The organism is Paenibacillus sp. y28, assembly GCF_037137075.1.
GTDB lineage: Bacteria > Bacillota > Bacilli > Paenibacillales > NBRC-103111 > JBBBNV01.
Genome location: NZ_JBBBNV010000005.1, coordinates 115,343 through 173,013, shown reverse-complemented (window position 1 = coordinate 173,013; position 57,671 = coordinate 115,343). Strand labels below are relative to the sequence as shown.

Annotated in this window: 50 protein-coding genes and 1 pseudogene (1 of these 51 cut by a window edge); 7 read left to right on the top strand and 44 right to left on the bottom strand. The window is 54.2% G+C overall.

Going from position 1 to position 57,671, the window contains the following annotated elements; translation table 11 throughout:
• Window positions 1-184: 184 nt before the first annotated feature.
• Window positions 185-469: a YuiB family protein gene (locus WBG83_RS07160; RefSeq protein WP_336743972.1), complete on the bottom strand. Its 285-nt coding sequence runs from the start codon at window positions 467-469 to the stop codon at window positions 185-187.
• A 208-nt stretch (window positions 470-677) separates the two neighbouring features.
• Here WBG83_RS07160 and hemQ point away from each other — a divergent pair, with 208 nt between their 5' ends.
• A complete protein-coding gene (hemQ, locus tag WBG83_RS07155; RefSeq protein ID WP_336743946.1) occupies window positions 678-1,424 on the top strand; it encodes a hydrogen peroxide-dependent heme synthase in 747 nt (248 codons plus the stop codon).
• Between the two features lie 168 nt (window positions 1,425-1,592).
• On the opposite strand, the gene WBG83_RS07150 is transcribed toward hemQ, so the two are convergent.
• The 6 genes from WBG83_RS07150 to WBG83_RS07125 form a co-directional block, all read right to left on the bottom strand.
• Entirely contained in the window at window positions 1,593-1,847 is a 255-nt protein-coding gene (locus tag WBG83_RS07150) for a hypothetical protein (RefSeq protein ID WP_336743945.1), read from the bottom strand.
• 2 nt (window positions 1,848-1,849) lie between these two features.
• Window positions 1,850-3,040: an NAD(P)/FAD-dependent oxidoreductase gene (locus WBG83_RS07145; protein WP_336743943.1), complete on the bottom strand. Its 1,191-nt coding sequence runs from the start codon at window positions 3,038-3,040 to the stop codon at window positions 1,850-1,852.
• Window positions 3,041-3,630: 590 nt separating this feature from the next.
• Window positions 3,631-3,786 (bottom strand): sporulation histidine kinase inhibitor Sda, encoded by a 156-nt coding sequence (locus tag WBG83_RS07140; protein ID WP_336743970.1) that lies wholly within the window; start codon window positions 3,784-3,786, stop codon window positions 3,631-3,633.
• A 180-nt stretch (window positions 3,787-3,966) separates the two neighbouring features.
• Window positions 3,967-5,223, bottom strand: coding sequence for a polysaccharide deacetylase family protein (locus tag WBG83_RS07135; protein WP_336743941.1), 1,257 nt, complete (start codon window positions 5,221-5,223; stop codon window positions 3,967-3,969).
• A 408-nt stretch (window positions 5,224-5,631) separates the two neighbouring features.
• Window positions 5,632-5,985, bottom strand: coding sequence for an iron-sulfur cluster insertion protein ErpA (erpA, locus tag WBG83_RS07130; protein WP_336743939.1), 354 nt, complete (start codon window positions 5,983-5,985; stop codon window positions 5,632-5,634).
• Window positions 5,986-6,090: 105 nt separating this feature from the next.
• Complete coding sequence (locus WBG83_RS07125) at window positions 6,091-6,264, bottom strand: aspartyl-phosphate phosphatase Spo0E family protein (protein WP_336743968.1); 174 nt, start codon at window positions 6,262-6,264, stop codon at window positions 6,091-6,093.
• A gap of 406 nt (window positions 6,265-6,670) precedes the next feature.
• On the opposite strand from WBG83_RS07125, the gene mqnE reads away from it, so the two are divergent.
• Both mqnE and WBG83_RS07115 read left to right on the top strand, forming a co-directional pair.
• On the top strand, window positions 6,671-7,774 hold the full coding sequence (gene mqnE / locus WBG83_RS07120) for an aminofutalosine synthase MqnE (protein ID WP_336743937.1): 1,104 nt from the start codon (window positions 6,671-6,673) through the stop codon (window positions 7,772-7,774).
• Between the two features lie 133 nt (window positions 7,775-7,907).
• Complete coding sequence (locus tag WBG83_RS07115; protein WP_336743935.1) at window positions 7,908-8,972, top strand: NAD(P)/FAD-dependent oxidoreductase; 1,065 nt, start codon at window positions 7,908-7,910, stop codon at window positions 8,970-8,972.
• Window positions 8,973-9,014: 42 nt separating this feature from the next.
• On the opposite strand, the gene WBG83_RS07110 is transcribed toward WBG83_RS07115, so the two are convergent.
• Window positions 9,015-9,278, bottom strand: a complete 264-nt coding sequence (locus WBG83_RS07110; protein ID WP_336743933.1) for a YuzB family protein — start codon at window positions 9,276-9,278, stop codon at window positions 9,015-9,017.
• A gap of 75 nt (window positions 9,279-9,353) precedes the next feature.
• Here WBG83_RS07110 and WBG83_RS07105 point away from each other — a divergent pair, with 75 nt between their 5' ends.
• Window positions 9,354-9,599: a NifU family protein gene (locus WBG83_RS07105; RefSeq protein ID WP_336743931.1), complete on the top strand. Its 246-nt coding sequence runs from the start codon at window positions 9,354-9,356 to the stop codon at window positions 9,597-9,599.
• A gap of 158 nt (window positions 9,600-9,757) precedes the next feature.
• Here WBG83_RS07105 and WBG83_RS07100 read toward each other — a convergent pair whose 3' ends face one another.
• The 7 genes from WBG83_RS07100 to WBG83_RS07070 all read right to left on the bottom strand — a co-directional run bounded on the left by WBG83_RS07100 (window position 9,758) and on the right by WBG83_RS07070 (window position 17,615).
• Window positions 9,758-10,561, bottom strand: coding sequence for an SDR family oxidoreductase (locus WBG83_RS07100; protein ID WP_336743929.1), 804 nt, complete (start codon window positions 10,559-10,561; stop codon window positions 9,758-9,760).
• A 74-nt stretch (window positions 10,562-10,635) separates the two neighbouring features.
• Entirely contained in the window at window positions 10,636-11,346 is a 711-nt protein-coding gene (locus WBG83_RS07095) for a Cthe_2314 family HEPN domain-containing protein (RefSeq protein WP_336743927.1), read from the bottom strand.
• Entirely contained in the window at window positions 11,339-12,310 is a 972-nt protein-coding gene (locus WBG83_RS07090; protein ID WP_336743925.1) for a DMT family transporter, read from the bottom strand. The genes WBG83_RS07095 and WBG83_RS07090 overlap by 8 nt, the downstream gene beginning before the upstream one ends.
• 80 nt (window positions 12,311-12,390) lie before the next feature.
• Window positions 12,391-14,157: a UbiD family decarboxylase gene (locus WBG83_RS07085; RefSeq protein ID WP_336743924.1), complete on the bottom strand. Its 1,767-nt coding sequence runs from the start codon at window positions 14,155-14,157 to the stop codon at window positions 12,391-12,393.
• Window positions 14,154-15,095: a COX15/CtaA family protein gene (locus tag WBG83_RS07080; protein WP_336743923.1), complete on the bottom strand. Its 942-nt coding sequence runs from the start codon at window positions 15,093-15,095 to the stop codon at window positions 14,154-14,156. Before WBG83_RS07080 ends, WBG83_RS07085 begins: the two co-directional genes overlap by 4 nt.
• Window positions 15,096-15,576: 481 nt before the next feature.
• Window positions 15,577-15,915, bottom strand: a complete 339-nt coding sequence (locus WBG83_RS07075) for a thioredoxin family protein (protein WP_336743921.1) — start codon at window positions 15,913-15,915, stop codon at window positions 15,577-15,579.
• A gap of 134 nt (window positions 15,916-16,049) precedes the next feature.
• A complete protein-coding gene (locus WBG83_RS07070) occupies window positions 16,050-17,615 on the bottom strand; it encodes a copper amine oxidase N-terminal domain-containing protein (RefSeq protein WP_336743919.1) in 1,566 nt (521 codons plus the stop codon).
• A gap of 234 nt (window positions 17,616-17,849) precedes the next feature.
• On the opposite strand from WBG83_RS07070, the gene WBG83_RS07065 reads away from it, so the two are divergent.
• Window positions 17,850-19,358 (top strand): DUF2515 family protein, encoded by a 1,509-nt coding sequence (locus tag WBG83_RS07065; RefSeq protein WP_336743917.1) that lies wholly within the window; start codon window positions 17,850-17,852, stop codon window positions 19,356-19,358.
• A 104-nt stretch (window positions 19,359-19,462) separates the two neighbouring features.
• Here WBG83_RS07065 and WBG83_RS07060 read toward each other — a convergent pair whose 3' ends face one another.
• The 18 genes from WBG83_RS07060 to WBG83_RS06975 form a co-directional block, all read right to left on the bottom strand.
• Window positions 19,463-21,136: a putative polysaccharide biosynthesis protein gene (locus tag WBG83_RS07060; RefSeq protein WP_336743915.1), complete on the bottom strand. Its 1,674-nt coding sequence runs from the start codon at window positions 21,134-21,136 to the stop codon at window positions 19,463-19,465.
• A gap of 349 nt (window positions 21,137-21,485) precedes the next feature.
• A complete protein-coding gene (locus tag WBG83_RS07055) occupies window positions 21,486-22,214 on the bottom strand; it encodes a ThuA domain-containing protein (RefSeq protein ID WP_336743913.1) in 729 nt (242 codons plus the stop codon).
• Window positions 22,215-22,257: 43 nt separating this feature from the next.
• Window positions 22,258-22,740: a DUF456 domain-containing protein gene (locus tag WBG83_RS07050; protein WP_336743911.1), complete on the bottom strand. Its 483-nt coding sequence runs from the start codon at window positions 22,738-22,740 to the stop codon at window positions 22,258-22,260.
• Between the two features lie 2 nt (window positions 22,741-22,742).
• On the bottom strand, window positions 22,743-23,489 hold the full coding sequence (locus WBG83_RS07045) for a Cof-type HAD-IIB family hydrolase (protein WP_336743909.1): 747 nt from the start codon (window positions 23,487-23,489) through the stop codon (window positions 22,743-22,745).
• 17 nt (window positions 23,490-23,506) lie between these two features.
• On the bottom strand, window positions 23,507-25,390 hold the full coding sequence (gene asnB, locus WBG83_RS07040) for an asparagine synthase (glutamine-hydrolyzing) (protein WP_336743907.1): 1,884 nt from the start codon (window positions 25,388-25,390) through the stop codon (window positions 23,507-23,509).
• Window positions 25,391-25,690: 300 nt separating this feature from the next.
• Window positions 25,691-26,569, bottom strand: a complete 879-nt coding sequence (locus WBG83_RS07035; RefSeq protein WP_336743905.1) for a metal ABC transporter permease — start codon at window positions 26,567-26,569, stop codon at window positions 25,691-25,693.
• Entirely contained in the window at window positions 26,566-27,504 is a 939-nt protein-coding gene (locus WBG83_RS07030) for a metal ABC transporter permease (protein WP_336743903.1), read from the bottom strand. Before WBG83_RS07030 ends, WBG83_RS07035 begins: the two co-directional genes overlap by 4 nt.
• Window positions 27,505-27,509: 5 nt before the next feature.
• Window positions 27,510-28,301 (bottom strand): metal ABC transporter ATP-binding protein, encoded by a 792-nt coding sequence (locus tag WBG83_RS07025; protein ID WP_336743967.1) that lies wholly within the window; start codon window positions 28,299-28,301, stop codon window positions 27,510-27,512.
• 61 nt (window positions 28,302-28,362) lie between these two features.
• Window positions 28,363-29,262: a metal ABC transporter solute-binding protein, Zn/Mn family gene (locus WBG83_RS07020; protein ID WP_336743965.1), complete on the bottom strand. Its 900-nt coding sequence runs from the start codon at window positions 29,260-29,262 to the stop codon at window positions 28,363-28,365.
• 300 nt (window positions 29,263-29,562) lie between these two features.
• A complete protein-coding gene (locus WBG83_RS07015; RefSeq protein WP_336743901.1) occupies window positions 29,563-31,626 on the bottom strand; it encodes a peptidoglycan D,D-transpeptidase FtsI family protein in 2,064 nt (687 codons plus the stop codon).
• A 33-nt stretch (window positions 31,627-31,659) separates the two neighbouring features.
• A complete protein-coding gene (locus tag WBG83_RS07010) occupies window positions 31,660-32,376 on the bottom strand; it encodes an HAD-IA family hydrolase (protein ID WP_336743899.1) in 717 nt (238 codons plus the stop codon).
• Window positions 32,377-32,604: 228 nt separating this feature from the next.
• Window positions 32,605-33,780, bottom strand: coding sequence for a transglutaminase domain-containing protein (locus WBG83_RS07005; protein ID WP_336743897.1), 1,176 nt, complete (start codon window positions 33,778-33,780; stop codon window positions 32,605-32,607).
• Window positions 33,781-33,851: 71 nt separating this feature from the next.
• A complete protein-coding gene (locus WBG83_RS07000; protein ID WP_336743895.1) occupies window positions 33,852-34,274 on the bottom strand; it encodes a hypothetical protein in 423 nt (140 codons plus the stop codon).
• A gap of 225 nt (window positions 34,275-34,499) precedes the next feature.
• The gene (locus WBG83_RS06995; RefSeq protein ID WP_336743893.1) at window positions 34,500-35,369 is read right to left on the bottom strand and encodes a helix-turn-helix transcriptional regulator; all 870 of its coding nucleotides are present in this window, start codon (window positions 35,367-35,369) and stop codon (window positions 34,500-34,502) included.
• A 150-nt stretch (window positions 35,370-35,519) separates the two neighbouring features.
• Entirely contained in the window at window positions 35,520-37,538 is a 2,019-nt protein-coding gene (locus WBG83_RS06990; RefSeq protein ID WP_336743891.1) for a methyl-accepting chemotaxis protein, read from the bottom strand.
• A 339-nt stretch (window positions 37,539-37,877) separates the two neighbouring features.
• On the bottom strand, window positions 37,878-38,726 hold the full coding sequence (locus WBG83_RS06985) for a sugar phosphate isomerase/epimerase family protein (protein ID WP_336743889.1): 849 nt from the start codon (window positions 38,724-38,726) through the stop codon (window positions 37,878-37,880).
• 104 nt (window positions 38,727-38,830) lie between these two features.
• Window positions 38,831-39,961, bottom strand: a complete 1,131-nt coding sequence (locus WBG83_RS06980) for a Gfo/Idh/MocA family protein (RefSeq protein WP_336743887.1) — start codon at window positions 39,959-39,961, stop codon at window positions 38,831-38,833.
• A 388-nt stretch (window positions 39,962-40,349) separates the two neighbouring features.
• Window positions 40,350-41,108 (bottom strand): YwaF family protein, encoded by a 759-nt coding sequence (locus tag WBG83_RS06975; RefSeq protein WP_336743885.1) that lies wholly within the window; start codon window positions 41,106-41,108, stop codon window positions 40,350-40,352.
• Between the two features lie 249 nt (window positions 41,109-41,357).
• On the opposite strand from WBG83_RS06975, the gene WBG83_RS06970 reads away from it, so the two are divergent.
• The gene (locus tag WBG83_RS06970; protein ID WP_336743883.1) at window positions 41,358-43,322 is read left to right on the top strand and encodes a hypothetical protein; all 1,965 of its coding nucleotides are present in this window, start codon (window positions 41,358-41,360) and stop codon (window positions 43,320-43,322) included.
• Window positions 43,323-43,482: 160 nt separating this feature from the next.
• Here the strand turns inward: WBG83_RS06970 and WBG83_RS06965 are convergent.
• A pseudogene (locus WBG83_RS06965) lies at window positions 43,483-44,121 on the bottom strand (IS4 family transposase); the annotation flags it as partial.
• 116 nt (window positions 44,122-44,237) lie between these two features.
• A complete protein-coding gene (locus WBG83_RS06960) occupies window positions 44,238-44,744 on the bottom strand; it encodes a hypothetical protein (RefSeq protein ID WP_336743881.1) in 507 nt (168 codons plus the stop codon).
• Window positions 44,745-45,122: 378 nt separating this feature from the next.
• Between WBG83_RS06960 and WBG83_RS06955 the strand changes: the two genes are divergently transcribed.
• On the top strand, window positions 45,123-45,344 hold the full coding sequence (locus WBG83_RS06955; RefSeq protein WP_336743879.1) for a YwbE family protein: 222 nt from the start codon (window positions 45,123-45,125) through the stop codon (window positions 45,342-45,344).
• A gap of 184 nt (window positions 45,345-45,528) precedes the next feature.
• Here WBG83_RS06955 and WBG83_RS06950 read toward each other — a convergent pair whose 3' ends face one another.
• The 9 genes from WBG83_RS06950 to WBG83_RS06910 form a co-directional block, all read right to left on the bottom strand.
• Window positions 45,529-46,923, bottom strand: coding sequence for a sensor histidine kinase (locus tag WBG83_RS06950; RefSeq protein ID WP_336743878.1), 1,395 nt, complete (start codon window positions 46,921-46,923; stop codon window positions 45,529-45,531).
• Between the two features lie 3 nt (window positions 46,924-46,926).
• Window positions 46,927-47,643, bottom strand: coding sequence for a response regulator transcription factor (locus WBG83_RS06945; protein WP_336743876.1), 717 nt, complete (start codon window positions 47,641-47,643; stop codon window positions 46,927-46,929).
• A gap of 380 nt (window positions 47,644-48,023) precedes the next feature.
• A complete protein-coding gene (locus tag WBG83_RS06940) occupies window positions 48,024-48,992 on the bottom strand; it encodes a carbohydrate ABC transporter permease (RefSeq protein ID WP_336743874.1) in 969 nt (322 codons plus the stop codon).
• 111 nt (window positions 48,993-49,103) lie between these two features.
• Window positions 49,104-49,979, bottom strand: a complete 876-nt coding sequence (locus WBG83_RS06935) for a carbohydrate ABC transporter permease (protein WP_336743872.1) — start codon at window positions 49,977-49,979, stop codon at window positions 49,104-49,106.
• Window positions 49,976-52,432, bottom strand: coding sequence for a DUF5696 domain-containing protein (locus tag WBG83_RS06930; RefSeq protein ID WP_336743870.1), 2,457 nt, complete (start codon window positions 52,430-52,432; stop codon window positions 49,976-49,978). The genes WBG83_RS06935 and WBG83_RS06930 overlap by 4 nt, the downstream gene beginning before the upstream one ends.
• Entirely contained in the window at window positions 52,429-54,573 is a 2,145-nt protein-coding gene (locus tag WBG83_RS06925) for a YIP1 family protein (RefSeq protein ID WP_336743868.1), read from the bottom strand. Before WBG83_RS06925 ends, WBG83_RS06930 begins: the two co-directional genes overlap by 4 nt.
• A gap of 22 nt (window positions 54,574-54,595) precedes the next feature.
• Window positions 54,596-55,495: a carbohydrate ABC transporter permease gene (locus WBG83_RS06920; RefSeq protein ID WP_336743866.1), complete on the bottom strand. Its 900-nt coding sequence runs from the start codon at window positions 55,493-55,495 to the stop codon at window positions 54,596-54,598.
• Complete coding sequence (locus tag WBG83_RS06915; protein WP_336743864.1) at window positions 55,496-56,473, bottom strand: carbohydrate ABC transporter permease; 978 nt, start codon at window positions 56,471-56,473, stop codon at window positions 55,496-55,498.
• Window positions 56,463-57,671 carry the 3' portion of an extracellular solute-binding protein gene (locus WBG83_RS06910; RefSeq protein ID WP_336743862.1) on the bottom strand. It continues 1,785 nt past the right edge of the window, so the window shows 1,209 of its 2,994 coding nt (coding positions 1,786-2,994); the start codon falls outside the window, past its right edge — the gene reads right to left on this strand; its stop codon occupies window positions 56,463-56,465. The genes WBG83_RS06915 and WBG83_RS06910 overlap by 11 nt, the downstream gene beginning before the upstream one ends.

The window sequence follows — 57,671 nt, the reverse complement described above, 5'->3', positions numbered from 1 at the left end:
TGTTCCAGCCGCTCGACTGGGCCTGATTTGATTGCAGACCGGTTCGGCAGCTGTCGCCCGGTTTGCGCCGTCATGCAGCAGCCACCGGCGCAAACCGGGCAAACCGGAAAGCGCAGTCCTCCGCCATAACGCAACAGGCCTCCCTGCGCCAAGACGCAGTGAGGCCTGCTGTGGAAGCAAGCATTCAAAACATTTTATAACCGAGCACCCGCAGCTTACGGATAGCCGACCCGCTCAGCACGGCCCCAATCAAGCCTCCGGCCGCGGGGATAATATCGCCCACGGAGTAATCGAAGAAAGACCCGACCGTCATGCCCCGATAAATAGCCAGACCGATTAGCAGGGCAATGAAGGCGTAAATCGGAAACCAGGTTGTTTTGAGCAGCATATTCAAAATAAAGCCGAGGCCGAAAAACAGCACGAATATGAGCAGCGTGCCGATAATCAACTGGGCGATTTGCATCACCATCACGAAACTCCTCCTTCAAGAAATACGGACGCATTGCTGCGCTTTCATTTCTTCTTATCGCTTCCTAGTGTACAAAACGTACGGCTGGAAAGTCAACGGAGCCGGGGAAGACGGTTTTGACGGTTATGTGACGACGTTTGCCCTGATTCCGTATATTCGTTACAATGAGTGGAGACAATTCACTCACATTTTGGAAGGAGTTATACATATGAGCGATGCAGTACAAACGTTAGAAGGCTGGTACGCCCTTCATGATTTCCGGGCCATCGACTGGTCGGCCTGGAAGCAGGCTTCCTCAGAGGAGCGCGCGGGCGCGGTGGACGAGCTGCTTACCTTAATGGAAGGCTGGAACCGCACCGAGCAGCAAAAGCAAGGCAGCAACGCCTTTTATTCCATCGTCGGCCAAAAGGCGGACATTGCCTTCATGTTCCTTCGCGAAACATTAGAGGAGCTTAACGAGCTGGAAACCGCTTTTAACAAATCGGCCTTGGCGGCCTTTACCATCCCGGTTTATTCCTACGTCTCCATCGTCGAGCTGTCCAGCTACATGGCGAAGCCCGGCACCGATCCGATGCAGGACCCGGACATCTTGGCCCGCCTCAAGCCGGAGCTCCCAAAAGCCAAGCATATCTGCTTCTACCCGATGAACAAACGCCGCTCCGGCAATGACAACTGGTACATGCTCAGCATGGAAGAGCGCCGTACCATGATGCGCAGCCACGGCATGATCGGCCGCACCTACGCGGGGCGCGTCAAACAAATTATTACCGGCTCGGTCGGCTTTGACGATTGGGAGTGGGGCGTGACCCTGTTCTCGGATGATGCCCTTAACTTCAAGAAGCTGGTCTATGAAATGCGCTTTGACGAAGTTAGCGCCCGTTATGGCGATTTCGGCTCCTTCTATGTAGGCAACCTGCTGGATACCGACAAGCTGAAACAGCTGCTGACCGTCTAAAACCGTCATGACTTTCTGTCGCTTCCCCGGTATGAAAGCAGCTCTTTCACAGAAAAAGCTTTCCTGAGCAACGACAAAACCCGCCGGGGCTGCCAGCAGCGCCCGAGCGGGTTTCTATTTTTCCCTTTTCAATATCTTTGTCTATCTCTTATCTCTAGTCTCTTATCTCTACTCTTCGTCTTCGCTCTCCAAGGCCTCTTTACTGCGCAAATACTCTTCGGTCGCGCGGTCACGTTCCCGGCCTTTTTCCTTCAAGCGCTCAATCCCCGGCTGAATGAGCAAATCGACTTCCTTCTGCACCGTATACGCCAGATCGTACCGATTCTGCGATTCCAGGAATCCGCCCACTTCCATTAAAGCATTATACCGTTCCAGCTCTTCCCGGGTCAAGAGCCCGCGCACCTGAACACTGCAATGTCTCATGGCTACAATTTTCCTTTTTTCAGCACGAGTGTAATACCGCCGATAATGTACAAGTAACGCAGGTCGATCAATTTTTTCATCAGGTAGGCGGTGTAGCCCTTCATCTTCTTCGTCCCGACGAGTCCGATGGCTTCGCCTTTCCCCAGAGACGCCACGGTCCCTTTCATGGAAAATTTGAATTCCTTCAGCTGTTCGCCCCGCAGCGAAGCGACCAGGTTATGCGCACAGCATTCGCCCTGCTGCATCGCAATTTGCGCTGTCGGCGGATATGGACGCCCGTCCGGGTTGAACATCAGAGAGCAATCGCCCAGGATATACACGTTCTCAAATTGCGGCGAACGCAGATTCGGGTCCACCTTGACCCGGCCGCGCATCGCTTCGAAGCCGGCTTCCTCCAGCATATGATTGCCGCGGATGCCTCCTGTCCAAATGACCGTAGCGGATTTAATTAGCTCGCCTTCACCAATCACGACGCCTTCCGGCGTGCATTCCTTAATGGCTGTTCCCAGCTTGAACTCCACGCCCTTCTTGGCGAGAACGTCCATGCCGTACTGTACCAGCTCCGGATCGAAGCCCGGAAGCGCAGACGGGGCAGCTTCAATATTATAAATTTTGACCAGCTCGGGACTCACATCGAATTCCTTGCACAGCTCCGGCACACGGTCAGCCAGCTCCGCAACAAACTCAATGCCTGTAAACCCGGCGCCGCCAACAATGAAAGTCAAATAATCCTTGCGGTGCGGTTCACGCTTGAACTTGGCAAACTGGTATTCAATATGTTCACGAATGAGGCGTACGCTGTTGATAGAACGGATATTAAAGGCGTTCTCCTTCAATCCCGGTATACCGAACGTTTCCGGCTCTCCGCCGAGACCAACGACCAGATAATCGTAAGAAAGGGTACCATCCTCCAAAATCACCTTGCGCTCTTGAGGCTTGATTTGCACAACCGTCGACTTCACAAAATCGATTTTGAACTCGTCGATCAGCTTCAAGATATTGACCCGCGCATTCTCCGGATTGTCAGTGCCGGCAGCGGGCATATGCAAATGGGTGGTAATGTAATGATAGTCGTGTTTATTAACAAGGGTGACATCCGCTTCGTTATAGTTCAATTCCTTCTGCAAGCGAATGGCTGTCAGAATTCCCCCGTAACCCGCTCCCAAGATGACAATTCTAGGTACTCGACTCATTGTTTAATCCCTTCCAGTTCGATGTTGTTTTCATGTGAAAATTTACACAAGGGGCTACAACCCATTATGTCCTTTTATATAATGAAGCGGCGTTTCCGAATTTCGACAATAAATTTCTCATCATATAATATAACGTATCCTCGAAAATATCAAGCAGTAATTTGACTCCATCCTTGTAAAAGGCGGCTTTTTCAGCAGCTTGAGATTTCGCTTGCCTGCGGGCCTGCATTCATGGCCTCTATAAAAGAAGGGCATCCTAACCGGAAGAATGGTTCTGAAGGGTAGGGATAGCCTTTGTCTATATATATGCAGATATGCCCACTGTGCAACGGGCTGGAGGAAATAAACGCAGCTTGTCCTCGCTGCTCCGCGGCAATGACAGACGCCGGACGCCAGGAGGATTACACCGGACCTTATGCGCCTTATCAGGAGCGCACAGCCCCTGTGCATACGGCTGAAGCCGATACAGGCGCTCTATCCGTGTGCATACACAGGCTTGAATGTCCCCAATGCGGGACGGCTGCCCCATATTCGGCCATGGAACAGATACTGCCATAAGCATAAATCTGTCCTTATACGAAGTAAAAAGCTCAGTTGGCCTGAGCTTTCAGCGCTGGGAATGCGGGTATTTGAAGCTGGCGTCTCTGTATCTCGTTCTCAAGCATCCGGATAAAATCCGGTTCCAGTTGTAAATAAATGGCCTTGGCATAACATTCAATCAGCGCCTCATCTGTAAGCAGCCTCATGTTCATCACCCGACCCTGTTTTAAAGTAATTTCATCTTACCATACACAGTCTTCAGGAACAAGTGTTCTGTTATCCACAGGTTTCTGTGGATGAGCTGTGGGCATGTTGTTGACAAGATGGGAATTTGTACCAACGGCGGCTGTGAATGATGTGCATAAAGTTATCCACAGCTTCCAATATTATGATGATGCATTTTCATATTTTTTAAGTCTTTTTAATAGACCGTCCGCTGATAGATAGTTTACCCCGGCATTGATCCGGTAAATCTCATCTTTTCCCGGCACATTGATGCCCTCCGCCGTTGTGAAGAAGAAGCCGATTCCCAGCTCCCGGCCGATTTGCAGCGCTGTTTCATTATATGCCCCGAACGGAAACGCAAGCAGCCGTTCCTGAATCCCCAGCTCATCCTCCAGCCTCCGATCGGCCCGGATGAGGTCTGTTTTGACCCGTTCCCTGTACTCCTCCTCTGTTTCCAGGCGGTTCTCCTTATCTAGCAGCATCCGGTTCGCCAGCGCCGGCTTCAAATTCAGGGTCTGATCAGCCTTGACATACTCATGGAGCTTATTCGTATGTGAATAGAACGACATCCCGTTCCTCTTCATCTCCCGCATCTGATCCCAGTTCAAGCGGGGCGTTCCCTTGGCGGGCGGATTGTCGATAGAATCCACCACGACGAATTTGGTTGCCGGAAAGCCGAATTGAAGCAGCTCCGGATACGCCTGGGTATAGAAGGATTCGTAGCCGTCATCAAATGTAATCAGCACGGCATTTTGCGGAACCTCTCCCTTGCTGCTCATGAATGCCACGAACTGTTCCATTGTTATGATGTTATAGCCATTGTCCCTCAGCATCTGCAGCTGATTATGAAATCGCTCCCTGGAAATCGTAATGCCGTTCTCCTTAGGATCGATATGATGATATACCAGCACAATCGCCTTGTTCCGGTAATGACGCGCCTGCTTGCTGTAATCCGGCTTGGGCCGCTGCAAGGCGGCTGTAAGCTCAGGACCGGCCGCTGCAAGCACCGCAGACTGCGGCTGAACCTGACCCCCCCTTTGCCCTGGCGCGCTCTCCCCGGAATTGTCAACCGCTGCGCCGGAGGAGCCGGCCGCCGCCGCCGGCCTCTGTGCAGGCTCCGCTGCCCGCCAAGCAGTGCCTGCCTGAGCGGGCTCAATTTGCCCGGGCTGCTTTTGCTGCGCATGTGGCGGTTGCCCGGACCCGGATGCCGGTTGTAAGGCTTCTCTGTCCGGACCGTAGCCCGCTGCGTAGCTGCTCTGATCCGCCACAGGAGTGGACGACGCTTCCTCAGGCGCAGCCCCCTCATATAATTGCGGCGGCTCATACGCCGGCAGCAGGATGAACAAGAGCACCAGCGCCAGCATAATGACAGCTTGAATCAGGATCATTACCGGTTTGCTTTGAAGCGGCGCACGCATCGTTAGATTCCACCTTCACTAGATATGTAAATCACATTATATGATGTAAGCGCTTTCTAATAAATAAAATATACTTGCCCCAATTTCATTTTATTGGTCGTCTTCGGCAATATTCACCGGACCGGTTCGGCCGCGCGCGCTGCTGCCTTTTACACATACCTAGGGCGATGATCCGCGCATCGGCGTCTCTCTCGGCGCCGGCGGACGGACAGTTTCACGGTGGAGGCCGAAGGCCTCCCCGCCGCCCCGCGCCAAGACGGACTCGCCTGTCGCCCCGCACTTGCCACCCCCAGGCTTATGTATACAGCACCGGCGGCAAAAAAGAACCGCTAAATAAAAAACCTCTCCAACGGAAATATCCGTTGTGAGAGGTTGTATATACAGCTTATAAACACCGGGAAGTGGTGCTTAGCATTTCTCAGGCGTGCCTTCTTCCTTGACTGTGCGGAACGAGCTGCCACAGCCGCATGTGACGCTGGCATTCGGGTTATCGATGGTGAAGCCCCCGCCCATCGCCGATTCCTTGTAATCAATAATAAGCCCGCGCAAATACTTCACGCTTTCCTCGTCGACGATCACCTTCAGGTCGTCAAACACAAGCTCGTTATCATTGTCATGCCGTTCGTCATCAAAGCCCATGCCATATGAGAAACCGCTGCAGCCGCCGGATTTCACGCCAACCCGCAAAAACAGGTTCGGTGTTTCTTCCGCTGCAAGCAGCTCTTTTATTTTATCTGCTGCTGTTTCTGTAATTGTAATCATTCTTGTTCCCTCCCGTAATCCGTTTCTGGCTTACACGTCTAAGTATACTCCGTTTGCCGTCACGGTACAAGGGAAGCCGCCTCATCATTTCTACCAGAGCCGGTGCTACAAGCTGTGGTAATAACGAAGCAGCAGCTGGTCCAAATCTTCGCTGCACTTCTGAACATCGGGGTGATTCAAGCCTAGGGTGCAACCCATACTGACCAAACGCTGGCGGACGCTCTCGATCTGATCGGCAAGCTCGCCCGGTAAAATCTCCATTCTCTCGACACATATCATCGTAATCACCTATTCCTCACAAGTCCCGATGGCTTAGAATAAAGCTCACAATCTGATAGTATAGCGGAATGTTTTATAAAAAGATACAAGATTAGTATAAATATTTAAAAAAATGTGCCAAAATGCCGCTGAAAAGAGCGATATGCCCGGTAATAAACCGAACTGGGCCGTTGACAAGACCCGTCGTTTTGAATTCAGGCTGCTGTATTGCCCCTGCCCGGCAGGAGGTTTATAATGAAATAGAATTAGGCAAGTGACCCGGCAAACAGAGCAAAACAGCTCACTGCCGGTCTACGGGTGCTGCGGCAAGGGCGTAAGCTCGGAGCTGCCTTTTTCTTGTTATAGGAGGCTGCGGAATCGCTTTTCTTTGTTGGAGTTGCATGTCTTATAGGAGGGAGCAACAGCTATGAATGTCATCATTAAAGATGCAAAACGGCGCATGGCCGAAATTGTGGAAAAGGTGGAAAACGAACAGCGCCTCAGTGTAGAGGACGGTGTTTTCCTGTATGAGTCGGACGATTTGCTGACCATGGGCCAGCTCGCCAATCAAGTGAATCTTCGCAAGAACGGACGCAATGTTTATTTTATCGAAAACATGAGCTTATATTATACCAATGTGTGCGAAGCGCACTGTGCGTTCTGTCACTTCCGCCGCGACGAAGGGCAAGACGGTGCCTATACGCTGAGCCCGCAGGAAATGGTCGAGTATGTGGCGCAATATTACCATCCCGGCATGCGGGAATTCCATATTACGGGCGGACACAATCCGAATGTGCCGTTTTCCTACTACGTGGACTGTATCAAAGCGCTGAAGGAAAACTATCCGGACGTTACCATCAAGTCCCACACCGCGGCGGAAATCGAGTTCTTCTCGCGCATTAGCGGCCTGAGCTATGCAGATGTGCTGAAAACGCTTATGGATGCAGGACTCGGCACGCTGACCGGGGGCGGCGCGGAGATTTTATCCGAACGGTACCGCAAAAAAATGGGCGTCGGCAAGGCAACGACGGAGCAATGGCTGGAGGTTCAGCGGGTTGCGCACGGCCTCGGGCTGAAAACACACGCCACCATGCTGTACGGCTCCATTGAAACGAAGGAAGAGCGCATTCTTCATATGACCCAGCTGCGGGAGCTGCAGGATGAAACGGACGGCTTCATGGTATTCATTCCGAACGCCGTACAGCCAGCCAGCGTAAACGCCGGAATTAAACGCCGGGTCGCCGCTTTTGACGATCTGAAGACCATCGCGATCAGCCGTCTGATGCTGGATAACATCCCGCATATTAAAGCCTATTTCATTAACCTGGGCACCCAGATTACGCAAATTGCCCTTACTTTCGGAGCTTCCGACGTGCATGGCACCATTATTAAAGAGAAAATCAGTCACGCCGCAGGCGCGTTGTCTCCGGAAGGCTTGACCCGAGACGAGCTCGTTTGGCTGATCCAGGGCGCTGGCCGCGTTGCCATTGAGCGGGATACGTTCTACAATCCGATTAAAATATACGAGTAAAAGATGGCGGGAATGCCGGTTCCTGTCTTCTTGACTTTGGAAGCGGCAACCCGTCCGGTTCGGGACATAATAAAAGATATCGAATAAGTCAGCTTCTTAGAGAGCATGAAACCGGAGAGAAAGGGTACTGCTTATGAAGTCAATTGTTATTTTAGGCGGCGGCTACGGAGGCTTGACACTTGTACACGAGCTGCTGGAGAAAAAAATTCCGAAGGATACCCGCATCGTCCTCATTGACCGGATGGCGTATCAGGGGCTCAAGACCGAATATTACGCTTTGGCTGCCGGAACCATCCCGGAATCGCATATTCGCGTCGCATTTCCGCAGGACCCGCGGCTTGATATTATTTATGGCGAAATTACCTGTATCCATTTGGAGACCAAACAAGTGGAGATAAGCAATCACGACCCGGTTCCTTACGACCGGCTCATTATCGCGCTTGGTTGTGTTGACAAGTATCACGGAGTCGAAGGGGCTTCAGAATTTTCCCACAGCATCCAAACGCTGTCCTCCTCCCGTCAAGCTTATATCGCGCTGAATGAGCTTAAGCCTTATGCACAAGTTTCCGTTGTCGGGGGAGGTTTAAGCGGGGTGGAGATTGCCTCCGAGCTGCGGGAAAGCCGTCCTGATTTGAACATTCGCATTCTGGATCGGGGAGACAGCATCCTGTCTCCGTTTCCGGAGAGGCTGCGCTCCTATGTGCGCACCTGGTTTTTGGAGCATGAGGTCGAGATGCTTGGGCATTGCGCAATTTCGAAGCTGGAGTCCGGAGCCATCTACAACCGGGATGTCGAATTGGCGACGGACTTGACCGTCTGGACCGCTGGCATTCAGCCGAGCCCGCTCGTCGGCGCGCTGCCGGTAGGCAAGGACCCGCAAGGTCGTGTGCTTCTGGGGGAATATCATCAAATTCCGGAGCACCCGGAACTATTCGTCATCGGAGATTGCGCCAGTATGCCATACTCTCCCAGCGCTCAGCTTGCCGAGGTAATGGCCAGACATGTAGCCGAGGTATTGGAAGCAGAATGGGAAAACCGAACTCCCGTGCTAAAGCCTATTAAATTGAAGGGCGTACTCGGTTCGCTCGGGAAAAAGTGCGGCTTCGGCCTCATGGGCAATAAGACAACCCTAATCGGCAAAGTGCCTCGTGTTCTGAAAAGCGGCGTGCTCTGGATGTCCAAGCATCACTTCGGTTAGCTTCCAATAGCGGCGGGCACGGCACCCGCTGCTTGGCTTCACTTATTCACCGGGAATATCAAAATCAGCAAAAACGTCCTCGCTTTCGGCAATCATCGCTTCCAGACGCTGCTCCAGCTCTTGAACGGTGTCCGCTTCCACAATTTGCCCGTTAAATAAAGCGAACGGCTTCATGTAGCATATGCCGCAATTGCCGAGACAGCCGTATTCGATGACGTCAAGCTCCATCCGGCCTTCCAGCTTGGCCATTAGCCCGTCTGTGCCGTGATGCATGTTATTGGAGCAAAATTCTATAATTGGACGCATTGTTATTCCCCATCTGTGCCATTTTATTTTGAAAGTACTTGTAATATAATAATATAAAGAAAGGAGATGACGCAAATGAGTGAAAATACACAAACATCCGTTTATGATGAAGTGCTTGAGGTCTTGGATAAGCTCCGTCCCTTCCTGCAGCGCGATGGCGGCGACGTCGAGCTTGTTGATGTTGAAGACGGTATCGTTAAGCTTCGTCTGATGGGGGCATGCGGCAGCTGCCCGAGCTCTACCATTACGCTGAAAGCCGGTATTGAGCGTGCGCTTGTTGAAGAGGTTGAAGGCATCACCGAGGTAGTTCAAGTATTTTAATTGTACCGATATAAATCTCGGCGTTGACCGTTTACTTTCATTCCATTGACCAAAGCCCTGCTGGCCTGGACCATTTGTCCGGCAAGCAGGGCTTTAGTTTTTGACTCTAATGCTTTTGCAGCAGTTCATCGGTCGCTCACTGGCTGAGGATTTCTCCCTCAGTGCTTTGCGGCTCCGCCGCGTACAGCCGAGAAAGAAAGCGGCCGAATCGGGTCCAGTCCTCCGCTGATATCCATAATATTGCCTGTGATGAAATCCGAATGATCCTGGCATAGAAAAGAAATCACACGCGACACGTCCTCTCCCGATCCCGGGCGTCCGCGCGGGGACTCCCCGTCTTCCAAATGACGGACGTCGACGATCCCCTTCTCCTTATTCTCGCCACGAATATCACCCGGGCAAATCATATTGACCGTGACGCCGAACGGGGCTTCCTCCACCGCGAGCGTTTTGGTAAAAGAGACCAGCCCCACCTTGGCTGCCGCATATACAGCCCTGTGGGGCCATGCCCTTGCCTCCGCCGCATGTCCGAAGCCAAAGTGGATAATTCTTCCCCAGCCGCGGCTGCGCATGTAAGGAAGAACACGGTAATCCAGCTCCATGACGCCAAGCAGGTTACCCCGCATCAAATAGTCAATCTCGGCTAAAGAATATTCCGCAAACAGCCTCCGTTCGCGAATGAACGGCCCTGCATTATTGACGAGAATATCAACGCCTCCGAATTCCCGCTCGACCTCCGCCATCAGCTGCTCAATCTGTGAAGAATCGGCAATGTCGGCGCGAATCGCCATACAACGGACTCCGGCCGCCTGAATCGTTTCGGCCAATCGGAACGCTTCTGCCCGGCTGTTCACGTAAGTCAGCACCGTATCAAAGCCTAGGGCAGCAAGCGAAAGCGCCGTCATTTTACCTAAGCCCTTGGCGCTGCCGGTGATGAGCGCGACACGTCGAGCCTGTTCCATGAACGGTCTCCCCCCACTCTTTGCTGAATCCTGCATTCGTATTTGTATTTTGCTGCGTATGTTATGTACAACGGTTATACAATCATTTTACCTTTGCGAACGACATACGTAAATACGGTATGCAGACTCAAGCAAACCATGTCGAGCCCTTCTTGCAAATCGCGCATATTTTCATCCAGACGCTCTACATACGTGCGATCTCCCCGGCACAAATTCGCCCGGGCGAGGTCATCCAGCATCTCAGCATTAAACAAGTGGACTTCCATGTTGCGCTGCTTACGCAGCCGAGCCATCGTATCCTTATATTTCGTCTTGATGTCAAACAACTGGCGATCCAGGTCCGGGTCCGATCTGCGGTGATGCAGCTGACGGAGAACGGTATAATACGAGTAGCGCTCCTTCACCTTCCGCGTATTCAGTTCCAGCAGCTCATCGGTGAAATAGCCCAGCTTGTCCAATACTGAAAATAAACGGATAAATGCATTTTTATAATAATAATTGTACCGCTGATAGCCGCTAAGCTCTTCCGGGGACATCCCTTCTACATAGGTAGTCGTTATCTTCTGGCTGTAGCCCTCCGCAGCATAAACACTTTGCTCCAATTCGTTCAATGAGCCAATCAGACTGAGTGCCCATAGGGAGAAATAGGTGTAGCGGTGGCAGCGCTTCGGATCTTTTTCCATAAGCTTCTGCAGCCGTTTGTCATACTGCTTTATCGACTGCATCGCCTCCAGCAGCAGTCCCTCATCCTTCCGCGGCGGTTCGCCAAACAACGATCTAAGCATCAGCATCCCTCCTGATTTGAGCTGTGGTTCGCGCTTGCTTCAGCAGCTGCATCCGATCCTGCTGCACGAGGTACATCGCCAGCAGAACGCCCGCCCCGCCGACTATCTGATTCCAGCCGATTTGCTCTCCAAGCAGAATATAACCGCTGATAGCGGCCGTAACCGGAAGCAGATACCCGTATACAGACGATTTAAAGGGCCCCAGCTTGCCCAGACTCCAGTTGTGAAGAGTAAACCCGAGCGCAGTTGCCGCGACAGACGTGTACGCCAGACTTATCCAGCCGGACTGCGGCAAGGCCGCAAGAGCAGACAAATCGGTTTGCCACAATACGTATGGAAGCAGGACAATGGCGCCGGCTGTCATTTCTACGGAAACGAGCAGGGGCAGCGGATAACGGTTCATCATTTTCCCTACGCCGATTAAATAAATTGCGCCGAACAGGCTTCGAAGCAGCAGAAGCAAATCGCCGCGAAGGGTTTCTGCGGAAATATGAAAGCCGTGTTCGCCTCCACCCACAATTAAGACAACACTGGCCAGTGCCAGCGGAATGCCGGCTAGAATTCGCCAGGTCAGCCGAAGCTCTCGCATACAAAGCGCCAGAAGGGCTGTAATTATCGGCATAAAGCCCCGTCCAAGTACAGCTCCGTTCGCCGTGTTAGAATACTGGAGCGCGTAGGTAAGCACAACCTCCATACCGACTGCGGACAAAATCCCCATCAGGCTCATCCACAGCACATGGCGCGGCGGCATGATCCAGGTAAGCGAATGCTTGCGATAATACCAATAAGTATAAGCCCACAGAAGTGGGATTATACTCAAGTAGCGGTATCCGTTAAACAGAACCGGGTCCTGCCAGGCGGCCGCTCCGAATTTCAGCGAGGACATATTCATGCCCCACAGCACATAAACAGCCACAAAGCTGAGATGAGGCAGCAGCGCGGAAGGGTGTCCCGGTTGACTCATGCTGTTATAAACCCCTTTCCCTCCTGACCGCTGCAATACAGGCTGCGGCCGGCCGGCAGTTCCTGAAGAAGCGCTGCTTTCTAGGCAAAATATTGTTTCCAGCGTTCGGAAACAAGCTGAACAATATCCTCCCGCGGGAACAGCTCGTCCGGGTAGCCGGGCTTCATCCGGGCGTCAATAACAATCGGAAGCTCATAGCTGACATGATGCTGGCGCACCCGGCTGGCCGCGAACATGTCTGAAGCCGGATTAAACCTCGTAAAGACCGTCCACAGAAACTGGGTATGATCGCCTGCGATTTGCGCATCGTCCGCCACAATGACAAGAGGCCACTCGCTGAGCTGCGCTCCGCAGCTTGCCGCGATCCGTTCTGCAAGCTGCGGATCCTTCTCATAAGCCGCTCCCGAAACGACAAGGCAGCCGGGACAAAATACAGCCGCGTCCTGCACCTCCGGGATCGGTCCTCCGGTGTATACATGCTGCAAACGGCGGACGGGTTCCCCGACACCCATCATAATCGCTTTACTGCCGTGATTTAACTTATGTCCTGTATAATCCAAGGTATCGTGAGAGGTTTGCCCGATAATCAACAAATCCTGCTGCGGATTAAAGCGCTCCAGCACCAGCGGCAGCAGCTTGGCGAAGTTCTCCATTTCCACCGGCTGATCCGTCAGCATCAGGAATTTGGTCAGCCGGAGCTGGCCCTCTCCGAGAATACGGAATGCCGTGCTCAGTGCCTCACGGGAGTAGCTTTCGCGGACAATCGCTGCAGCCAGGGAATGGAAGCCGCTTTCCGCATAGGTCCACAGCTCCTTAACCCCTGGCATTACCATCGGGAAAGCCGGAGATAAGAGCCGTTGCAGGAACTCGCCCAAATAATAGTCTTCCTGTCTCGGTTTGCCAACAATAGTCGCCGGATAAATGGCATCCTTGCGGTGCCACATCCGCTTCACCTGGAAGACAGGGAAATCATGCATTAAAGAATAATAGCCGAAATGATCCCCGAACGGGCCTTCCGGACGGCGTACATTCGGAAGCACCTCGCCGCAAATGGCGAATTCGGCCTCAGCCACAAGCCGGTGCCCGCCATGCGGGTCCGCCGTAACAGGCAGCTTGCCGCCGATAATAAGCGATGTCAGCAGCAGCTCAGGCAGATGCTCCGGCACCGGAGCAATCGCCGAGGCTATGAGCGCAGGCGGACCGCCGAGAAAAACCGTCGTCGGCAGAGCTTGATTGCGCAGCTCCGCCTCATGGTGATGGAAGCCGCCGCCTTTCTGAATTTGCCAGTGCATGCCGGTAGTTTGACCGTCAAAAACTTGCATCCGGTACATGCCAAGGTTGTGTTCGCCTTGGCCGTTCACCGGGTGCTCCGTATAAACTAGCGGCAGCGTAATGAACGGTCCTCCGTCCTCCTGCCAGCATGTCAGAGCCGGAAGCCTGGACAACGGATTGTCCGTCACCGATACGCCGGTTATCGGTGCCTGGGACGCCGGAACCTGCTTCAAGCCGACCTTGCTCAAGGAACCGAGCAAGCCGCGCTCTCTCCACAATGACTTGAGCGAAGGCGGCATCAGGGTGTCTTTGGCCCCGATAATTCGTTTCATTAATTGCTCCGGCCGCGGACCGAACGCCAAATCCACCCGGCGGCTCGTGCCAAACAAATTCGTCACCACCGGGAATGGGCTCCCTTTTACGTTGGTAAACAGCAGCGCGGGGCCCTGCTCGTCAATGACACGCCGGTGAATTTCAGCCAGCTCCAAATAAGGATCGACCGGAGCCGTAATAATCTTCAGGTCGTTCTCCTTCTTTAGCACTTCGATAAAATCACGCAAATTGCCGAAACTCATCGGTCCTCTCCCTTCCGTAATCCGTATACGGCCAAGCACAAGTACACCAGTATACAAAATAAAATGGTTACCAGCAGCGAATGGAGCATACTGGTAAAAATATACCAGTCTGTCCCGAATGACAGTACTAGCAGACCTCCGCTCAAGATTTGCAGCACGCCCAGCAGCACACCCCAAACCGAGATACGGCTAATACCGGCATGCGTGCCGTTTAAGCGGTAAAACAGCACAATAAGCAGTACGATTAAAAGCAGCGCTCCCAGCCTGTGAAGAAATGCAACACCACTGGCGCCGCTCAGCTCGGGAATAACCTCGCCGTTACACAGCGGCCAGCCCGAGCAGCCGCCCGAAGAGTCTGTATGGCGTACATAAGCGCCCAGATACACCACACAGTAGCAGTATATCGTTACAACCCATACAAGCCATTTCTGGCCTGAGCTGATTCGGGCTTCGCCGGGAAGCGGACGGTAGGAAATGCCAAGTCCCGGCCGTTCTCCCTTCACCCCTTGCCAGTTCCATAAGGCCAGAACGAGCAGAAAGGTGCTGGCGACGGCCATCAAGGACACTCCGAAATGAAGCGCAAGCACCGGAGGCGATTGCGGCCAAACCACCGCCATAGCGCCGAGTATCGCCTGAACAATAGTAAAAAACAATGCACCGGCCGAATGCACCCGGGCATCCCAGCGGTCGCGTACATAAGCCCAGACGCCGATAAACACGGCGAGCACGATCAGCCCTTCAATACCGGTCACAAACCGGTGGCTGTATTCAATCAGCGATTCTATCGTATAAGCCGGAACAAACCGGCCGTTGCAGAGCGGCCAATCGTCGCCGCAGCCTCGCCCAGATTCTGTCTTGGTTACGAGTGCTCCCATCAAAAGTACCAAAAACATCCCTACTGACGACAGCAGGGCAAGCCATTTTAACCGGCTGCGCATGATGCTACCACCTCGATTTGTATAATGCGCGAAAGTTGTCTGTTGCCCAGTTTCATTATAGCGATATTTGTCAGGCTTATCCATGCGGAAATGTTACAAAGCTCCGAAACCCTTACAGTACGGCCCGAAATGTGAAAAGTATAGTAACAGCTTGACCGTCTTTTCCAAAAATCATCCTTATCCGCTGCACATTTAAAAAGAAGCTATCATCGTACAAATTCAAATTGCTCTTTCAATTCATGAATAGATTGACTACGAACATGCGGCGCCATACCGTGCGCTGAAATCTGTGCGAAGAAAAGGACTGCTCACCGGAAAATAGGTCTGGCCGTCCAATAGCTGAAAGCATCGTATGACTGAGAGCCGCACATGAATAACCAGGCGCTTAATACTAAAATAAAGCAAAAGGGCTCCGCTGGTATGCGGGGCCCTTCGTGTACTCAACCCGATACAGGCGATTCGATATCGGACAGCTCGCTTATTACGCGTTTGCCGCCGCCTCAACGACCTGATCCAAAAACTGCTCAATCTCCTCACGCGTTTTGCGCAGCTTGTTCACAAACCGGGACAATTCATTGCCGCTGCGGAAACCGATGAAGCTAGGAATGCCAAGAATATTGTACTCACTGCACAGATCCGGCAGCTCATCACGGTCAATGACGATAAAATTCAGCTTATCGGCGTAATGCTGCTCTACTTCCGGCATGAAAGGGTCAATAAAATGACAGTCCTTGCACCATGTCGTTTTGAATACAGCTACCGTCGGTTTATCCGATGCGATTGCCTCCCGGAATTGCTGCTCAGTCGTAACTGGTTTCATCTCCACCACACCTTTCTGTACAATAGCAAAACAGGGTCCATCTCGACGGCTTGATTACCAGTCGATGATGTCCCTGTTATAGCACGCCCCGCTTCTTCTGTCAATCGAAGGGACGAGGCATGACGGATAGATGTCTATTCGCGGACAATGGTGATCATTCCCAGATCGCCGTCCCAATCAACCGTGCCGCCCAGCTGTTCGGCAATAAAACGCACCGGTACAAAGGTTGTGCCTTCTTTGATTTGGGCTTCCGCCTCCATCTCAACCGCCTTGCCGTTGACAAGGGCCGTCTTGCTGCCGATTGTGAGTATCATGTCAATACCGAGGAACTTATCGGAAATGGTCGCCTGCTTCGCTTCGTCATTCCATGTGACCTCAGCTTTGAGCTGCTCCGATACGAAACGAGCAGGTACATATGTGTTCCCCTCCACAATGTACGGTTTTGTCGTTCCATCCGAATACTCATCGTTCATAAACAGCACGACCATCTGGCGGTTGACCTTCAAATCTTCCTTCAACAGCTTGTACGCCACCGAGCTCGGATCGAATTGGCCAAGCACTTCACGTGCAGACAAATCCGATGACATCACAAGCTGACCGCGAGACGAATCAATAACGTCAGCCTGCACAGGCTTGTTCATGTTCCATACTTCATTATTGATTGCAATCCGAAAGGTTTTCAGACCGCCCGTTTCAATACCTTCAGGCGGAGTGATTGTCATTTCATACTCAGATGCACGTTCCAACAAATTGCTGTCATAATAAATCGATGCTTTCACGTTCATGGCTTTCAGGAAAGTCAATTGGCTTGCGTCCAGCTCGCTTGCATTATTTACCATCTCCTGCAGCGCACCGCGTACCATCGTACGAAGCAGCATGGCAGCCGTTTCACGATCTTCCTTCAGCATACCGAGCGGCCCTTGGCTGGACAGCTGCTCTTTCTCTTCCGCAGTCATTGTGCTCTCGATATTTTCCTGAATGAGAAGAACAAAATCAATCAGCTCGTCCAGGAACTGGTTAAGCCCCTGCTCGTCCGCCAGCACATTTTTCAGGAAGCCTACGAACAGCTTCGGCATTTCTTCGCCCGATACGCTCGCCGATACTTTGCTTAAGGACAGCTGTTCATTGTTAATTGTACGCTGCACTTGCTCCAGCTTCACATCCATCGGGTTAGGCAGATTGGTTATCGCATACCCGGCGATTTTGCGGGTTAATACTTGAATTTGCTCCTGGGTCGACTCCTGAACCGCTTCAATCCGCGCCAGGACGTCCGCCTCGGTTTCGCCTGAAGTCGAAGCGATAGCCGCAATCGGGTCATACACAAGCGTCTTGCTCAAGCCCTCGACTTGAATGTAGTATTTGTTATCTGCCAGATACATCTGGAACGGAATGCTGCCTCGACCGTAAGTAAAGGTTCCTTTCAGCGACATCGTCTGTTGATCCTGCATCTTAACGGAGTCAAGGCTGAACTTCATGTCCTTTACCAGGGCAAGCAGCGTCTTCTGTTCATCCGTCATCGTAGCTGAATCAACATCAAAATGCAGCGATACCTCCGTACGGCCTTCCATCGATTGAACATCTAGTCCGTTAAGAAATGCTTTGTTTAAATCCAGCCCTCCGACGGGCTGACATCCTGTCAGTACAATCGCTAGCACCAAAAAAGCGGCCATAATGCGAAACTTCCAATGCTTACTCTTCAATGTTTTGGTCTCCTCTCCGGTTTTCGTTGTCCTCCCATGGACATGCACCACAACTTATATACGTTCGAACCGGCAAAAAGATGCACTTTTTTTACTAGAAATTAACTTCTTGGTCCGGCTTCCAGCAGCATACACTAAAAGCGCGGCAAAACCGGCTGCGGCCGGTATAATCGCCGGCCTCCTTATAGCCGCGTACCCCGCATTCCCAGTTAATGAAGAAGGAGCGACTGCGAGATGAGCGCGAATGGGAATTCGTCTGAAAAAGCCAAGCTCCGGGCCGAGCTTTGGCATAAGCTGCTTCATTTGCCGGGCCAATTGTTCATGACTGCCATGCAAAAGGCAGGCCAGTGGCTGCACGGTGTTCCTGCTGTACCACTCACCATTCCGCGTCATGAGCTGAACAGGCTGCGGCGCAGGCTGCAATCAATTCAGGCGTCTTATGGAGCCGGTCAGCCTGCTGCCGATCGGCCGATCCGGGCAGAGGATCATCAGGTCATTGCACAGATTCGCCGTGCAACCGCACAAGCCAATCTGAACAATGTCACCCGCACGGCAGCTTATTATGACGTATACAAGCGGCATCCTGAGCTGCACTGGGCTCTGCTGGCGCATACGGTGTCCCGCAACAGCGGCTGGAACATGACCGATTTGAAAGGGGAGCTGCTGCCCAGACTGCTTACTGCGGCTGATACCGAAGCATTATTCGCTATGCTGGAAAAGGCGAACGCCCTCATTTTTCAGGACGCTTATCCCCAATTGCTGCTATATGCCGAAAGCCGGAGAACAGGGCGGAGCCTGTTTCATTTGCTGCCGCAGTTTCACGTCTCCCGGTTTATGGAACCGGTATGGGATCGGTTCTGGATTACCGGCTGCAGCCCTTTGGTAACGGTAAGCCTCATTATTAATGAGCAGCATTATATTGAACAGCGGGTGATACAGCAGCCCGAGGTCAGGCGGGACGTGCTTGACGCGTGGTTTTTTCAAACCCAAAGCCTCCTGCAGTTGAATCAAGTCGTATTCCCCTACGAATGTCGGCAAAGCACGCTGCCCCGGCTGGCCGGGATTGTAGTAGACAGGTTTGAAAGCCTGAAGGAACGGATTGAAATCGGAAAAGCCTTGTATGCGATGTTGTTCGGTCTTCCGCAGGTGCTTCAGGGTGTTCAGCGCTTCGCTGCGGCACAGCCCCATACAGGCTCCAGAGCCGATGTTTGGCCGCAGCTGTTCACCCGCAGCGGAAGCACCCGCAGTACGGGCGACGTGTCTCAGCCCGGGGTTTACCGCAGCCCATCTGCCAGCAGGCCAGACCTGCGCTCCTCTGTGCGATCAGAGCCGGCCGCCGGCAAAGCGGATACGGCTGTGGTCAGCCACCGTCTTGCCGCGCCGAATAGCGCGCGGGGAGCTGCGGGCAACATGAAAAGAAGTGGATCCGTCCGTTCGGGTGCAACCACGGCCTCACCGTCCAAGGCCGATCCTGATGCCGATGCCGGTGAATACCGGGATGAGCGGCTCCTCGGTAGCTGCCGACTCCGCCCCGGTGCTGCGCCGCTGTATAGCCCGGAGCTGACCGCCGCATGGCCGAATAGGCCGCTGCCACCTGTCGAGCGCTTCGACTGGTGCAGCGACCTTTCCGCATTCGCATATTTGAATTCACCGGAGTTGCCGGACTCGTATGAAATGACCAGTGAATACTGCTATAGCCTGCAGGCCATTGAGCTGGCCGTCATCGGTAAAAAGCTGCTGTAGCCGGCTTCCAACGCGCGAGAACCGATCGCGTGTTGCGGCACTGAGTGGCGGTCGGCCGAAGCGCGTTCCTCCCCGGCATCAGGCTGCAGGGCTGCAAGCGACCGTTATCCCCGGCTGCCCGCGCCGCCGCGTCCGAGCAGCTTGGCTGCCCGCTGAATCAGCCTGCGCAGCGGCGCAGGGAAGCTGGCTATATCCTCCTTGCCGATAACACGGGTAGCCGCCAGCAGCAGCGGATACAATGCCCCGCTCACCATGCCGACCAAGATGGCCTGAACTCCGAAATCGAGCCTGGAGACAGCCCCTGAGCCGCCGCCAAATGGATGTACAAAGGAGCTGACCAGCGCGTCCAGGCCTAATCCTGCCGCAAGCATAACGGCAATCGTTACCAGCATGCCGGCCCAGCGGCGGCCCAAAATCCTCACCGGCAGTGTCCGGCGAATAAGCCGCAGGTTCAATTGGGTCATGAGCAGGAAGCAGACGATTGTCGCGCAAATAATGCCGTACACGCCAAGGTACGGCGCCAGCAGGAAGCTAAGGGCCAGCTTCAGAATAACCCCGGCCAGCACATAGCCGATTTGCTTCCGGACCTGACCCATTCCCATCAGAATCGAGCCGGAGACCAGCATCGTGATTTGGAACAAAGAGCTTGCCGTCATCAGCATAATCATGCCGGTACCGTCCGTATCGGAAAACAACAGCCCGTTAAGGGGACGCGCAGCAGCAATCAGGGCAACGATGAGCGGAAGCCCGCTAAGCAACGCCAGCCGAAGGGCAAGGGATGCCTGCCGCTCCGCCTCCTGAATCTCTTTGCGGGCGTAGGCCGCAGATATAATCGGCACAATCGATTGACTGAGAGCGATAGCGAGCACCGGCGGTATACCGGAAATGGACTGTGCCCGTCCGGAAAGCACGCCCAGTATATCTTTCGCGGCCGCTTCCCCGGCTTGTCCCTTCAGCAGCAGAATCGTAATCGAAGTATCGATAAAATAAATGAATGGAATCGCCAGTGAAATCAGGCTGATCGGAATCGACAAGCTGAGCAGTGTGCGGTATATTTCCCTGTAGCGCGGCAGCGTCTCCTTCCCCGCCCGTTCGGATATGTGCCCTGCATTCGCCGAAGCCGCCGAGACTTCCGTCCGCTTGAGCCTGCGCCAAAACCACATCATCACGACAAAGGCACCCACCGCGCCGAACACGCCGCCGAAGGAAGCCCCCGCCACGGCCGTTGCCCGGCCATATCCCCAAGCAAGCAGGACATACGCCAGCACAATCGCCGTCACCACGCGGGCGATCTGCTCAATAATTTGGGACAAGCCCCCCGCCATCATCATTTGCCGTCCTTGAAAATACCCCCGCATAATAGCAATCACCGGGAATAAGAGCAGCGCTGGAGCCAGCATCTGTATGGCGGGCACCGCATCCGCATCATGCGCGATATTCACCGCATAGTACGGCGCGAACAGGTACAGGAACGCAGTTATTACCAGCCCTGATACCACGGCAAACCAGACGGCCGCCCGGAATATTTGTGCCGCCTCGGCCTCCCGGCCGAGCGCGGTTTTCTCCGAAATAAGCTTGCTGACCGTGCTGGGAATGCCTGCTGTGGCAATCGGCAGCAAAAGCAAATAAATGTTATTCGCAATGCTGAACGTAGCCATTCCGCTATCATCCAGCAGGTTTTGCAGCGGAACGCGCTGAAACACCCCAAGGAAGCGCGCTGTAAAAGCAGCCAATGCCAAAATGAGCGTGCCTTTAAGTAATGAATCTTTTTTGATCAAAGCAAAAAGCCTCCCGAGGTAAACGCCGGCAGCCGCCCGCTCTTCCGGGAAGCTGCCCGTTCTATAAGTTGCAACGGCCGGCAGCATCGTCCTTGCCCGGAGAACCTGCTAAGCACATATCCCGGTTCGGCGAAGCCTCCAGCCGCAAGCTCAAATAAGAAGCCGGTACCGGAAACGCTGCGAGTCCGGCCACAGGCCTGAAAAACCGAAAAGCCGCTTCATGCAGCGGCTTTACGCTTTGGAATATCCAATATTCCATTTTTATCTATAATTCGAACAAAGCCGTTATTAGCCGGACGAAAGTATCATGGTGCAAATCGCAAACCCATCCCCGCGTGCCCTTTAACTACTAGCCTTGCCCGCCCCGCAGCTGCTCCAGCGGCTGATGATTGCCGTACACCGGTCTTGCGCCGCCGGGCTGTCCGGCCCACTGAACGCCGTTGCCGATAATTTTCAGCACATCCGGGTGATGATAGGTCGGATACGTCTCGTGACCGGGGCGGAAGTAAAAAATTTTCCCCTGCCCGCGCGTAAATGTGCAGCCGCTGCGAAACACTTCCCCGCCCTCAAACCAGCTGACAAAAATGAGCTCATCCGGTGCCGGAATGTCAAAATGCTCTCCGTACATTTCCTCATGCGGAATCTCGATGTATTGCCCAAGCCCGGCGGCAATCGGATGCCCCGGGTTGACGACCCAAATTCGTTCCTTCTCCCCAGCTTCGCGCCATTTCAAATCGCAGGAGGTTCCCGTCAATCTTTTGAAGATTTTGGAGAAATGCCCGGAATGCAGCACGACCAGACCCATACCTTCCAGCACTCGGCGCTGCACTCGATCCACAATGTAATCCGCCACATGATCGTGGGCGCGGTGTCCCCACCAAACAAGCACATCCGTCCCGTTCAGAACCTCTTCACTGAGGCCGTGCTCCGGCTGATCAAGTGTCGCTGTCCGCACACTCCAGCCGTCTCTCCGAATGCCGTTTGCCAAAGCGCCATGAATGCCTTCGGGGTAAATCTCGGCGCATTTCGGGTTCTCGCGTTCATGCACATTCTCGTTCCATACGGTCACATTCAGCATCTCTTCATCTCCCCAGACGATTGAAATGGACTCACGCCGTCTATTATACCAGAATCCAGACAACAAACAGTATAATCATGAGCAGCTGGAAAATAACCTTCACAACGACACTTCCCAAAAAACCGACCAGTCCGCCAAGACCCGCCATGGCCGACTGCCGCAGTCCGGCTCCGGTCAACGCTTCGCCGATAAAAGCCCCCACAAACGGTCCCGCAAGCAGCCCAATGACAGGTATAACGAACGGTCCCACAATAATACCTATCGTGCTGCCGATAACCGATGCCCGGGTGCCGCCGAATTTCTTGACTCCGAGCGCGCTCACGATATAATCCGCCACCATAAGGCCGATGAATATCGTCGTCTGAATAAGCCAGAACCAGATCCCGAATTTCTCAAAGCTGAAAAACCAGCCGTACACGAAAAATGCGGCATAAATCGCCAGTGCCCCGGGCAGGACCGGATACACTGTGCCCGCCATACCGATCGCGAATAAAAGGATGACCAAAATCCAGCCTACAATATCCACAGCTATGCCAGCCTTCCTTCCAAAATGTCACGAATCACCAAAGCCACGCCATCTTCTTCGTTGGTGGCGGTAACCAGATCGGCATCCGCCTTGACCGCATCCTGGGCATTGCCCATCGCCACTCCAAGACCGGCGGCACGAATCACCGCCAAATCGTTCAAACTGTCTCCCATAGCGACCACCTGGTGCATGCCGATGCCAAGCAGGCGGCACACCTCCTCTACGGCGCTTGCTTTACTCACGCCCTGCGGGTTCACCTCGATATTGCTCGGATGGGAGTTCGTCAGCTCCAGTCCGCCCCGTGCTTTCAGTGCGGCATGGACCTCGGCAAGCGTATCGTCCTCTTCTGTGTAGTAACCGAATTTCAGCCATTCCTGGCTCTCTACGTCCTCACACCAATTGTCCCGGTTAAACAGCCCCTCCACACTGTATGCCCAGTACCATGTATCGTGCTTGACAGCCAGCGCATGCAGCTCCCGCACTTCCTCAGCACGGAGCAGCTCCCGGCGGTGAATGGCCCCGGGCGCCTTCCAAACCTCGCTGCCATTGGATGTAATAATCGGACTGCCCAGCTGAAGCTGCTCGATATAAGGCATTGTGCTGAAAATTCCCCGGCCGGTGGACATCATAACCGTCATTCCGGCTGCCTCGGCGCGGTGAATCCACGTTTTGTTCAATTCGGAAATTTCCTTATCCTCCCTGAGGAGGGTGCCATCCATGTCCAGCGCAATCAATTTGTAATCCGCCATGCTTCATCTCCCGTCCTTTACTGGCCTGCTGCGGCTCTCACCGCGCTGCCGCTCGTCCCAGACATATACGACGCGTGCCAAAGAGCGAATATATAAAGCACCCACAGCCGTCTGGAATAATCGCCTTGTCCGTTGCGGTGCTTCGTCAGCATTTCTTCTACCGCAGAGAGCTGAATATAATCGCCGATACCGGCCGCCTGAATTTGCTCCAGCATGTCGCTGCCTCTCCGGCCTTTCATCCATTCCCGGACCGGAACAGGGAATCCGAGCTTCGGACGGTGCAAAATAAATTCCGGCACAATGCCTTCCATCGCTTTGCGGAACACATATTTGGTCGTATTCTCGGCAATGCGCTGCTGCATCGGAATACGCCGTGCGAGCTCAAACAGCTCCTTATCCAGGAACGGAACACGCAGCTCCAGCGAATGCGCCATCGTCATTTTGTCCGCCTTCATCAAAATGTCTCCAGGCAGCCACAAATTCATATCGATATACTGCATCCGGGTAACCGGGTCCAAATGGCGGGTCCGCTCATAATACTGTGCAGCGACCTCGAACGGCTTCGTATACCGCTTCAGCAAATCGCGATCCGTCTGCAGCACGTCCGCCTTCATGTCTTCGCTGAAAATTTTGGCGTTGCCAAGGAAGCGCTCCTCCAGCGGCGTTGTGCCCCGCAGCAAATAACTGCGGCCTCTCATCCCTTCCGGCAGCATCAGCGCCATCCGGTGCATCAAGCGCTTCAGCGGCAGCGGCAGCCGCTCGATCGACTGGAGCGAAAGCGGCTCGTTGTAGATACGGTAGCCGCCGAACAGCTCGTCCGCGCCTTCCCCGGACAGCACCACGGTCACATGCCGGCGCGCCAGCTCCGAGACGTGATACAGCGCAATTGCGGACGGGTCCGCCACCGGCTCATCCTGATGCCAGACCGCCTTCGGCAGCACATCAAAGAAATCATGCTCCGTAATGATTTTCTCGAAGTGGTCCGTGTCGAGCGCCTGCGCGGTCTCTCTTGAAATCAGCGTTTCGTTATTCGGGCCCTCGAAGCCCACAGAGAACGTCTTAATCGGCTCAATCGCCCGCATGTGGGCGGCAATCGCCGTTGAGTCGATCCCGCTGGACAAGAAGCAGCCCCGCATAACATCACTCTGCATATGATGGACAACCGAATCCTTCAAGCGCTCCCGCAGCTCCTCGATATACTCGCCCATCGGGCGGTCCTCCGGCGCAAACTCAGGGTCCCAATACTTGCGGAGCCGGACGGGTCCGCCCTCTTCGATCGTAATCGTATGCGCGGGCGGCAGCTTGCGAATACCCTCGAACATCGTCGCCGGCTCCGGAACATACTGGAACGTCAAATATTGAAACAAGCTTTCGGAACGGATTTGGCGATGCACGCCGTCCGCTTCCAATATACTTTTGATTTCCGATCCGAACACAAACTTCTCCGGGTCCGAATAGTAGTAGAACGGCTTGATTCCGAAATGGTCCCGCGCGCCAAACAGCTTGCGCCGGTTCCGGTCCCAAATCACAAATCCGAACATGCCCCGCAGCTGCTTGACGCAGTCCTCGCCGAACTCTTCATATAAATGTACGATAACTTCGGTGTCCGTATGCGTTTTAAAGCGGTGGCCCCGCGATTCAAGCTCGGCCCGAAGCACCTTATAGTTGTAAATTTCGCCGTTAAACACAATCCATACCGAGTCGTCTTCGTTGCTGAGCGGCTGGTGTCCTTCCTTCAAATCGATAATGGACAGACGTCGAAAGCCAAGCCCAATCCCGGGATCTGTCCAAAATCCAACATCATTCGGTCCACGATGCTCAATGACGCTGGCCATGCGCTGCAGCAATTCCATCTGAGGCACTTGTCCCGTAAAGTAGTATAGTCCCGTTATTCCGCACATTGGCCTTAATCCCTCTCTTATTCGCTTTCATCCCTCACGGAGCAGCTTGTAGTTTCATCCCCTAAGTATAGCACACGTCCGTGGTTTTGAAAAAAAACAGGGTCCCGGATGACACTCTTTTACCGCAAGCCCGGGACAGCACCGCAGCCCTGCAGCTCAGCCCTGCCCCGCCCGGCTTCGTGGCGTTCTTCCCGCCGGAACCCGGCAAGATCCCCTAAATACAACTACACCCCGGACAATGGACTCCGCTGGCACAAACAGCCAGAGTCATTATCCGGGGTATAGCTTATCGCTGCTGAATTACTGGATTGCGGCCGCCTTGCGCCGGCGTATCGCTTTTTGCAATACCCCATGGCTTGGCGAAAACAGGAAGGCGAGCAGAAACCACAGCCCCGCTGCCGCAATCATACAGCCTGCAATCGAAGCATCCAGCCACAGCGCCAGCACATATCCGCTGACAGCGCTCAGCACACCGGCTGCGGCGCTAATGAGCAGCATTCTGCTTAACCGCTCGGTGAGCAGGTAGGCCGTAGCCGCCGGAACAACAAGCATGCCGACAACGAGAATGGCTCCCACACTTTCAAAGGATGCTACGGTGGTCACGGAAACAAGCCCCATCAGCAAATAGTGGAACAATGCAACCGGAATGCCCAGCGCCGCCGCCAAAGCCGGATCGAAAGCGCACAGCTTAAACTGCTTATAGAACAGCCCGATGCAGATGAGACTTAGCAGCAGCGCCAGACCCACCGCCCAAACTGCCTTGGGCCCGGCTTCAGATCCGAATAGAGTCAGCGTATTTTGCGGGACGTAAGCAATTTCGCCGTACAGCACGCAGTCCAGATCGAAGTCGATTTGGCGGGTATACAGGCTGACCAGCACGATACCGATGGAAAATAAGGCGGTAAACACAACACCGATCGAAGCATCGGACTGTACGCCGCTTTGATGGAACAGCTGAATCAGAAACACCGTCAGCAGCCCCAGCACCGCTGCCCCTAATAGCATGGCAATCGAATCCCGTGTCCCGCTGACAAGGAACGCGATCACAATGCCGGGCAGGACGGCATGGCTGATGGCATCGCCAATCATGGCCATTTTGCGGAGAACGAGGAAGCAGCCAAGCAATCCGCAGCTGCCGGCCACAAGCGCGCCTGTCAGGATGATCCAGAAATCTGTCATGCGCGCTCCCCCTCCTTGACCGCCACCCGGGCCGTCTGATTGTTCAAGCGATAGCTCCGTCTGACCGACAGCCGCAGCAGCAGCTTGCCGAGCAGACCGCGGCGGGGCGCAAACACAACGGAAATGAGAAAAAGCCCTGTAGCCGCCAGCACGCAAAGCGGGCCTGTCGGCAAATTATGCGCCGAGACGCTGACGAACGTGCCGAGCACCCCGCTGACAGCGCCGAACAAGCCGGCCAAAATAACCATGACCCCCAGCCGCTCCGTCCAGTAGCGGGCCGACACCGCCGGTGTAATGAGCAATGCAGCCATCAGCACAACCCCGACCGCTTGAATCCCCACCACGACAGACACCACCATAAGAAGCATCATAAACTGATCCAGTACAGCGACGGGCAGACCGAGTCCGCGGGCGAAGCCCGGATCAAAGCTGAGCAGCTTGAACTCCTTGTAAAATAACGCGCAAACGAGTATCAGCAAGAGCGAGATGCAGGCCATAATCCAGACGTCGCTTTTGACCTGTGCGGCCGCCTGCCCGAACAGAAATTTGTCCAGCCCGCTCTGGCTCCCGCTTCCGCTATGCTGAATCCGCGTCAGCAGCACAATGCCGATTCCAAAAAACACCGACAGCACAATAGCCAGGGCGCTGTCCTGCTTGATCCGGGAATGGCGGGTAATGTACCCGATGCCGAAGGTGGCGATCAGGCCCGACACGGCGGCGCCGATGAGGAACAAAAAGACCGATTTGGACCCTGTCAGCATGAAGGCGATACATACGCCGGGCAGGGCGGCATGGGACAGCGCATCGCCCATCAGGCTTTGCTTCCGCAAATAAGCGAAGCTGCCCAGTACCCCGCTCCCGAGGCCAAGCAGCAGGCAGGAAAGCAGCACCCACTGCAGATTCGGATCTTGAAGCAATGCAATCATGTTGTTCATGTAATTCACCTCGACCGGGGGATGAAGGCTTCCGTGTCGCGATCCAGCACGGCCAGCCGGCCCCCGTACGTTATTTGCAGCTGCTCCCGGGTGAATACCTCTTCAGTCGGGCCGATAGCCATCACCCGCTCGTTCAGCAGCAGCACCCAGTCGAAGTAATCCTTCACTGTAGCTAAATCGTGATGAACGACGAGCACGGTTTTGCCCCGCTCCTTGAGCTGGCCGAGCAGGGTAATAATGGCCTTCTCTGTAGCGGCATCCACCCCGGCAAACGGTTCATCCATAAAATACAGCGTGGCATCCTGAGCCAGTGCCCTGGCGAGAAACACGCGCTGCTGCTGCCCGCCGGACAGCTGGCTGATTTGGCGATGCGCAAAATCGGCCATTCCCACCTGATCGAGGCAATTCAAAGCAATTTGCCGCTCCCGGGCGCCCGGCCGGCGGAACCAGCCCAGATGGCCGTAGCGTCCCATCGTAACCACATCCAGCGCGCTGGTCGGGAAGTCCCAATCCACCGACTCCCGCTGCGGCACATAACCGACAAGCTTGCGCTGCTCGGCATACGGCCTTCCGTATATCCGAACCTCCCCGTCCAGACGCGGGATAAGGCCAAGCGCCGCCTTGATAAGCGTCGATTTGCCCGCGCCGTTCGGGCCGATGATGCCAATAAGCTTTCCTTCCGGAATGGAGAAGCTTACCCTGGAAAGAACGATTTTTTTCTGATAGGCAACGGTCAGCCCCTGTATATCAAGCGGAGCCTCCTTCTGCTGATTGACGGGCGAACCCGCCTCCGACAAGCCGGCATTCTTATTTGCGTTCAAGCGTTCCCACTCCCCCAGCCGCCAGAGGCGGCGCCTTTTATTTCAATGCCTTGACGATGGTATCCACATTATGCCGCACCATGCCAATATATGTGCCTTCCGGCGTTCCGCTCTCCCCCATTGCATCGGAGAACAGCTCCCCGCCCAGCGAGATGCTATGGCCTTTTTCCTTCGCGCCCTGAATGACGGATTGGACTGTTTTTTGCGGTACGCTGGATTCAACGAATACTGCCTTAATCTGGCGTTCTATCAGGAAATCCCGAAGCTTGCTGACATCCTTGACGCCGGCTTCGGATGCTGTGCTGATTCCCTGCAATCCCGTAACTTCTATATTGTAGGCTCTTCCGAAATAATTGAAGGCATCATGCGCGGTTACGAGAACCCGGCTTTGCTGCGGAATGGAGCCGATTTGCGATTTGGCATAGGCATCCAGCTCCTCAAGCTGCTTCAGATAAGCCGCCGCATTGGTCCGGTATGCCTCCGAGTTGCCTGCATCCAGCTTGACAAGCTCATCCCGGATCGTCTCCACCGCACTCATCCAAATATGCACATCAAACCAGATATGCGGGTCAAATTCCGTCTCTGTTTCCGGATCTCCCTTCAGCAAACGGGCTTGATCCAGCTGGCGGGAAACGGCCACGGTCGGCTTCTTCTTCGCGAGCTTCTCCAGCATGTCGATCATTTTTCCTTCTAAATGAAGTCCGTTATAAAAAATAATATCCGCCTGATCCAGCCGTTTCGTATCCCCCGAGGTTGCTTTGTACAGATGCGGATCGACTCCGGCCTTCATAAGACCGATAACCTCCACATGGGCGCCCCCGACATGCTGCACCGCATCGGCAATCATCCCCGTTGTCGCAGTAACCTTGAGCTTGCCGCTGCCGGATGTAAACTGGGAGCCGGATACGCTGCAGCCCGCCAGCAGCAGGGCCAGCATTGTCACCAGCACGGCCAGCCGCGCCCCGCGTTTTCTCCCCTTCTTTGACTCGTTCTCGCTTCCGTTCCGGGAGCCATGTTGATTTCCCCGCATCAGCATGTTTTGTTCTCCTCCACTCTTTTTTGCTGCATCCATCTCTTTTTACCTTATGACTTATTTTTTATTATATACAAATATGTTTCCTTGATGCAACTTTTTTTGAACAAAAAAATACGCCCCGGTTCCGCTCCTCGTCCCTATGCAGGAATCGAGTCAAGCCGGTTACCATGGCGTATCTCAGTTTTATTTGCAAAGCCTTTGTTATGGCTGTGTTTGCGGGCCTTCCTGCACGCTTCCGGCCTTCGGCACACCATTTAATCCGAAATATTGATCATATGCGTCGAATATTTTGCGTGCAATCGGCGCAGCGCCATAGGCGCCATACCCGCCTTCCGGCACAACGACCGCTACGGCGAGCTTCGGCTTCTCTACCGGCGCATACGCAATAAACACGGCATTGTCAATCAGCTTTCCTGCTATCGATTGGGTCGATGTACCGGTCTTGGTCGCGACCGAATAGGTTACGCCGTCGAACCCGGTTTTGAACACCTTGACCATGCCGCTCTCGATGATGTCCCAGTATTCCTTCGGCATGTTCACTTCGTTGAGCACTTCCGGCTCAATGGTTTTGACAATCTGGCCGTCCGTGGTCGTCATCTTCTCTACAAAAATCGGCTTCATGCGTTTGCCGCGGTTGCCCAGCATCGCTGTATACTGAGCAAGCTGCAGCGTCGTATATTTCCCCATCTGGCCCCAGGAAGAACGGATTAGGGCCGACTGGGCGCTTGCTTTTTTCGCTTCGGCTACATAGTCCAGAATGCCTTCCGATTCCCCGCGCAGTCCGCTGCCGGTTAAGGTGCCGAGTCCGAACTGCTTCATGTAGCTGTCCCAAATATCCAGGCCGCCCTGCTTCTGAAACAGCCGCTGGCCGATCATCGCCGACATGAACGTATTGGACGAATGCCAGATCGCCTCGGAGGCATTAATCGATCCGTAGGCTTTGCCATCCGAGTTGGAGATGGTCGATTTATCCTTACCGAATTCGAATATCCCGGTATCGTTATATCGCTCGTATGGACCGAACAGCTTTTCATTCAGGCCAACCAGCACGGACAGCGGTTTGATCGTGGAGCCCAGATAGACAAGCGACGTGGCATGCTTATTTAAATCCGCCTGCTCCTTATACTTCGGGCGCACCTCAGAGATAGTGCCGTTGCGGAGGTAAAATTCATTCTCGCTGTAATCCTTCGAGCTGATGGTGCCGCCCTGCCAAACCGTCGGATCGTAGTCCGGCATGCTGGCCATCGCCACTACCCTTCCGGTATCCACCTCCATCGCAACCGCAAAGCCCATCTTGGCGCTCGGCGCATATTTATAGCTGTTCCCGACGGCTTTGTTAATTTCGCTGATGTTGTCCAAAATCGCCTGCTGCGCTGTCAGCTGCACATCCTTGTCGATGGTCAAATACAGGTTGTTGCCCTTCTTCGGCGGTGTAATGGTTACCTGCCCGATGATTTTGTTGGACGCGTTGACCGGATACGACTTCACACCGTTCAGCCCGCGCAGATCCTCCTGATACAGCAGCTCGATGCCGTCATAGCCGACCTCTTCGTTATCGATATAGCGCAGTGTCGGTTCCGGATATTCGATGGAAGCGATATTTTTGTAGAACGGCAGACCGTTTTTAGGCTCGCGCGCTGCTGAGAACTGCCTCAAATAGCCGACCAGCTGGACCGCAATCCGCTTCGTATTGTACGTCCGGATGCTTTCCTCCGTAATCTCGATCCATTTGAATTCATCCCGGTGCTCTACGAAATAAGCCATTTCCTGCTTGGACAAATCGGCCTTGATGCGGCGAGGAACCGAGTTGGGTGTAATAATCCGCGCCTCGTTGCCTTCAATGTCCTTGCCGAAATCCATCTTCTTCACGATATCGGCCGCCGTCATTTGCCCTTTGCCCGGACTGCCGTACGAATTGAAAATCTGCTCCAGCCGGTACGCCAGGTCCTTAATTTCCTCCAGCTTCTGACCGCTTTCCATCCGGAAAAACAACGATTGCGTCGGTGTTGTCGTCGCAATGGCATATCCGTTGTGATCATAGATATTGCCGCGTATCGGCGCGATTGGCGTCGGTTTCTCCGTCGAGTACAGCTCCTGCCGCTTCAGCTCCGCGCCTTGAACAAACTGGAGCATCGCCAGCCGGACGATAAGGATCGAGAACAGCGCGAACGTCGCAAAGAAGAACAAATTCAGACGGAATGAAAAATGACGTTTACGCTGCAGCTCTTTCTTTTGCGGGTCATCCCCATTAGTGATGAGGTTCATTCGTAACCATCCTTAATTGAATTAAAATCAGAATCAGGCCAGCTGCTCCAGCAGCTCGCGCAGGGAATGAATCCCTTCGCCGGTATGATAATCGTAGCGTTTAATCTTGACCGCGGCTATGCCGACCTGGGCCGGAGCCCACAGATCATTCTTGTCGTGATCGCCAATATAAAGCACTTCGTCCGCCTGCAGGCCCGCCTGCTCCAGCGCCAGCGTAAAGATGGCCGGATTCGGCTTCTCCAGGCCGACCTCTGTGGACACGATAACCGGATCAAAGTAATGAAGAATGCCCTTTTGTTCCAAAATATGGCGAAGCGTCGGGGCGAAATTGGAGATCAGCCCCAGACGAAAGCCTCTCGCCTGAAGCCCCTCCAGCACCTCCCGCACATCCTCAAACAAGGAGTACTGCTCCGGTGCGGTATACAAATCGTACAGCTCATGACACCACTGGTGAATAACATTCTCGTCCACCCGTTCATAAGCACCCAAATGCTGCAAAATAAAAGCGTACAAGCTTGCCCAGAAGGCGCGATCCGTCTCCGGCGTACACGCTTCAAACTGGTCCAGCGGCTTGTCATAATACAATTTACGGAACGCATCCTCGAAGATCGCCCCGATTTCATTCACATCAATCTCAATGGACCGTTCGCTCAAAAACCGCTGCAGCACTTCTCTCGCGGCGGGAACCGTCAGCAGTGTGTCTCCGGCATCAAAAAAAACCGCCTTGTATTTCCGTGTTAATGGATTCATTGAATTTTGCACTCCTCCCGGTGTGGCAAACAAACCGGATCATAGTATCAAGTGTACCATAAACAGAAGGCGGGATACCAGTTGGGAAGCAGCCGTGCCTGGTTCCTGTCAGGCAGCGACTCGCCTCAGCTTTTCCAATACAAAAAAGCCGTTCCTCCGGCATCATCCGAAAAAACAGCTTGCAGCCTTTATGCGCCTCTTCGCGCTATCGCCAGCCGTCTGACCAGGCTAAGCTTCCTTAATATGCGTTTTCGCAAAGTTAGGCGGATTGAACCAATCCCCGCCGCTGGCGACCCAGGTTGAATCGAGAGGAACCCACTCCCCCCGCTCAGACAAATACACTTCATTCCAGGCATGGGGCCCGTAGCTGGAACGCCCGTCATAGCCGAGTCCCGTAACAACCTTGACATCCAGCCCGGCCGCCCGGGCCATCATCGCATACAGACGGGAGTAGTCAATGCATACGCCTTCCCGCGTCGCAAACGTATCCTCCGGCGTCTGTTCCTTCCAAATCCGCTGCTCCTCATACAGCTTGACCTTGTCCCAGTCATACGTGATCCGGGTTCCCACCCATTTGTACAGCTCACGGGCCTTTTGCTCGTCCGAGTCCAGCCCTGCGGTGATCTGCCTGGCTGCTGCGGAAATATCGTCCGGGATGCTGGCATCCACAATCTCGTACTTGCGGCGCAAAATTCCCGCATATTCTTCCTCCAGCGCTTTGGCCAGCACCGGCAGCTGCTCCGCCAGAAATGGTCCCGCTACGGGAGCAAACACCTGGGAGGCCGCCTGCCGGTACAGGTCGGAGTCTTGAATGTATGACGCAAACGGCGCCCCCGGCAGCAGCGTAATATACACGTACAGCACGGCAGCAGCCAGCAATGCGCGCAGCCCGCCGTGAATGCCGCCCAGCACGCCCCCGGCGGTTCCGTTGAACAAGATGCGGCCAAACCCATAGCCGCCCCGAGGACCTGCCGCCGCGCCGCCGCTTCCGCCTCCAGCAGCCAAAGCCACTGAAGGAGGACGACTGCTCAGCCAGCGCTGATGCAGTCCGTACCACAGCGAGGACAGAACGCTTTTACAAAGGATATATCCCATTACAAGCAGAACCGTAAATCGCAGCATGGAAAAATCCCGCAGCCCGGTCAGAGCCGTATAATAGACCTGCTGCAGATCGCTCAGCTCTCCCGCGGGCATTTGAAGCTGAGGGCCGCTGAGCCACTCCGCCGCAAGCGGAGACAGCCAGCCGGCGCCCAGCCAAGACAAATACAGCGCTCCGCAGAGGAGCGCCGTTTCCGAAACCAGCACAAACAAATGCTTGGCCGAGCCGCCCGCCCCCCGCCGGATTCCTTGCAGCATAGAAAGGGCGAGCAATGCGCCGAGCAGAATCGAAACCGCGTTTGGCATGACAGCACCTCCCGAATTTGTTTGCTTTCTTCTCGTTCATGTCCTTTCGTTTTCGTTCAGACTGAAATCGATTATTGCTGATTTTTTTGAGCCTGCTCGATAATTTTATTCAGCGCTTCGTCTGCTTTGATGGTTATGGACTGGCCTTTAAACGAGATTTTGACATCATTTGAGCCTGCCTTTCCTTCCAAGCTTATCCCGCTTTTGGTCATCGTAAACGTTCCGTCAGCGTTCTGCTTGAAGGACGCGTCTTCCCCGGCGAACGCCTTCAGCGCCATATCCCGCAAATCTCCCTGCTGTCCCACCACCGCTACGGCGGCCGACTTCAGGTCATCCACATACGATGAGCCGTAGTACACCAGACCGGCCAGCACCGCCAGCACGATGACCCATTTTACGACTGTTTTTACAATTTTGATGACGATCAGAATCACAACCAGCGCAATGATGACCCAGTACCACTGGCTCTGGGCAAAGGCAAGCCACTGTTCCATTCGTTCAACTCCCCCAACATCGGTTCACGGATTAAAACGTTCCATTTTTATCATACACGATGCAGCCCCGCGCCGCCAGAGCAAGCCTGCTCTAATTCCGGCTGTATCCGCTGCATTCTCTTGGCGGACCTGCCCGCTCGCTTCCACGATCCGGACAGCGTGCAAGGCATGCGGCCGGCCCTCGTCATACGGAGCCCTAACGCCCGCCGGGATTCTGGCATAAGGCTACTCCGGCTTTGTAAGAACATCGCCATTGCTGCGGGCTTCCCGCTTGAAGCGTTCCGGGGTGCTGCCCACCTGCTTCTTGAATACGCGGCTGAAATGCGCCAAATGCTTGAAGCCGACCCGAAAGCAAACCTCCGTCACCGACAGCTGCGAATCCATCAGGAAATGAATTTTGGCCTGATTAATACGTCGCTGGTACAAGAAATCGAAGATCGTGACCCCGGTAATCTCCTTGAACATTTTGACCAGATAATATTTGCTCATATGAAGATGCTCCTGCAGCTCATCCAGATGAAAATCATCCATATAATGCCGGTCCAGATACGAAATCATGCGCTGCACTGTCTTTTCCTTATCGCTGGGAAGCTCTCTCTTGTCTTTAAGCGGAGATTGGCAGTGCTCGTACACTGCAAAGAGCAAATCGGCCAGAGCCAGCTTCAGCCGGGCCTCACCGACTGCGTCCTGCTGTTCCTTTAACTCCTGCATCCGTGCAAGCAGCCGATTCATCTCGGCCAAAGCCTCACCCTGCAGGGAAAAACGATAGTTCCCCAGCTCCTGAAAGGGCTGAAGCACCTCCAGCGGCTCAAAGGGCGCGAGCAGGGGAGCCAGGGAATGCGGGTCAAAATGAATCGTTGAGCGGACGTAGGTAACCGACGGATCGATTTTGGCGCAGTGCAGCGTCATCCCGTTCATGAGAATGACATCGCCCGGAGACAGCACATGGATGCGATCTCCGATTAAATAATTGCAACGGCCCTCATGGAAAAAATACAGTTCATACAGCGCATGCGAGTGAAACACCGGTTCAATGGGATGGGACATCCTGTAGGATAGCTGCAGCGTGCCGGGATATATGACAAATTCAGCCATCTGCAATCCTCCCTTGACCCTATAATGTGTTGCCGGTTCATTACGTCCAGAATACCACGTTTACGGGCATTCGTAAAAAAATCCCCCGCTCCGGCATACCTTCATGCGGAATGGGGGGATAGTGACTATATAGGTGCACCGCTGCGGACTCTACAGCTTGAATTGCTGAATTTGGCTCCGCAGCTTTCCTGCCATGTTAGCCAGCTCGGCTGAAGCGGAAGCCATTTCCTCCATCGAAGCCATTTGCTCTTCGGCAGCTGCGGAAACGTTCTGGGATTCCGCCGCAGTTTCGGCAGCTGAATCCGCAATCAGGCGTATCGATCCGACCAGCGTATTCGTGCCGGACACAATCTCGTCCGCCGCCGCCGATACGCCCTGGATGCTTAGCGCCACCTGCTGGATCGAGACGCGGATGCGGGCGAACCGCTCTCCCGCTTCCTCGCCCGCATGACGCCCTTCAGCCGCTTGAGCTACGGTCAGCTCCGAAGCGTGCAGCGTCCGTTCGGTTTCAAGCTGAATGCCCTCGATAAAACCGGCGATTTGCTCCGCCGATTCCATCGACTGACCGGCCAGCTTCCGGATTTCATCGGCTACGACAGCAAAGCCCTTGCCCGCTTCTCCGGAACGTGATGCCTCGATGGCCGCATTCAGGGAAAGAATATTCGTTTGCTTGGCAATTCCGCTAATTACGCCTACGACGTCACCGATTTTGCGGGACAAGCCGGCAAGATTGCGGATCGTCGCAGCCAACTCTCCGATCCCCTGCTCCATTTCGGACATTTTCCTGGTGAGCTGCTCCATCGATGCCGCCCCGTCATCCGACAGGCTGGATGCCTCGGCAGCAATCGAAGCGACATCCGTGCTGTGCGCTGCTGCGCCTTCAATTTGGGCGGCGATATTTTCCGCTGCTTGGCTGCCGTCCTGTACGCTGGAGGTTTGGCGCTCCGAACTCTCGGCCACCACTTGAATGGCTTCCGAGATGCTTTGCGCCACCTGCGCGCCCTGGTCCGCTCCGGCGGCCAGCTGCTGCGACGATTCCGTTAATTGCTCGGACAAGCTGTGAACTTCCTTCATCAGTCCCTGCATCTGTTCTCCGGCTGCATTAAACGATTTCAGTGCCAGGCTAATATCCGTTTTGCCCTTTACCGGGATACGGTGAGTCAAATCTCCGCTGGCCAGCAAATCAATGCCTCTCGTAAGCTGGCGAATCGGATAAACAATCCGCAGGGCAATCAGGATGTTAATGAGAAGGGCGATGACAACCATGCCTGCTCCAACCTTCATCATCAAATCAAGCAAATCGTTCACCGGCCTCATAATTTCACTTTCCGCCGCGAACACCGTAATAACCCATTTGGAATCCGTTACACTCATATAACCGATTTTGCGGTGGCCGTTCTCCACATAACGGATCAGATGCATGTTGCCTTGTAACGCATCCGTCAGGGCAGAATCCAGCTCTGTACTGCCTAAATCGGACATTTTTTTGTTCAAAATATACGATTCATCCGGGAAAGAAACGAACGTTCCGTCGCGCAGTGTCATAAACGCATTGCCGGTTTCGCCGAATTGAGCCGAGCTGACACTTTGGACGGCTTGATCGATGGCGTAGGAGGCACCGTAAAATCCGTACACTTTGCCATCCTTCATTAACGGGGCCCCAATAACAACGACCATCGTCTTCGTGGTTTTGGAAATAACAGGGTCTGAAACAAACGGCTTGCCTTCCTGCGCCTGTTTTATGTAAGGGCGATCAGAATAATCGACCGAATCGCCCCTGATGTTAACACTATTGGCTCCACTCAAGTCCGGCGAGTAAAACATGGATACAAATTCCGGATGCTGCTTCTGGGCCTTCACAATGAAATCCAAGTGCTTCTGCCGATCGGCGCCAAGCTCCGAGCCCTGCTGGGCAATAACCTGAACGATGGCCCGTTTTTCAGCGAGGTTCGCGTCAATTTTGCTTGCCAATAAATTCGAATTCAACTCCATCTGTCTCTCCGACTGCTTCTGCACCTCATTGGACGTCGGAGCATAAAACGTATACGAAATAACCCCGACGCAAGTCAGGATTATTGCCAGCGTGGATAAAACAATACGCCCTGCCGTTTGACGAACGGAGCCTAGAATTAATAACGTACGAATGATGTCTGCGCCCTTGGAAGCCATACCTGATCCCCTTTTTCTACGTTGAATGAAGTTGAAAATGTCTACTTTTAAATATCGGTCGCAGCAGGGTTCTTCTTTATCATTATTTTTGTAAAAATTTTGAAAACGGATACATCTCGTTTCTGACCGTAAGACTGCGTTCCCGTTTCAGGCAGTGGAGAACTGGGGCCTCCGTTCCTGTTCCATCCGGCCTGTTCCACAGATTCCGCTCCGTGTATCAACGTAACAACAGGAGCACCCGTTCATCTAGATAGGGGCAGAATCCAGCACAAAAAAACAGGCACCGCCCCCTGTATAAGGGCAAATGCCTGTTTCGTAAGGGCAGCCGGATCGCCAAAGCTAGAGCAGACTGCGTATATACGATGCAAAGTGGCGCAGCATGTCCTTCGACGAATACGTGCCGCTGAAATCCTCCACGCCGAGATATCCGTCATAACCGACTGCTTGCAAATCCTGAATTACCTGTCTCCACGGGACCATCCCGTGCTTTATCGGGCTCCAGCCTGACTTCCAGACCGTACTGCCGTCCTCTTCCGTCAGCTCCGGCCGCCATGTGCCGTTCTTCACATGCACGTGGGCCAAATAAGGCCCAAGCAGCTCCAGACCCATGCGGTAATTCTCAAAGCCTTCGTGCACCATGTTCCCGGGATCATACAATATGCCGATGGCATCCGGATCCAGTCCTTCGACCAGCCGGTATGCGGCGCTGGCGCTGGCCGCAATCGTGACATGATGCGTCTCGACTAGACCCTTCACGCCATACTGCTTGCAAAGCGGAACAATATCCTGCAAATAACGGCGCTCCAGCTCGAACAGCTCATTAAAATGCCGGCTGCGGTCGTAACCGGGCACACCTACCCGAATGAACCCCGCACCAAGCTTGGCTGCCGTGCCAAGCACCTTCTCCGTCCCTTCCACATCGCCTGCCGTCAAATACGGCGTAACGCTGACTGTTGTCAATCCATTGTCCGCCGCCGCTCTCCTGAAACGATCCAGATGAGCCTCATCCCCGGCAGGGTTCATTGTGCACAGGTTGTTGCGCCAGAAGGACGGATTCTCGCCTTGAAGCTCGGCCGGAATCTCTTTGTAACGCCACTCAACGCCGTCAATACCGGCTTGTTTGGCCGCCGCCGCCAGCTCCTCAGGGGTCAAATCCGGTGTTGCCACTGTAAAAACGGATAATTTCATCGTTCCTTGCCTCCCGTTTTCGATTTTGTTATCCTGCTTCACGCCCCGGCTCTATTCACCGATCGGTTTAGAAGCTTCTTTGTTCCTTAGCCGGTCTGTCTGCCTTACTTGCTGCTCCGAGTGGAAGCGGATTGTTCAATTCGTTCCTGCAGCAGGCGGTGAAACAGCTCTTCATCCAGCGGGAAATCCACCCAGTTGTCTGTCCAGGCTGACAGCAGCATAGCGTTGGACAAGGTCAATCCGTGTATGCCCTCCTGCCCCGGAGCCAGCAGCGGCGTTCCCTTCGCAATCGCATCGACCCAGTTCTGTGTCACTTCCTTGTGCTGCCCGCCGGTCCCTGGCGTAGGCACCTCGCACTTCCAGCATTCCGGTGACCCGAAGCCGCCGGTATACGTCCGGTTGAATTCCGGCTCCGGCACCCGCAGCCGCCAAAAGGTCAGCTTGCCGTCTTCAATGACAATTTTGCCCCGGTCTCCGGCAACCTCAAACCGGTTCGTCCCCGGTGCTTCACCGGTCGTTGTTACAAACACGCCCGTGGCCCCGTTCTCATATTCAACATAAGCGGTTACTTCATCTTCCACCTCAATGCGGCGGTGCTTGCCGAAATAGCAGAACGCCCGTATCCGCTTCGGCATAAGCCCGGTCGTCCACTGCCACAGGTCCAGCTGATGCGGGTCCTGGTTAATAAGCACGCCGCCGCCTTCTCCCGCCCAGGTTGCCCGCCAGCCCGCTGAATCATAATAGCTTTGAGATCGGTACCAATTCGTAATAATCCAATTCGTCCTTCGAATCTCTCCGAGCTCTCCGCCTGCAATCAAATCCTTCAGCTTCGCGTATAGCGGATTCGTCCGCTGGTTGTACATAATGCCGAACACCTTGCCGGATCGATCCGCCGCCTCATTCATCAGCCGAACCTGCTTCGTGTATACCCCAGCCGGCTTCTCCACAAGCACATGCAGCCCCTTCTCCAGAGCCTGAATCGCCACCTCGGGATGCACATAATGATGCGTGGCGACAAGAACACCGTCCACTGTGCCGGACGTAAGCATCGCTTCAACGTTATCAAAGCAGGCCACCTGCGGGCCATACTGCCGCTGTGCCCATTCCAGCCGCTCCGGTCGCATATCACAAACCGCAGTCAGCTCGGCTCCGCGCACTTCTCCCCGGGTCAAATACTTCGCATGCCCTTCCCCCATGCCGCCAAGCCCCACAATTCCAATCCGCACCTTCGACACCTGGTCCTCACCCTTTGCCCGATTTGTTCTGCACCAAAAGATTACGCTTTCATTTTAGCACAAAAAACCGGCCTCGCACTTCACTGACATTGGGCAATGTGCGGGCCGGATTTAACTTTGGTTGGTGTATACAATGTATCGATTTAGTGGTGAACACGTCATTTAACTAGACGAATAAGCTGTTATTAACTTGCTCTAGCCTTGCCCGTTCGGCATTCCATGTGCTATTGTGCGGGTGATTCAATATAGCTCCTTCATCATTTTCGGTTGTTATGACCGTGATTTGCCATCTATTGTCTATTCTAATTTTGCTGATGCATTGGCCGGTTCATACACAATGGACTTTTTGGGGATAACCCTCGTGATTTAGAAATCCGCAAGCTCCAGCCTAATCCTGCTTGGTAACAATTTGGCTCTGTGCTGCATTACCAAGCCCCGATTTAGCTCCAATCCAAAACGGAACATACATGAGCAGGAACAGAACGACAGCAATGCCTTCCAGAGATAACAAATACCACGGATAATCCCCGAGAGCATCCATTAAGCCTCCTTGCGAGGGCTTCTGGGAAACAAACATGTAATTGCCTCCCGTTACCGCATTGACCCCGAACACAAAGAGCAAATAGCCGTTGAGAAACAAGATCGTCGTGCCGACGGAACGAAGCGTGGGACGAAACTTCATGACCCACGTGGCAAAGAAACAAGCGAACATAATAAAAGCATGGGCAATAAAAAAATGCCAAAAACGAAAATGCGGAAATGGATACGACAAAGCAGGCGTTAGAATGGCCATCGCTGCGCCGCCGATCCCCGTAAAATACACAAATTCATACACACGCCTGCTCTTCATCAGGAGCATATACACGCATAGCATCAAGCTCAGACTGCAAAGCTGGAACGGAAGCCATTCGGCGGCATTCCATTCCTGCGTCGACGTCCCCCATACTTGCAGAGCCACTTCCGTTACCACAAGAACCACCGCGATGAACCATCGGCATAGCTGAGCAGCCCGCTTTTCTTGCAGCCTGTCTCTGAACAAAAATAGTAAGAGAATGCCCGCTATCGTGAAACCCATTGCCAGCCCATGAGACAGTGAAAATAATTCGAACCGCTCCGAGCCTAACGCGGCTGTAATCCAAGAATCCATTCCCCTCCACCTTTCCAGCAGAACGCGGCAGCGTATCAGCCATAGATTATCAAGAAGCGAAGCGTTACCGCTATGCTTTACCACATCCGGTCCCTGTTTTCTTCTCTATTGCCAATGGTATTTCCTGTTTTCCCTCCGAGATTTTTCTTCCAACGGATAGAAGCAATTCATCTTTCCAAGCCGCCCAGGTTCAAGCTACAATATAATTGTTAAATCATGGCGATAGTGCAATGAAGGGAACGGCTGCGATTGAAAAATCATTCGGCAAAATCACAATCCTCCTCCGGGAGAGGTAAATCCGGCGTAAGCCATACGAATGCCCGGCGGGTCAGCTCCGTACCACCCGCTTCCTATGCTGCCGCAGGGTTATTGCAAATGTCCCGCGCCTACGGCAACCGGGCGACTGCGAACTATTTGCGCAGCTCCCTGTCTGGCGACAGCGGTACAAGCTCTGCCTCCCAGCCTGTCGCACAAGCAAGCTTTAACAAGATGGAATCGAGCTACAAGCAGGATTACACTGTCGACGATCTGAAAACAGCTGAGGGCGATGACGGCAAGTTCACCTCCGTGTCCGCCGATTCCGGCTTGCCTACGTTCTATGGCGTCATTAAGCACACCTACGGAGCGAACGTCAACGATAACTGGTTTCAGTATACGAATAAATTGGGCGCCACCTGCGACCGTCCGCACAGCGTAACGGCACGCGTGAAGAAATCGGGCTCGGCCAAGGACCGCCAGGACAGTCAGGAAGTGACGGCCATCGGAAATCTGGGCTACGAGGAAATGCAGCTTCGCGAGGGCAATCGCTTCGGCCGTAAGACAACGTATAACGGCGGCCATCTCATAGGCTATCAGATTGTACGCGGACCAGAGGCGGATAATGAATGGAACGTGGCGCCGCAGGATACCATCAACAACCAGCAGGCCTATAATAACACCATCGAACAAATGCTCCGCGAGGCGGATATCGGTACGGTCTACGACTATACCGTCGATGTCAGATACGATCAGCTTAATTTCAGTGTGGACCAGGATCAACTGCTGGGCCTTGGCGTGCTGACTGCCATCGATTCCAATAAACCGTGGGAAATCCAGGTACCGGTGCGCGTGCCCTACAAATGGGATGCCGACGCGAAGCTGGTAAAGGGTCAATTCGGCAATCCCGTTAAAAAGGATGGCTCCTCCTACAAGCAGTACTCGGCGGCCATGAACGAGGCCGAGCTGAATTACTACGATGAATCGACCTCCGCGCGCTTTCATCTGAAGTATTCCGACGGAAAAGGCGCCGAGGCCGATCATGATGTAAACACGAGCCTGACCGATACGACCGGTATCCAAGGCATTCACTTCTCCATGTTTCAGCAGCTGCCGACCGACTTCCTAAAGAACACATCTCCTTCCTCCCAATGGATTAGCGGCTATGCGAATCAGGTAGCGGACTACGGAGACGTATCCAAAGGGTTAGCTGCCGAGGTGACGGGCATAGATCTAATTCATGCCCTTAAGCTGCAGAACCAGGCAATCTATCAGAAAATCAACAGCATCACCGAAGCCCCTACCGCGGTGATATGCGACCCTGCCGTGGCGCTGGAACAAAAGGCGACCGATATGGAGGAAGAGCACCTTAGCCATTTCATTGGACAATGGTCGGAAAATCAAGGAGAAGCGGCCTATATCGATCTTCAGAGCGTATATGAGCGCTTAACGGAGCTATACAACGTGAAATCGACGGACGAAAGCAACCTGGTCGAAGAGAGTAAGAAGTACGAAGAAATCGACAAAACCCACTTTGACAGCACCACAGATCCCGCGGTCCTACAAAAGGCTATCCTTACTTTAAAACAGCAAAAATCTGTCCTCATGCAAATCCTGAACAATCGGGAGGAGCGGCAGCGAATGAACCAGACGGCGCAGCAATTCGTGAACCGTTTCAATACCATAACAGACGACAGCTTGAGAATGGCTACAGCGGATAATGACAAGTATGTTTCGATCAGCGCGCGAATCAAAAAAGCAAGAGGCAATAATAGATCGCTGTTGGAAAATGAGTTAAAGCCGCTAAAAATAAAGAAAAATTTATTTAGGAAAAAATACCAGCGTATCGTAGGAAAGAACGTATTGGATAGAAAAAAAAATAAAGGGGGCATCCGCTACGCCAAACAAGAGTGGGTGAGGAAAGTAATCGCTTATCATAGGAAAAGGATTACGCATTAAGTTAACACAAAAAGCAAAGTCAACCCGCCCGGCTGCTGATGACCTTGCTTTTTGTTATCTCATTTGAATACCTCATATCCCTTCGCCCATCTGCTGGAAAGCAGACGAATCGCTGGAGCAGGTCAGGTTTATTAGGTGAACAGAAAAGTGAATTACGAACTCAACTTTCGCAGCATGAAATTGGTAGATAAGCCTGGATGTAATTGGGTAAAGCTGAGATCCACTGCTGGAGTTGACGTTGAAAGAGAGCCCGGCTTTGGTAACGACTTCATAGAGCAAATCGACCAGTTGCTGCAGGAGTCAAGCCCAGTCGAGCGTGCCCGCTTCGTCGCAAAGCAAATAAAACAGACCACCAAACGAACGGGCATTCGTACTTTGCCGAAGCTGCCAAGCGAGCAGAATATAGCGCGAGAACACAACGGTCGTATGACTGATGATCAACTCGTACGAACGGCCTTGGAATTTCCTTTTGCAGCGGCAGCAGCGATTTGGTGCACTTGAAGAATACTTCAATGTCCCAGCGCATCCGGTAAATGCGGATGATGTCCGAGGCCGTCAGGCTCAGGTCGGTTGAAAGAAGCGCCAGCCATTCGTTGTTCTTGGAATGATGGCGGACAAACACGGTTACCACCAGGACTCCTGGGGCGAGCGAGGTTCAGTTAAACCGAAGGAAGTTGCGATTCTCCCCTTCGACACGCGGGGCGACGGCGAATAGTTCCTTCAGGCTGAGCCGCTGCCCGTTCACGAGATAGCGCTTGTTGTCGTTCTTGACCATGCCGATCACATATGTCCCCATCTTGCTAAGCTTCCAGCAAATATTCCAGCAGTTATTCTGGCTGCTCGCCTTCTCTCAAATTTAAACACAGCAAAAAAGCCCGGATTCCCGGACTTTCGCTTCGTGTCTGACCGGTGCTCTTACTTACGGGAAAAGCCTTCTTCACGCAAATAGTCAACCGCTTCTTCATAGGTGTCGAAGGCGCTGTCCAGATTCAGGCCGGCATAGACGTACCACATCTCTTCTTCAAGCACAAGCCGGAGCTGAGCATGCTCGGTATTCACCCACTGCTCTTCCTGAACAGGCTGTTGTTCTTCTTCAGTATCAGCTTCTGCTGCGGCAGGCTCGCCTCCCGCATTTTCATCCGTTTGAAGGGACAAGGACTGAATGGAGGCCCGAATAAGCTCACGCAAATCGTCCGCTTCGTATTCCCGGATGTTAACCATCCCCCGGTCATCGGTTTCAACATCAGGCAGGAGGCCCGCATAGACGAATCCGTTGCCGTTCGGATGAAGGTGGTAGACAACTGTTTTTTTCTCGTGAACGCTTTGCTCGTAATGAAAATTGATGCGGCCCAGCGAGACTTGCCTGCGGTCCAGCTCCGGGAAGGTCTCAATAATGGCCAGCTTTTGTTCAAATGTCAGCATACTGGGGTAAAATACTCCCTTCAACAAACAAAATATGTAGTGCCCATTATACCACATTACGTTAAAAGAAAACGTATAAGGATCTAAGCCATCCGGCCTAGGCGCGCTTCCAGCCACAAATCGGTCCAATAATACGGGCAGGCCAGCTTTAAGAAAAAATTCTATATCGCGCGCAGTATAAGTATAACGTTGGGCTCGACGGAAAACCTCGTAGATCAAAGCACACGTCCGTCTTCCTGTGCGTTGGAGCATGACGGAAATCAGCCACGTGTCCTCCAATCATAGGCCAGCGTCATTTTATCGTATAATAAGGAAAACCGAGAAAACGCCGTTCCGGCAGGAGGCGGCTTTTCACACTTTGAAGGAGATGGATAAACCATGACACTACACGCAGGACAAGCCCGCAGCCAGATCAAACCCGGACTGCTGGTGGATATTGTACTTAAGCAGGATCAGCGTTCCGGCAAAACCACCCGCGGCATCGTGCGCGATATTTTGACCAATTCGCCGACTCACCCGCACGGCATCAAGGTCCGGCTGCAGGACGGTCAGGTCGGCCGCGTAAAAGCAATTATCGGCTCAGGGCCGGACCAGCACTAATTGCTAATAGCAGGTAACCAGGGGCGGAAGCCGCATGTGAGACCTGGCAGCATGATTTATATGTACGGTTACTGGAGAAACAAGTCCAGACCTGCTTCACCCTTTCACACCGCCAAGCTCTGCGGACTGTACATCTGCAGCGCCAATCCGTAAGCGCCCGCAGCAGGGAGTCACGCGCCCTATGTCAGCCAATTGACCGGGGCGGCTGCAGCTGGGCGGCGGACTCCGCAGACCGGTATAAATTAGGAATATACACCCGGAATTCGGAGCCCTTGCCCAGCTCGCTGTTAACCTCAATCCGGCCGTCATGCGCTTCTGCCAGCGCTTTGCTGATGGAAAGGCCGATGCCGACACCGCCGCTAAACCGGGAACGGGATTTGTCGGCCCGGTACAGCCGGTTAAACACATACGGCAAATCCTCCGCGCCAATGCCGATGCCGTTATCCCGGCAAGAAATCAGCGTCTCCTCCTCCGTCCACTCCACAGCCAGCACAACGCTCCCGCCTTCGTGGGTGTATTTGATGGCATTGGACACAATGTTGGAGACAACCTGAATCAGCTTGTCCCGATCCGCCTGGGCGTAGCAGGGAACATACGGGTTGACGAACTGCAGCCGGATGCCCTTCTGCTTCGCCATGGAGGAGAAATTGCGGTACACGCTTTCCGCCAAATCGACCATATTGCAGCGCTTCATGTTCATCGTAAACCGGGCGGCCTCCGCTTCCGACAAGCGCTCCATATCCAGCATGAGGCGCGTCAGCCGGATCAGCTCCTCATAAATTTGCTCCAGCCACTCCACGTTAACCTCGTATATCCCGTCCAGCATCGCCTCCAGCTGTGATTGCATGCTGGTCAACGGAGTACGCAGCTCATGGGTGAAATCCACCATCAGGTGATGCCGCCAATCCTCCTGCTTCTTCAGCTCCAAAGCCAGCTCATTCAGGGTTAGGGCAAGCTGGCGCACCTCCTCCGGCCCCTTCAGCGGTGCACGCTGCTCCCGGTCGCCCAAGCGGATTTTGGAGGCCGTGGCCTGCAGCCGGTTTAAGTGCCTGGACAGCAGCCGGGCCGCCGCATAGCTGACCAGCACAGATAGCAGCGCCGCCGCAATGAAAACCCAGGTTGTACGCACGCGCATCGATTCTTGAAAAGCGAGCACGTTCGGGTCCAGCTCATCCGCTGCCTTCGGCCGGGCCACCTGCAGCCAGCCCCTCGTATCCCCGCGGGCAACGACCGGGAATTCCAGCATTTTGACCTCACCCGGGGGCTGGGAGCCGGTAAACATATCAAACCAAGGCTGGCGCCTGTCCTCCCCATACCGGATTAAAATACCGTACAAGGTCGCCCTGCGAGTCAGCCAGACGGCCTGCTCCTCCGTGTACGGCCCGACCGTCAATCCGGCATTGCGAATATCGTCCATCATTTTGTACGCTTCGATCTGCAGCTGTTCATTCTGATAGGCGTCGAAGACACTTTCCCAATTCATATCATAGACAAATGAAATCGCTGTCAAAATCAGCAAAAAGCAGCCCATTAACGTGACAAACAGCAGGACATGCATCTGGCGGAAGCGGCTCAGCATCGGTCAGGCATCCCTTTCATCGGAGGACGCGGCAAACTTATAACCGGCCCCGACCAGCGTCAAAATATACCGGGGCTCCCGCGGGTCACGCTCAATTTTTTTGCGCAAATTTTTGAGATGGGTATCGATGGAGCGGCTGTCCCCCTGGAACGTATACCCCAGCACCTGGTACGTTAAATCATTCCGGCTGAACAGCCGGCCTGGACGCGAGACCAGCACGCTCAGCAGCTTTAATTCAGTAGCCGTGAGATTGGCCTGCCGCCCGTCGACAAGCACCGTTCCCGCATCGGGCATCAGAACAAGCCGGCCCTGATCGAAGGAGAGCCTTGGCACCGCATCCGGCCGATCCGGTCGCTCCTTCTGGCCTGCGCGCCGCAGCAGAGCGTGAATCCGGGCAATGACCTCCTTCACCCGGAACGGCTTGGAGATGTAGTCGTCGGCTCCCAGCCTGAGCCCGGCTATCGTATCGGCCTCCCGTGACTTGGCCGTGATCATCATAAGAGGGACCAGTGAGGTGCCGCGGATGTTGGCGCATACCTCTTCCCCCGGCAGCCCCTCCAGCATTAAATCCAAAATCACAAGCTGGTACTCCCGCTCCCGGAACCACTCCAGCGCCTCTGTGCCGCTTGCAGTGCAATCGACGGTCCAGCCTTCATTTTTGATGTAGGCTGTCAGCACCTCACGGATTTTCGGTTCGTCCTCCACAAGCAAAAAATGCATAACACTCCTCCTTGTGTAAAGCGGATGAAGCCCTTGTTCCTTTATATTACAAATTTGTAAACCAAACAGCAAGATCGTACTGCAAACCAGCTTACAGCCCGGGGCAAAACCTCACTTTACATCACGGCAAACAGTCCGCCCGCTCCCTGCGGAACGGACAGACTCGGATTGAACGAACAGTATGCAGGTGGTTTGCCGCAAGCATCCCGGCTCTCCTTCACCAGCCTTTATGTGTCTCTTGCAATGACCAGAATCAACTATTCGGATGCCTGCATTGTTTCACTGGCTTTTTTCACTGGCCATATCTAAACGCCGCATCGTTAAAGGACACGGATGAAACAACGAGGCTTCGGCCGCCTTCATCCGCCTGGACTGTACTGCTAATCGACAAGCCCGGTACGCTCTACTCCCTCCACAAACCAGCGCTGGGTGAAGGAATACACGATCAGGGGCGGCAAAATAATGAGGAACGAAGCGGCCATCTTAATCGGCTCGGCAAAAATACTCGGCCCGGCCTGAGCTTCCTCCGCCGTCAGTGCCGCCGCCAGCTTGGACAGGCTGATAGAAAGCGGAACCTCCTTGGCGCCGAACATGTACATGGAAGGATAATAAAAGTCGTTCCAGCTCCAAACAAACGAGAACAGGAACACAACGATAATGGCCGGTGTTGAGACCGGCAGCATCACCCGGAGGAAAATCCGGAACACATTCGCCCCGTCGATCCGGGCGGCCTCCTCCAGCTCCTTCGGCAGCGTGCTGAAAAATTGACGGAAAATAATGACAAACAAGGCTCCCTTCAAGCCATGCCCGAACACGGCTGGTACAATCAGGGGCAAATACGTGTTAATCCAGCCCGCTTCCTTGAACATCAGGATGGACGGCAGAATCGTCACCTGGGGCGGCATCACAAAAGCAAACAGAAGGCACACCAGCCAAAACCGTTTGAACGGAAAATCGAGCCGGGCAAACGCAAACCCAGCGACGGCGCAGGCAATCACCTGCAGACAGGCCACAGAAACCGACACAATCGTACTGATCAAAAGACCGCTCGGATATTTCAGCAGCCGGAACGCTTCCAGCAGATGCCCCCAGTACAAAGTCCGGGGAACCCATACCACAGCAGGGTCCAGCAAGCTGGCGCCGTCCTTCACCATCGTCGAGATCATATACAATATCGGCTTCATGTAAATAAACGCCGTATCGATGAGGATCAAATACAGGAACAGCTTAAAAATAAGCCCTTTGTCCGCCTCCCGGCCAACGATCCATCTGGCGGCCCTGACCGAATTGCGCCGCAATCCGTTTCGGCTCAGCAAATCGCCCTTGAACTTCCGGATGACTCGTTCCATAGCTTTTGCCTCCTTCCTAATCCATTGCACGTAAGCTTTGACGGCGTTCCATTCCGAACAAGTATTCTTTTCTCCCCTTGTTTCCGGCTTGTTTGCCCAGGTTGCATTCGTTTAACGTACATGGCGTTTTGCTCCGCCCGTCCTTGTCGCCCGGTTGAAGATGAAGAAAACCAGCCCCAGAAACAGCAGCACAATGAGAAAGTAAATCCAGGCAAGGGCGCTGGATAAGCCGTAGTTTTGCGTATTGACCTTCGAAATAATCGGGTTGGACGGAAACGTAAACAAGTCGACCACTGTATAAATCAAATTCAGCCCAATGAACGGCGTCATACCGGGCAGCGTAATTTTCCAAAAGGTCGCCCAAGGGTCGGCACCGTCGATCCGGGCGGCTTCATAGACGGATTTGGCAATCGTCTGCCGGCCGGCCAGAAACAGCAAAATCTGCACCCCGGAATACCACAGCACCAGCACGAACGAGCTGATAATATTAACCATTGGCACGGCCCAGCTCGACGGCAAATACGTCGTAATGAGCCCGCCCAAATCCATCTCCTCCACAAACCCGAGCGTGCCTTCCCCCTGCGTGATGAACTCCTGAATGATTTGTCCCGTCGAGAAGATGACCGGCAGGAAAAATACAGCCCGGAAAAAACCGCGTCCGAGAAAACGCTGATTCAGCAAAATAGCGACAAGCAGCGAGAACACCACGATAACCGGAATCATGATGACCACCTGGCGCAAAAAAGGCAGCAGATCGTTGTAGAGCAGGCCACCGTCAGCAAGCAGAATCTCACGGTAATACTGCAGGCCGACCGGCGTAGTCTCGATGCCGCCTGCAGTAATTTTGACCCGCTGAAAGCTCATAGATAAGGAATAGCCGAGCGGAAAAGCGATAAAAACAAGAAAGCCGAAAATCCAAGGCGCAATAAAAACAGAGCCTTCCAGCTGCCTCACGGCGACCGCACCGGGCCTGCGTCTGCGTATCATTCCAGCTTCCCTCCCCCGGGCAACGCCACAAAGTCCTGCGCCTGCACAGTGACCCCCTCCACCTGGACCGGCTGCTGATTGTAGTTCACAATGACACGTTTGCCGCCCTCGTATACGGTTTCCATCACATTCGGCTCTATGGCGCGATGATTCACAATGAACTTGTTCTGCACATCGCCAAGCGCCTCGTTGTAACGCTGATATTCTTCCACCGCTTTAGCTTCCCAGTCCCGGTAGTTCATACTGTAATACCAAATCCAGTAGGCGCCCTTCATCTCCTGCTGGGGGGAGCTTGTAAAGGTAAAGCTCGGATAGAAGCCGTACTCAATCGCTCTCAGGAAATCCCGGCGGTACTGATCCCGCATATTAATCCAGTCGGACGTATACGTGATCAGGCCATGCACCGCAATTTGAGCAAACGGGACCGCTTCGTCCATAAACAAATCGTAGGAGTAATCATCCGGCATCCGCTGAATATGATTCACGCTGCCCAGCCCGAAGAAGTTGATTTTGTCCCCCCGGACGCCGCCCAGGGTATGCTTGACTTCGGACAGTATCTCCTGCTGAATCTGCTTCGTTTCCCTGCGCGTCGAGGGATAACGGTCATTGAAATCACTATCCAGATAACGGCCGATTCCATCCTCAAAGTACACGCCGTCCGCACCAAGCGCCTCTATCTCAGCCAGATCCTCTTGAATGACCTGCTGATAAAATCTCGGGCTGACCATCGTCACTTGCTCCCCGCTGGAATAGGCGGTGAACTGCTGCAGCGTACCCGCCAAATTGCGCAGCCCTTCATATTTGGCCCGGAAGCCGTCCCGATCATTGTTGTTTATCGTATAGTTGGCGCCCAAATACACCGGAATGTTCAAGGAGTGTGCGAAGTCGATAAATTGCTTCATTCCGTTGTTCCCGCCCAGACGCTCGTCGACGGGAAGCAGCCCCCCGAACGAGCTGTAGCCGTTTTTCTGATAGCCCAGATACTGCACGGACATATTCTCGATCCCGAGTCCGTACAGCCGCTTGACCATTTCCATCGCCTCCGAGGTGGTCGTCCCCTTTAAATAAGTGTCCCAAAGCAGACCCTTCTTCCGGTCAGCCCCGATAATATCGATGAACATCGGCAGCTTGCCGCCTGCGCCGGGCTGCAGGGGCTTCAGCTGATGCTCCCGCATGAGGTACTCCCGGTATTTGGCTGCCATCCCGACGTAATCGCTATGGCCCTCGTCCAGGAAATAGTAACGCACAGAGCGGTCTGCTTGGAACGGCTCCTTGTTGTAGGTATAGAAGCCGGTTTCTTTTTTCTTGCTCGTTCTCTGATAAAATTTCGTCCGGAGCTGCCATTCGGCTGTCGCCCAATTGCTTTGTCCGTATGCCCCTCCCGGTGAAGCAAATACCTTGGCGTATTCTTCACCGCCGGTGATTACGCCGATCAGCCCCTGATTGCCCGACTTGATGCCGAACACCGGCATCTTCACCTCCTGCCGGCCGGTCCGTTCCCCGTAAAATGAGGAATCCGCGCCGTACACGTCCTCGCGGTAAATTGTTTTGTCATTGGTACGGTTTGGCTTGAACCGTATGAGGGCGCCCGATCCGTCCGGAACGAGCAAATACCCGTCCTGTCCGCCGGACATTTCCGCGCCAAGCATCGGAAACAGCTTCACATTCAGCACACGGAGCTTCTCTTCAGTCATTGCCTCCTGCAGCAGCCTGACATCCAAATAATCGTCGGTTAGCTTCACCTCGACGGGAATGTTGATTCTGGATGCCGTAAAATGATAAACCGCCCGGAAGCCGCCAGGTCTTGCTTCGAAGCTTTCCACGGTGCCCTTGTCCTCCGCAAAGCTGATAATCTTGGGCTGGGATTTAAAATTGTCCATATCGATATATTCCAGCATCACCGGGGAGCGCAAATTGTTGCGCCATGTGCCGCTCATCGTTTCCTTGGCCCAATCGGCGGGGTTCGGATAGGAGCGCCATACGCCGCCGCTGCGGTGATCCCGGACCTGGAAGTGACCGGACTGGCGGTCGAACCACAGCTCCAGCTGAGCGGAGGCCGCAACTTGGCGGAAGCTGCTGTCCGCCGGAAGCTCCTGCTTCGCTTTATCCGCGCTGACAGAGCCCGCGGTTCCCGGAGCGGCGGCGGGAGCAGTCCCCGGGGCCGCCCCGCCTGCAGCGGCTGCCGTTCCATCGGACGCCCCACTTGCCTTCTCCGGCTCAGCTCCGCCTGAGGGTCCCGCTTCGCCTGCACCGGCTGCGGTCCCCGGGGCCGCCCCGCCTGCACTCACTGGCGCAGCTTCGCCTCCAGCCGGTCTCACCGCATCCGGCGCAGATGACGCTGCAGCGAGGGCCAAGCGCTCCGGCTGCTGAAGCAGCGGCGTCACGCTAACCGCTGCGGTCAGCAGCAGAGGGACCGCGATAAGCCATCGTCTGCGTGTGCTCCTTGTTCTCACCGGATGGTCACCTCCTGATAAATGGAATACACGAAGTCCTGCAGCTCACTGGTCAGCCCGAACGTAATGAAGACAAGAACTCCAAGCAGCGTCATCGTCGTCAGCGAGAGGAACAGATTCATCGAGGCTTCTCCGACGCTGTAGTTTTGCAGCGATTGAACCTTCCAGAATAGCAGAACGCCGACCCAAATAAAGACCCCCGCCTGGAGAAAATGGAATACGGCCGCTTCACTAAGCGTCAAGCCATGCGACAGCAATGTTAGCGGAAGTCCTACTAAAGCAAGCGGAAGCATCGCGTATGACGTTCCGTACACGACATCGCGAAACCGCCCTTCCCCCCGGTAAATCGAGCTGATTAAATAATTGGAGACGATCCAGCCAATCCAGATCACCATAAATTGAATCGACACGGTAATCAGGCTCAAGTCCATGATGGCGTCCGTGTTAAAAGTAAAATCGGTAAAGGCCCGCATGACTGCAAACGAAATGAGCCCCAGAATGAAGAGCAGCAGACTCATCCAGCCTCCGCCTTTCTGCTCATACCGGATGGCGCTGAAGCCGTCGAGCGGATGCTTCAGCAAATAAAACAAATGCCGCACCTGCACGATAAAGGGATGGGCCGACCGCTTCCGCTGCTTCCATTGCCTGCGCCAAGCCGTTCTTCGCGTTAGCCGGTCCGATAAAAAAATCAGAACGGCAGCCCCGATGAACACATTCATAAGCAGCCCGAAATGGCGCTGGAACCACAACAGCCGGACCTGCCAAAAGGCGTCGGAATAGCCCGGCTGATGACCGGCCTCATAAAACAGTCTTTGCGCCCTCGGGTACTCGCCCTTTTTGTACGCCGCCTTGGCCAGACCCAGAATCGCGGGCGTGTAGCCGCCATTCAGCCGCAGCACCTCCTCCCACAGCTTCTCGCTCTCCTCATAGCGTCCATCCTGAGTCAACCGGTTCGCCTGGTGTACAAGCGACCCGAACTCGGACAGCCGGAAGCGCTGGACGATGCCATTCTCCTGATCGAGAATAAACAGGTCGCCCTCGGCGTTATTGGCAATAGCCGACGGCGTTTTAACAAGGCCCAGCTTCGCATTCGGCGAGGCATCGCCCGCCCAGAAAAAAAGCAGGTTGCCGCCGGCATCGTACTGGCTGATATACTTCAGCGCGGAATCAATCGCGGTCATATTGCCGTCCGCATCTACCGTTACATCGCTTAGGGCCGGGACCTTGGTTTTATCCTTCGGCTTAAACCGGATTTCGCCGTAGCTTTTCTCCGTTGCTTCCTCATCTGCATACTCGCTTTTGGAGGCAAGCAAATCCTTTCCGGCCATGTTCAGCTTTTTGATTTGGCCGGTTTCCACATGTTGAGTGACCGTATAAATAAAGCCGTTCTGATCAATGTGCACACTGCTGGCGGAGCCGGGCAGCTTGCTAATCTCGCGCGCATACATTTCCCGGGTGTACAGCAATCGTTTAATCGCATCCATCGCCGTAAACTCCGCCTTGTTGGCCCCGAAGAAGCCCTGAAACTCGCCTTCCGGATCAAGCTGAAGCAGCCCCTGATAGCCCCCGAGCGTAGTAATATACAGAAACCCCCGCTTATCTACGGCAACCTTGATCGGATCATACTTGAAGCTCTCCGGAATCAGCCTGGATTCCGGCCGCTTGTATTCCTGCTGCACGATGCCGCTCTCATCCATTCGCAGGACACGCTTATTCCCGGTGTCGGCCACGTACAAAGCGCCTGCTCTATCGACAAAAACACCCTCCGGCTTGTTCAGAGTGCCGCTGTCCGGCACGATGGCGCTTACGAAGCCGCCGTTCTCGTCCAGATGCACGATCCGGTTGTTGCCGGTGTCTGCAATGTACAGATGGTTGCGGCTGTCGATGAACAAATCCCTCGGCTGGCTCAGGGGAGAATACGCCAGCTTGCCCGGCTCCTTCGGGTCCGGCAGGAAAAGGTCGCCCCCGACCGCATCAACGGGCGTATAAGCCGCTTGGGTCCAGACGAGCCGGCCGTAAGCATCCTTATAGTTTGTAACATACGGCATGTAAGCCAGCGCCGCCGGCGCAAGCGCCAGCAGAAGCGGCAGTGCCAGCAGGCTTGCCCAAATCCGCTTGTGCCTTCGCATGCTAAACCGCATCGTAACCCTCCTTTCCCCGAGCCTATTTAATGCCGGAATGCGCCATGGTCGCAATGACCTTCCCTTGGAAAAGCAAAAAAATGATTAGATTCGGAACGAACATCACAAGCGCCGCTGCGGCCGCCGCTCCCTGTCTGGCTACATTGTTGGCCAAATGATTCGTCAGTGTGGTCAAAAAAAACGGAAAATTCTTCATTTCGTCATCCTGCATGAACAGCGTGGAGGTTTCCGTATTCCCCCAGGAAGCCTGAAAGGTCAGGATGGCGACCGTCGCGATGGCCGGCATACAAACCGGAAGGACAATCCGCGCAAATAATTGCAGCTCCGAAGCCCCGTCCAGCTTGGCCGCCTCCAGCAGCTCTCCGGGAAGCTGGTCAATAAACTGCTTGATCAGGAAAACCCCGACCGGCATAGCCACCAGAGGCAAAATATGGCCGAGATACGTATTCATCAGCCCCAGCTCGCTGACAACCAGATAACGCGGAATTTGAACCGCCTCCGGCGCGAACATCAGCGTCAAAATGATCGTCGAGAACACCAGCCTGTTGCCCGGAAAAGAGTGCTTGGAAATCGGATAAGCGCACAGCGCACTGACGGTCGTTACCCCGACGACGGCCAGGCCCGAAATGACGACACTGTTAAACAAATAACGGGTCATCGGGACCGTCGAGACGGAAGCGACCAGAAACAGCTCCCTGAAGCTGTCCAGCGTCGGACCCCGCACGAAAAAATTAGGCGGATATACGAACAGCTCGTGATACGGCTTCAGAGCATGGTTAAAAATGTACACCAGCGGCAGCAGCATAAACACCGACAGCAGCACCAGCAGAACGGTCAGCACCTGCTGAAAGCCGTCCACCGCCTTCAGCCTGCGCGGCTTTTGCCGGAGCAGCGGCAGGATTTTTTTGGGCAGCGCCTCCATCTATTCTCCCTCCTTCGGGCCGAACAGCCCCCAGCAGAACCGGTTGGACATATACATCACCGCAAGCAGGAATACGGAAATCGCTGCAGCGTAGCCCATTTCAAAACGGATAAAGCCATAATCGTCAATATGATTCATCATAAGGTGGCCCGCATACTGCGGAGTCGGATTTGTGCCCGACAGCTCCACACCGATAGCTCCGGCCTTGAAGGTGCTCACGATCGCCATGACCGCGCCGAACAGCATCTGCGGCTTCATCGAGGGAATCGTAATGTACCCTATTTCCTGCAGCCGGCTGCTCATGCCGTCAATACGCCCGGCCTCATACAGCTCCGGGTTGACATTCAGCAGCCCGGCCAGCATCGCCAGGAAGCCGACCCCCATGCTGGACCAGAGCGTCACGACGATCATAGAGCCCATCAAATGCGCCTTATCGGTCACCCACAGCTCCGGCTGGTCGATGAATCCGATTCGGAGCAAAAGGCTGTTCAGGTAGCCGATACGGTCGCCGGTCAGCATTGGCAGCCAAACAATAGACATGGCAATCCCGGCCGTCAAGGACGGGGTGTACATAGCCAGCGCGAACCATTTGCGCAGCCCGCCCGGCAGCTGGCTAATCAGCCAGGCAAGCAGGAACGCGGCGATATAGCCGCCGGGCCCGACGAGAAGAGCAAATTTGAAGGTGTTGGGCAGCGCATATTTCAAGAACAGCAGGTCCTGGGAAATGAGGTTCTGAAAGTTGGTCCAGCCGATAAAGCGAGGAGATTCGATGGCGTTGAAGTAGGTGAAGCTGAGCACAACAGCCGCTGCCACCGGAATCAGAATAAACGCGGCGAAGCAGAGCATGAACGGCGCGATGAATAAATAGGAGGCCCGGCAGCGCCATACCCGGACAAGCCATTTCCTGAGGGGCGGGAGCTCCGTCCGGCTCACAGCCGCCTGTCCGGCAAGCGCCGCTGCTTCCCGGTTATTTGACATACGGCTTCACCCCTTCCCACGGCTTGTTTACAACCGGCAGCGGCATCGTCTTCGTCACATGGCCCGCCGCATCCATATAGCCGAATTCCTGCTGCTTGCGTCGCAGCTCGCGGTTTACATCCATCACCGCCATCTCCAGCGAGGAACGGTAATTCATCCCGTCCACCACGGTCCGGTTCCAGGCATTGGTAATTTCCCGGGTCAAATAATAGCCGCCCGGCACATTCGGCATATCCTTATACCACATCCATTGGTTCAGGATGATGTTAGCGTCCTCCCGCTTCCAGGGCAGCTTCGCAAACGCCTCTACACTAGACGTATTCCAGCGGAACGCCACCCCGTTAAACGCCTCCAGATCCGCCCCGTAACGCTCCTGAACGTCTGCCGACAGCCACCATTTTAAAAATGTCCAGGCTTCTTCCTTTTTCGTAGAGGAGTTAAAAATAACGCCCGTCGTCTGTCCGCCTCCCGCCCAGCGGGCAATCGTGCCGTCCGCCTGCTTCGTTCCCGGCAGCAAGGCAATTCCCCAGGAGCCGTTCAGCTCGGGTGCAGCTGCGGAAAGCTGAACGTACATGTTATAGTCGGATACTCCGATGGGCATCGTTCCTTTCCGGAAATGCTGCAGGAAGCTGGTTACCTCCCGGTCCGCCGCGTAAATATGAAACAGGTCGGTCCACTGCTTGAACGCCTTAAACCCCTGCGGCGAATCCATCGCGGCCGTAAGACCGTCCGGATTGAAAAACTCGGCCCCGTTCTGATAAAAGTACGGCATGAATTCCTTAGGCGGCACGTAAAAATTCATGCCGTTTTGCTGCAGCGCGGGAAGCATGTCGTACACCTCGTCCCACGTGTCCGGAATTGCAAGCCCCAACCGGTCCAGAATGTCCTTGCGGTAGTAAAGCACCTGAAACGACTGGGTTTCCGGCACAGCATAATAACCCTTATTGTAATAAAACGGCAGCCACGAGCCGGGACTGAACCGGCTGTACATCTCTTGAAAATCCGGAAACGCCGAGATATCGTATACGCTGTTTCGAATGGCATAATCAACCGGCAAATCCTGGGATAGCCCAAGCGCAACGTCCGGCTGCTTGCCTGCCGCATTCGATAGAACGAGAAGCTGGGCATTCGGAAGCAGGTTCACCTTAACCTTCACCCCGGTCTCAGGCGTAAACAGCTCGTCGGTCAGCTCCTGCAG

Coding starts and splice junctions, on each gene's coding strand:
- WBG83_RS07160 (WP_336743972.1), bottom strand. CDS start 469: ATGGTGATGCAAATCGCCCAGTTGATTATCGGCACGCTGCTCATATTC.
- hemQ (WP_336743946.1), top strand. CDS start 678: ATGAGCGATGCAGTACAAACGTTAGAAGGCTGGTACGCCCTTCATGAT.
- WBG83_RS07150 (WP_336743945.1), bottom strand. CDS start 1,847: ATGAGACATTGCAGTGTTCAGGTGCGCGGGCTCTTGACCCGGGAAGAG.
- WBG83_RS07145 (WP_336743943.1), bottom strand. CDS start 3,040: ATGAGTCGAGTACCTAGAATTGTCATCTTGGGAGCGGGTTACGGGGGA.
- WBG83_RS07140 (WP_336743970.1), bottom strand. CDS start 3,786: ATGAGGCTGCTTACAGATGAGGCGCTGATTGAATGTTATGCCAAGGCC.
- WBG83_RS07135 (WP_336743941.1), bottom strand. CDS start 5,223: ATGCGTGCGCCGCTTCAAAGCAAACCGGTAATGATCCTGATTCAAGCT.
- erpA (WP_336743939.1), bottom strand. CDS start 5,985: ATGATTACAATTACAGAAACAGCAGCAGATAAAATAAAAGAGCTGCTT.
- WBG83_RS07125 (WP_336743968.1), bottom strand. CDS start 6,264: ATGATATGTGTCGAGAGAATGGAGATTTTACCGGGCGAGCTTGCCGAT.
- mqnE (WP_336743937.1), top strand. CDS start 6,671: ATGAATGTCATCATTAAAGATGCAAAACGGCGCATGGCCGAAATTGTG.
- WBG83_RS07115 (WP_336743935.1), top strand. CDS start 7,908: ATGAAGTCAATTGTTATTTTAGGCGGCGGCTACGGAGGCTTGACACTT.
- WBG83_RS07110 (WP_336743933.1), bottom strand. CDS start 9,278: ATGCGTCCAATTATAGAATTTTGCTCCAATAACATGCATCACGGCACA.
- WBG83_RS07105 (WP_336743931.1), top strand. CDS start 9,354: ATGAGTGAAAATACACAAACATCCGTTTATGATGAAGTGCTTGAGGTC.
- WBG83_RS07100 (WP_336743929.1), bottom strand. CDS start 10,561: ATGGAACAGGCTCGACGTGTCGCGCTCATCACCGGCAGCGCCAAGGGC.
- WBG83_RS07095 (WP_336743927.1), bottom strand. CDS start 11,346: ATGCTTAGATCGTTGTTTGGCGAACCGCCGCGGAAGGATGAGGGACTG.
- WBG83_RS07090 (WP_336743925.1), bottom strand. CDS start 12,310: ATGAGTCAACCGGGACACCCTTCCGCGCTGCTGCCTCATCTCAGCTTT.
- WBG83_RS07085 (WP_336743924.1), bottom strand. CDS start 14,157: ATGAGTTTCGGCAATTTGCGTGATTTTATCGAAGTGCTAAAGAAGGAG.
- WBG83_RS07080 (WP_336743923.1), bottom strand. CDS start 15,095: ATGCGCAGCCGGTTAAAATGGCTTGCCCTGCTGTCGTCAGTAGGGATG.
- WBG83_RS07075 (WP_336743921.1), bottom strand. CDS start 15,915: ATGAAACCAGTTACGACTGAGCAGCAATTCCGGGAGGCAATCGCATCG.
- WBG83_RS07065 (WP_336743917.1), top strand. CDS start 17,850: ATGAGCGCGAATGGGAATTCGTCTGAAAAAGCCAAGCTCCGGGCCGAG.
- WBG83_RS07055 (WP_336743913.1), bottom strand. CDS start 22,214: ATGCTGAATGTGACCGTATGGAACGAGAATGTGCATGAACGCGAGAAC.
- WBG83_RS07045 (WP_336743909.1), bottom strand. CDS start 23,489: ATGGCGGATTACAAATTGATTGCGCTGGACATGGATGGCACCCTCCTC.
- asnB (WP_336743907.1), bottom strand. CDS start 25,390: ATGTGCGGAATAACGGGACTATACTACTTTACGGGACAAGTGCCTCAG.
- WBG83_RS07035 (WP_336743905.1), bottom strand. CDS start 26,569: ATGACAGATTTCTGGATCATCCTGACAGGCGCGCTTGTGGCCGGCAGC.
- WBG83_RS07030 (WP_336743903.1), bottom strand. CDS start 27,504: ATGAACAACATGATTGCATTGCTTCAAGATCCGAATCTGCAGTGGGTG.
- WBG83_RS07020 (WP_336743965.1), bottom strand. CDS start 29,262: ATGCTGGCCCTGCTGCTGGCGGGCTGCAGCGTATCCGGCTCCCAGTTT.
- WBG83_RS07015 (WP_336743901.1), bottom strand. CDS start 31,626: ATGAACCTCATCACTAATGGGGATGACCCGCAAAAGAAAGAGCTGCAG.
- WBG83_RS07010 (WP_336743899.1), bottom strand. CDS start 32,376: ATGAATCCATTAACACGGAAATACAAGGCGGTTTTTTTTGATGCCGGA.
- WBG83_RS07005 (WP_336743897.1), bottom strand. CDS start 33,780: ATGCCAAACGCGGTTTCGATTCTGCTCGGCGCATTGCTCGCCCTTTCT.
- WBG83_RS07000 (WP_336743895.1), bottom strand. CDS start 34,274: ATGGAACAGTGGCTTGCCTTTGCCCAGAGCCAGTGGTACTGGGTCATC.
- WBG83_RS06995 (WP_336743893.1), bottom strand. CDS start 35,369: ATGGCTGAATTTGTCATATATCCCGGCACGCTGCAGCTATCCTACAGG.
- WBG83_RS06990 (WP_336743891.1), bottom strand. CDS start 37,538: ATGGCTTCCAAGGGCGCAGACATCATTCGTACGTTATTAATTCTAGGC.
- WBG83_RS06985 (WP_336743889.1), bottom strand. CDS start 38,726: ATGAAATTATCCGTTTTTACAGTGGCAACACCGGATTTGACCCCTGAG.
- WBG83_RS06975 (WP_336743885.1), bottom strand. CDS start 41,108: ATGGATTCTTGGATTACAGCCGCGTTAGGCTCGGAGCGGTTCGAATTA.
- WBG83_RS06960 (WP_336743881.1), bottom strand. CDS start 44,744: ATGCTGACATTTGAACAAAAGCTGGCCATTATTGAGACCTTCCCGGAG.
- WBG83_RS06955 (WP_336743879.1), top strand. CDS start 45,123: ATGACACTACACGCAGGACAAGCCCGCAGCCAGATCAAACCCGGACTG.
- WBG83_RS06950 (WP_336743878.1), bottom strand. CDS start 46,923: ATGCTGAGCCGCTTCCGCCAGATGCATGTCCTGCTGTTTGTCACGTTA.
- WBG83_RS06945 (WP_336743876.1), bottom strand. CDS start 47,643: ATGCATTTTTTGCTTGTGGAGGACGAACCGAAAATCCGTGAGGTGCTG.
- WBG83_RS06940 (WP_336743874.1), bottom strand. CDS start 48,992: ATGGAACGAGTCATCCGGAAGTTCAAGGGCGATTTGCTGAGCCGAAAC.
- WBG83_RS06935 (WP_336743872.1), bottom strand. CDS start 49,979: ATGATACGCAGACGCAGGCCCGGTGCGGTCGCCGTGAGGCAGCTGGAA.
- WBG83_RS06925 (WP_336743868.1), bottom strand. CDS start 54,573: ATGCGGTTTAGCATGCGAAGGCACAAGCGGATTTGGGCAAGCCTGCTG.
- WBG83_RS06920 (WP_336743866.1), bottom strand. CDS start 55,495: ATGGAGGCGCTGCCCAAAAAAATCCTGCCGCTGCTCCGGCAAAAGCCG.
- WBG83_RS06915 (WP_336743864.1), bottom strand. CDS start 56,473: ATGTCAAATAACCGGGAAGCAGCGGCGCTTGCCGGACAGGCGGCTGTG.